This window comes from Methylobacterium brachythecii (assembly GCF_014196345.1).
GTDB classification, from domain to species: Bacteria; Pseudomonadota; Alphaproteobacteria; order Rhizobiales; family Beijerinckiaceae; genus Methylobacterium; species Methylobacterium brachythecii.
Map to the genome: position 1 here is coordinate 168,196 of NZ_JACIDN010000004.1, position 54,967 is coordinate 223,162.

55 protein-coding genes (1 of these 55 cut by a window edge) are annotated in these 54,967 nt (G+C 67.9%); 25 read left to right on the forward strand and 30 right to left on the reverse strand.

The window, feature by feature from the left end; genetic code table 11:
• Positions 1-4: 4 nt before the first annotated feature.
• The 3 genes from thiE (at position 5) to GGR33_RS12060 (ending at position 2,268) form a co-directional block, all read left to right on the forward strand.
• Entirely contained in the window at positions 5-718 is a 714-nt protein-coding gene (thiE, locus tag GGR33_RS12050) for a thiamine phosphate synthase (RefSeq protein ID WP_246413094.1), read from the forward strand.
• Between the two features lie 14 nt (positions 719-732).
• A complete protein-coding gene (gene thiD, locus GGR33_RS12055; RefSeq protein WP_183505404.1) occupies positions 733-1,548 on the forward strand; it encodes a bifunctional hydroxymethylpyrimidine kinase/phosphomethylpyrimidine kinase in 816 nt (271 codons plus the stop codon).
• A 96-nt stretch (positions 1,549-1,644) separates the two neighbouring features.
• The gene (locus GGR33_RS12060; protein ID WP_183506022.1) at positions 1,645-2,268 is read left to right on the forward strand and encodes a helix-turn-helix domain-containing protein; all 624 of its coding nucleotides are present in this window, start codon (positions 1,645-1,647) and stop codon (positions 2,266-2,268) included.
• Here the strand turns inward: GGR33_RS12060 and GGR33_RS12065 are convergent.
• The 5 genes from GGR33_RS12065 to GGR33_RS12085 form a co-directional block, all read right to left on the reverse strand.
• Positions 2,243-3,121: an SDR family oxidoreductase gene (locus GGR33_RS12065; protein WP_183505406.1), complete on the reverse strand. Its 879-nt coding sequence runs from the start codon at positions 3,119-3,121 to the stop codon at positions 2,243-2,245. The genes GGR33_RS12060 and GGR33_RS12065 overlap by 26 nt on opposite strands.
• Before the next feature lie 14 nt (positions 3,122-3,135).
• Entirely contained in the window at positions 3,136-3,315 is a 180-nt protein-coding gene (locus tag GGR33_RS12070) for a DUF1328 domain-containing protein (protein WP_183505408.1), read from the reverse strand.
• 39 nt (positions 3,316-3,354) lie between these two features.
• Positions 3,355-4,722 carry a chloride channel protein gene (locus tag GGR33_RS12075; RefSeq protein WP_183505410.1) on the reverse strand — a complete coding sequence of 456 codons (1,368 nt, stop codon included), beginning with the start codon at positions 4,720-4,722 and terminating at the stop codon, positions 3,355-3,357.
• Between the two features lie 57 nt (positions 4,723-4,779).
• The gene (locus GGR33_RS12080) at positions 4,780-6,168 is read right to left on the reverse strand and encodes a deoxyribodipyrimidine photo-lyase (RefSeq protein WP_183505412.1); all 1,389 of its coding nucleotides are present in this window, start codon (positions 6,166-6,168) and stop codon (positions 4,780-4,782) included.
• A gap of 416 nt (positions 6,169-6,584) precedes the next feature.
• Positions 6,585-7,682 (reverse strand): TRAP transporter substrate-binding protein, encoded by a 1,098-nt coding sequence (locus GGR33_RS12085; RefSeq protein ID WP_183505414.1) that lies wholly within the window; start codon positions 7,680-7,682, stop codon positions 6,585-6,587.
• 104 nt (positions 7,683-7,786) lie between these two features.
• Here GGR33_RS12085 and GGR33_RS12090 point away from each other — a divergent pair, with 104 nt between their 5' ends.
• Positions 7,787-8,359: a tyrosine phosphatase family protein gene (locus GGR33_RS12090; RefSeq protein ID WP_183505416.1), complete on the forward strand. Its 573-nt coding sequence runs from the start codon at positions 7,787-7,789 to the stop codon at positions 8,357-8,359.
• A gap of 21 nt (positions 8,360-8,380) precedes the next feature.
• Here the strand turns inward: GGR33_RS12090 and GGR33_RS12095 are convergent, their stop codons facing one another.
• Together GGR33_RS12095 and GGR33_RS12100 are read right to left on the reverse strand one after the other, a co-directional pair.
• Positions 8,381-9,526, reverse strand: a complete 1,146-nt coding sequence (locus GGR33_RS12095; protein WP_183505418.1) for a branched-chain amino acid ABC transporter substrate-binding protein — start codon at positions 9,524-9,526, stop codon at positions 8,381-8,383.
• A gap of 329 nt (positions 9,527-9,855) precedes the next feature.
• Complete coding sequence (locus GGR33_RS12100; protein ID WP_183505420.1) at positions 9,856-11,022, reverse strand: polysaccharide biosynthesis/export family protein; 1,167 nt, start codon at positions 11,020-11,022, stop codon at positions 9,856-9,858.
• A gap of 406 nt (positions 11,023-11,428) precedes the next feature.
• Between GGR33_RS12100 and GGR33_RS12105 the strand changes: the two genes are divergently transcribed.
• The 8 genes from GGR33_RS12105 (at position 11,429) to GGR33_RS12140 (ending at position 18,201) form a co-directional block, all read left to right on the forward strand.
• The gene (locus tag GGR33_RS12105) at positions 11,429-12,700 is read left to right on the forward strand and encodes a lipase family protein (RefSeq protein WP_183505422.1); all 1,272 of its coding nucleotides are present in this window, start codon (positions 11,429-11,431) and stop codon (positions 12,698-12,700) included.
• A 24-nt stretch (positions 12,701-12,724) separates the two neighbouring features.
• Entirely contained in the window at positions 12,725-13,252 is a 528-nt protein-coding gene (locus GGR33_RS12110; RefSeq protein WP_183506024.1) for a gluconokinase, read from the forward strand.
• A gap of 16 nt (positions 13,253-13,268) precedes the next feature.
• Positions 13,269-14,081 carry a Cof-type HAD-IIB family hydrolase gene (locus tag GGR33_RS12115; protein ID WP_183505424.1) on the forward strand — a complete coding sequence of 271 codons (813 nt, stop codon included), beginning with the start codon at positions 13,269-13,271 and terminating at the stop codon, positions 14,079-14,081.
• Positions 14,082-14,256: 175 nt separating this feature from the next.
• Positions 14,257-15,159: a lytic transglycosylase domain-containing protein gene (locus GGR33_RS12120; protein ID WP_183505426.1), complete on the forward strand. Its 903-nt coding sequence runs from the start codon at positions 14,257-14,259 to the stop codon at positions 15,157-15,159.
• 235 nt (positions 15,160-15,394) lie between these two features.
• Positions 15,395-16,321: a helix-turn-helix transcriptional regulator gene (locus GGR33_RS12125; RefSeq protein ID WP_281381156.1), complete on the forward strand. Its 927-nt coding sequence runs from the start codon at positions 15,395-15,397 to the stop codon at positions 16,319-16,321.
• A gap of 207 nt (positions 16,322-16,528) precedes the next feature.
• Entirely contained in the window at positions 16,529-17,389 is an 861-nt protein-coding gene (cysE, locus tag GGR33_RS12130) for a serine O-acetyltransferase (protein WP_183505430.1), read from the forward strand.
• A gap of 147 nt (positions 17,390-17,536) precedes the next feature.
• A complete protein-coding gene (locus tag GGR33_RS12135) occupies positions 17,537-17,752 on the forward strand; it encodes a DUF3126 family protein (protein WP_183505431.1) in 216 nt (71 codons plus the stop codon).
• Between the two features lie 119 nt (positions 17,753-17,871).
• On the forward strand, positions 17,872-18,201 hold the full coding sequence (locus GGR33_RS12140) for a DUF6949 family protein (RefSeq protein ID WP_183505433.1): 330 nt from the start codon (positions 17,872-17,874) through the stop codon (positions 18,199-18,201).
• 16 nt (positions 18,202-18,217) lie between these two features.
• On the opposite strand, the gene GGR33_RS12145 is transcribed toward GGR33_RS12140, so the two are convergent.
• The 4 genes from GGR33_RS12145 to GGR33_RS12160 form a co-directional block, all read right to left on the reverse strand.
• On the reverse strand, positions 18,218-18,898 hold the full coding sequence (locus tag GGR33_RS12145) for a transglutaminase-like cysteine peptidase (protein ID WP_183505435.1): 681 nt from the start codon (positions 18,896-18,898) through the stop codon (positions 18,218-18,220).
• Between the two features lie 156 nt (positions 18,899-19,054).
• On the reverse strand, positions 19,055-19,696 hold the full coding sequence (locus GGR33_RS12150) for a transglutaminase-like cysteine peptidase (protein ID WP_183505437.1): 642 nt from the start codon (positions 19,694-19,696) through the stop codon (positions 19,055-19,057).
• A gap of 251 nt (positions 19,697-19,947) precedes the next feature.
• Positions 19,948-20,577 (reverse strand): PilZ domain-containing protein, encoded by a 630-nt coding sequence (locus GGR33_RS12155; protein ID WP_183505439.1) that lies wholly within the window; start codon positions 20,575-20,577, stop codon positions 19,948-19,950.
• Between the two features lie 151 nt (positions 20,578-20,728).
• A complete protein-coding gene (locus GGR33_RS12160; protein WP_183505441.1) occupies positions 20,729-21,340 on the reverse strand; it encodes a PAS domain-containing protein in 612 nt (203 codons plus the stop codon).
• A 471-nt stretch (positions 21,341-21,811) separates the two neighbouring features.
• Here GGR33_RS12160 and GGR33_RS12165 point away from each other — a divergent pair, with 471 nt between their 5' ends.
• Positions 21,812-22,636, forward strand: a complete 825-nt coding sequence (locus GGR33_RS12165; RefSeq protein ID WP_183505443.1) for a rhomboid family intramembrane serine protease — start codon at positions 21,812-21,814, stop codon at positions 22,634-22,636.
• A gap of 214 nt (positions 22,637-22,850) precedes the next feature.
• Positions 22,851-23,282, forward strand: coding sequence for a CBS domain-containing protein (locus GGR33_RS12170; RefSeq protein WP_183505445.1), 432 nt, complete (start codon positions 22,851-22,853; stop codon positions 23,280-23,282).
• A 23-nt stretch (positions 23,283-23,305) separates the two neighbouring features.
• Here GGR33_RS12170 and GGR33_RS12175 read toward each other — a convergent pair whose 3' ends face one another.
• From GGR33_RS12175 to folE, 3 genes are read right to left on the reverse strand one after another with little or no spacing between them, the layout of a single operon-like run.
• Complete coding sequence (locus tag GGR33_RS12175) at positions 23,306-24,349, reverse strand: patatin-like phospholipase family protein (protein WP_183505447.1); 1,044 nt, start codon at positions 24,347-24,349, stop codon at positions 23,306-23,308.
• Complete coding sequence (gene hisI / locus GGR33_RS12180; RefSeq protein WP_183505449.1) at positions 24,346-24,759, reverse strand: phosphoribosyl-AMP cyclohydrolase; 414 nt, start codon at positions 24,757-24,759, stop codon at positions 24,346-24,348. The genes GGR33_RS12175 and hisI overlap by 4 nt, the downstream gene beginning before the upstream one ends.
• Positions 24,760-24,787: 28 nt before the next feature.
• Entirely contained in the window at positions 24,788-25,513 is a 726-nt protein-coding gene (gene folE, locus GGR33_RS12185; RefSeq protein ID WP_484502664.1) for a GTP cyclohydrolase I FolE, read from the reverse strand.
• 243 nt (positions 25,514-25,756) lie between these two features.
• On the opposite strand from folE, the gene GGR33_RS12190 reads away from it, so the two are divergent.
• Together GGR33_RS12190 and yidD are read left to right on the forward strand one after the other, a co-directional pair.
• Positions 25,757-26,212, forward strand: coding sequence for an iron-sulfur cluster assembly scaffold protein (locus GGR33_RS12190; RefSeq protein ID WP_183505453.1), 456 nt, complete (start codon positions 25,757-25,759; stop codon positions 26,210-26,212).
• A gap of 21 nt (positions 26,213-26,233) precedes the next feature.
• Entirely contained in the window at positions 26,234-26,578 is a 345-nt protein-coding gene (gene yidD / locus GGR33_RS12195; protein ID WP_183506026.1) for a membrane protein insertion efficiency factor YidD, read from the forward strand.
• A 178-nt stretch (positions 26,579-26,756) separates the two neighbouring features.
• Here the strand turns inward: yidD and GGR33_RS12200 are convergent, their stop codons facing one another.
• Positions 26,757-27,983, reverse strand: a complete 1,227-nt coding sequence (locus tag GGR33_RS12200; RefSeq protein ID WP_183505455.1) for an NAD(P)/FAD-dependent oxidoreductase — start codon at positions 27,981-27,983, stop codon at positions 26,757-26,759.
• Positions 27,984-28,187: 204 nt separating this feature from the next.
• Here GGR33_RS12200 and thrS point away from each other — a divergent pair, with 204 nt between their 5' ends.
• The gene (thrS, locus tag GGR33_RS12205; protein WP_183505456.1) at positions 28,188-30,215 is read left to right on the forward strand and encodes a threonine--tRNA ligase; all 2,028 of its coding nucleotides are present in this window, start codon (positions 28,188-28,190) and stop codon (positions 30,213-30,215) included.
• An 18-nt stretch (positions 30,216-30,233) separates the two neighbouring features.
• Here the strand turns inward: thrS and GGR33_RS12210 are convergent, their stop codons facing one another.
• Positions 30,234-31,643: an aminotransferase-like domain-containing protein gene (locus GGR33_RS12210; RefSeq protein ID WP_183505458.1), complete on the reverse strand. Its 1,410-nt coding sequence runs from the start codon at positions 31,641-31,643 to the stop codon at positions 30,234-30,236.
• Between the two features lie 313 nt (positions 31,644-31,956).
• Between GGR33_RS12210 and GGR33_RS12215 the strand changes: the two genes are divergently transcribed.
• The gene (locus tag GGR33_RS12215; protein ID WP_284211998.1) at positions 31,957-32,817 is read left to right on the forward strand and encodes a DMT family transporter; all 861 of its coding nucleotides are present in this window, start codon (positions 31,957-31,959) and stop codon (positions 32,815-32,817) included.
• Between the two features lie 6 nt (positions 32,818-32,823).
• On the opposite strand, the gene GGR33_RS12220 is transcribed toward GGR33_RS12215, so the two are convergent.
• Entirely contained in the window at positions 32,824-33,201 is a 378-nt protein-coding gene (locus tag GGR33_RS12220; RefSeq protein WP_183505462.1) for a hypothetical protein, read from the reverse strand.
• Between the two features lie 242 nt (positions 33,202-33,443).
• Here GGR33_RS12220 and GGR33_RS12225 point away from each other — a divergent pair, with 242 nt between their 5' ends.
• Positions 33,444-34,961 carry a caspase family protein gene (locus GGR33_RS12225; protein ID WP_183505463.1) on the forward strand — a complete coding sequence of 506 codons (1,518 nt, stop codon included), beginning with the start codon at positions 33,444-33,446 and terminating at the stop codon, positions 34,959-34,961.
• Positions 34,962-34,989: 28 nt separating this feature from the next.
• Here GGR33_RS12225 and GGR33_RS12230 read toward each other — a convergent pair whose 3' ends face one another.
• On the reverse strand, positions 34,990-35,901 hold the full coding sequence (locus GGR33_RS12230; protein ID WP_183505465.1) for a hypothetical protein: 912 nt from the start codon (positions 35,899-35,901) through the stop codon (positions 34,990-34,992).
• A 185-nt stretch (positions 35,902-36,086) separates the two neighbouring features.
• Between GGR33_RS12230 and GGR33_RS12235 the strand changes: the two genes are divergently transcribed.
• Positions 36,087-36,650: a nitroreductase family protein gene (locus GGR33_RS12235; protein WP_183505467.1), complete on the forward strand. Its 564-nt coding sequence runs from the start codon at positions 36,087-36,089 to the stop codon at positions 36,648-36,650.
• A gap of 10 nt (positions 36,651-36,660) precedes the next feature.
• Positions 36,661-37,260, forward strand: coding sequence for a flavin reductase family protein (locus GGR33_RS12240; RefSeq protein ID WP_183505469.1), 600 nt, complete (start codon positions 36,661-36,663; stop codon positions 37,258-37,260).
• Between the two features lie 18 nt (positions 37,261-37,278).
• Here GGR33_RS12240 and GGR33_RS12245 read toward each other — a convergent pair whose 3' ends face one another.
• A complete protein-coding gene (locus tag GGR33_RS12245) occupies positions 37,279-37,494 on the reverse strand; it encodes a hypothetical protein (protein WP_183505471.1) in 216 nt (71 codons plus the stop codon).
• A gap of 167 nt (positions 37,495-37,661) precedes the next feature.
• Between GGR33_RS12245 and GGR33_RS12250 the strand changes: the two genes are divergently transcribed.
• From GGR33_RS12250 to GGR33_RS12260, 3 genes are all read left to right on the forward strand, one after another.
• The gene (locus GGR33_RS12250) at positions 37,662-38,540 is read left to right on the forward strand and encodes a LysR substrate-binding domain-containing protein (protein WP_183505473.1); all 879 of its coding nucleotides are present in this window, start codon (positions 37,662-37,664) and stop codon (positions 38,538-38,540) included.
• Positions 38,541-38,796: 256 nt separating this feature from the next.
• Positions 38,797-39,603, forward strand: coding sequence for an SGNH/GDSL hydrolase family protein (locus GGR33_RS12255; RefSeq protein WP_183505475.1), 807 nt, complete (start codon positions 38,797-38,799; stop codon positions 39,601-39,603).
• A gap of 17 nt (positions 39,604-39,620) precedes the next feature.
• Positions 39,621-40,031: a group III truncated hemoglobin gene (locus GGR33_RS12260; RefSeq protein ID WP_183505477.1), complete on the forward strand. Its 411-nt coding sequence runs from the start codon at positions 39,621-39,623 to the stop codon at positions 40,029-40,031.
• 4 nt (positions 40,032-40,035) lie between these two features.
• On the opposite strand, the gene GGR33_RS12265 is transcribed toward GGR33_RS12260, so the two are convergent.
• The 11 genes from GGR33_RS12265 to GGR33_RS12315 form a co-directional block, all read right to left on the reverse strand.
• Positions 40,036-40,839 (reverse strand): MBL fold metallo-hydrolase, encoded by an 804-nt coding sequence (locus GGR33_RS12265; protein WP_183505479.1) that lies wholly within the window; start codon positions 40,837-40,839, stop codon positions 40,036-40,038.
• Positions 40,840-40,966: 127 nt separating this feature from the next.
• A complete protein-coding gene (locus GGR33_RS12270) occupies positions 40,967-41,764 on the reverse strand; it encodes a TatD family hydrolase (protein WP_183505481.1) in 798 nt (265 codons plus the stop codon).
• A 34-nt stretch (positions 41,765-41,798) separates the two neighbouring features.
• Entirely contained in the window at positions 41,799-43,361 is a 1,563-nt protein-coding gene (metG, locus tag GGR33_RS12275; protein ID WP_183505483.1) for a methionine--tRNA ligase, read from the reverse strand.
• Between the two features lie 90 nt (positions 43,362-43,451).
• Complete coding sequence (locus GGR33_RS12280; RefSeq protein ID WP_183505485.1) at positions 43,452-44,516, reverse strand: DNA polymerase III subunit delta'; 1,065 nt, start codon at positions 44,514-44,516, stop codon at positions 43,452-43,454.
• Positions 44,506-45,216: a dTMP kinase gene (tmk, locus tag GGR33_RS12285; protein WP_183505487.1), complete on the reverse strand. Its 711-nt coding sequence runs from the start codon at positions 45,214-45,216 to the stop codon at positions 44,506-44,508. Before tmk ends, GGR33_RS12280 begins: the two co-directional genes overlap by 11 nt.
• 48 nt (positions 45,217-45,264) lie before the next feature.
• Positions 45,265-46,482, reverse strand: coding sequence for a D-alanyl-D-alanine carboxypeptidase family protein (locus GGR33_RS12290; RefSeq protein WP_183505489.1), 1,218 nt, complete (start codon positions 46,480-46,482; stop codon positions 45,265-45,267).
• Between the two features lie 128 nt (positions 46,483-46,610).
• Entirely contained in the window at positions 46,611-47,903 is a 1,293-nt protein-coding gene (locus tag GGR33_RS12295) for an efflux RND transporter periplasmic adaptor subunit (RefSeq protein ID WP_284211989.1), read from the reverse strand.
• Positions 47,904-47,952: 49 nt separating this feature from the next.
• Positions 47,953-51,183 (reverse strand): efflux RND transporter permease subunit, encoded by a 3,231-nt coding sequence (locus GGR33_RS12300; protein ID WP_183505493.1) that lies wholly within the window; start codon positions 51,181-51,183, stop codon positions 47,953-47,955.
• 151 nt (positions 51,184-51,334) lie between these two features.
• Positions 51,335-52,711 (reverse strand): septal ring lytic transglycosylase RlpA family protein, encoded by a 1,377-nt coding sequence (locus GGR33_RS12305; protein WP_183505495.1) that lies wholly within the window; start codon positions 52,709-52,711, stop codon positions 51,335-51,337.
• 341 nt (positions 52,712-53,052) lie between these two features.
• Positions 53,053-53,358, reverse strand: a complete 306-nt coding sequence (locus tag GGR33_RS12310; protein ID WP_183505496.1) for a ribbon-helix-helix domain-containing protein — start codon at positions 53,356-53,358, stop codon at positions 53,053-53,055.
• Positions 53,342-53,998: a ParA family protein gene (locus GGR33_RS12315; protein WP_183505498.1), complete on the reverse strand. Its 657-nt coding sequence runs from the start codon at positions 53,996-53,998 to the stop codon at positions 53,342-53,344. The genes GGR33_RS12310 and GGR33_RS12315 overlap by 17 nt, the downstream gene beginning before the upstream one ends.
• Positions 53,999-54,446: 448 nt before the next feature.
• Here GGR33_RS12315 and GGR33_RS12320 point away from each other — a divergent pair, with 448 nt between their 5' ends.
• Positions 54,447-54,967, forward strand: partial view of a PAS domain-containing protein gene (locus GGR33_RS12320; protein WP_183505500.1) — the 5' portion only. Its footprint extends 37 nt past the window's final position; only the first 521 of its 558 coding nucleotides appear in the window; the start codon lies at positions 54,447-54,449; the stop codon falls past the right edge of the window.

Genomic DNA, 54,967 nt, shown 5'->3' on the forward strand with positions numbered 1-54,967 from the left:
CGGCATGATGGCGGGCATGGCGGAGCGAGGCGCGGGCAGGCTCAATCCGGTCGACCTGCGCCTCTACGGCCTGATCGATGTCGGCGTGCTCGGCAGCGATGGCGTCCGCCTCGCGGAACTGGCGTTGGAAGCCGTGGCCGGCGGCTGTACGCTGCTGCAGTACCGCGACAAGGACATGGAGAATGCGCGCGCCGCACTTGCCCGCATCCGGGCGATCCGCGCGGCGGTCGAGGGCAGGGTGCCGGTGCTCGTCAACGACCGGGTCGATCTGGCGCTCGCCGCCGAGGCCGAGGGCGTTCATCTCGGCCAAGGCGACCTGCACCCGGACGAGGCGCGGCGCCTGCTCGGGACCGGCGCCATCATCGGGTTGACCGTGAAGAGCGGGGCGCAGGCCGACGAGCTGTACCGGTTGCCGGTGGACTATGCCTGCATCGGAGGCGTCTTTGCCACGACGAGCAAGGACAATCCCGACGCGCCCGTCGGCCTCGACGGGCTGCAGCGTCTCGTCGTCCGCGGCCGCCTCGCCCGCGGCTCTGGCCTGCCGCTCGGCGCCATCGCCGGGATCGACGCGGGCAACGTCGCGGACGTCATCGCCGCCGGGGCCGACGGCGTGGCGGTGATCTCGGCCTTGTTCAAGGACGGCGCGTCACGGGACCGGGCCCGCGACTTGCGCGAGCGCATCGATCTGGCGCTGATGGCGCGCCAGACCAAAAACTGAGGAGACCCCCGCCGATGGCCAGCACCCCGATCGCGCTCACCATCGCCGGTTCGGATTCGAGCGGGGGCGCCGGCATCCAGGCCGATCTGAAAACCTTCGCGGCATTCCGGGTCTACGGTGCCAGCGTGATTACGGCGGTGACCGCGCAGAACACCACCGGGGTGCAGGCGATCCACGACGTGCCGCCGGACGTCGTCGCGGCCCAGATCGACTCCGTGATGTCCGATCTCGCGGTTGGCGCGGTGAAGATCGGCATGCTCTCGCAGCCCGCCACCATCCGCGCCGTGGCGGAGGCTCTGCGCCGTTATGCTGTCGGACTCCCCGTCGTTCTCGACCCCGTCATGGTCGCCACCAGCGGCGACCGGCTGATCTCGGAGGAGGCCGTCGCCGCCTTGCGCGACGAGCTGATGCCGCTCGCGACCGTGATCACGCCCAACCTGCCGGAGGCAGCGACTCTGCTCGGCACGACGGAGGTCGCGGGCACGGAGAACGAGGCCGTCGCCCAGGCCCGCAAGATCCTGGCGCTCGGGGCGCGGGCCGTGCTGATCAAGGGCGGCCATGCAGAGGGCGACGAGAGCGTCGATCACCTCATCGGCGCCGACGGCACCCTGCGCCGCCTTGCCGCCCCACGCATCGTCTCGACGAACAGTCACGGCACCGGCTGCACCCTGTCGGCGGCCGTCGCCGCGGGCCTCGCTCGCAAGCTCGACCTCGCCGAGGCCGCCGCGCGCGCCAAGAGCTTCATCACGGCCGCGATCCGGGCCGCCGACGGCGTGTCGGTCGGCCGAGGACACGGTCCGGTCCATCACTTCCACGCGCTCTGGCAGTGATCGGGCGCCCTTGCGGGTTGCGTCTGCCGGCGCTTTGCGTTTGATGGAGCAAACGCTCGTTCGGATTACCGGATGGCGGGGCGGCGGACGGAGACCATGCAGGACACGGCGACGGGGCTGGAACGGACGCGTGCGCGGGATCTCGGTGCGCAGGTGCTGTCGGGCCAGCTCGGCAAGACGATCCAGCGCCTGCGCAAGGCCTATAACCTTTCGCTGTCGGAGCTCGCGGAGCAATCCGGCGTCGCCAAGTCGATCATCAGCCAGATCGAGCGCAACGAGACCAACCCGACACTCGCCACGATCTGGCGTCTGTCCCAGGCCCTCGACGTCTCGATCGAGCGCGTGCTCGCCACCTCCGACGAAGAACCGTTCATCGAGAAAACCTCGCGGGCCGACACGCCGATCCTGGTCTCGGAGGACGGCAAGGTCCGGCTAGCCATCATCGGCTGGATCAAGACCGTCGAGTGGCTGCAATGGTACGACGTCACCGCCGATCCGGGTGGCGTGCTCGATTCCGATCCGCATCAGCGCGGCTCGGTGGAATCGCTCTCCGTGATCGAGGGTGCCTTCGAGGTCGACGTCTCGGGCGAGATCCAGCGCGCCCGCGCGGGCGAGACCCTGCGCTACCGCTGCGACCGTCCGCATGTGGTGCGCTGCGTCAGCAGCGAGCCCGGCCGCGCCACGATGGTCGTGATCATGAAGGCGGCAGTGATGGAGTGATGCCGCCTGCGGCTGCATCCGTCAGGCTGAGCTGCTTCAGGCTCACCGACCAGACCTGCTCCTGCATGGCTTCATCGAGGCTCCTCGCCGAGGACGTCGTTTCGCGGCTCTTGGCGAAGTAGCGCCCGCTGATCCGTTCGAGCTCCGGCGCTGTGGCGACGTGCAGCGTGGTCCTGGCCCCATCCGCGGTCGAGATCAGGAAGGGCCGCATCAGGCCCCAGGCGACGCCGAGCGGTCCATTGAGATTTTTGGCGAAGCCGCTGGCCACCACGCCGGGATGCACCGCGTTCACGGTCACGCCGCTGCCTTCGAGGCGGCGGCCAAGGGCATACGTGAAGAGCAGGTTGCCGAGCTTGGCCTGCGAGTAAGCCTTCATGCCGCCGAAGGTGCGCTCGCCGTTCAGGTCGTCGAGGGCGATCCGGCCGCGCGTATGGGCAGCCGAAGACAGGTTGACGATGCGGGCCGGCGCGCTGGCCTTGAGGCGATCGAGCAGAGCTAGGGTCAGCTGCAAGTAGGCGAGGTGGTCGAGCGCCCAGGTCCGCTCCAGCCCGTCGACCGTGACCATGCGCCGGTCGAAGATCGCTCCAGCATTGTTCACGAGCAGGTCGAGGCGCGGATAGAGTGCGAGCACCTCGTCGGCGAGCCGCCGGGTCTCGGCCTGCGATGAGAGATCGGCGACGAAGGTGTCGACGGGACCACCCGCCGCCGCGCGGATGCGGGCCGCAGCGGCCTCCGTTCGCTCGCGGCTGCGGCCGACGATGCCGACGCGAGCGCCGGCACGGGACAGCCCGAGCGCCGTCTCGAAACCGATGCCCGAGGAGGCGCCGGTGACGAGACAGCTCTTGCTCCGCATGGAGGCAGGCGTGCTCAGAACACCGCCCTACCGATGGCGACGGCGATCACCACGATCACGATGGCGATGACGAGGAACAGGCCGAACAGCAGCTTGGAGATCGAGCGCGCGCCCGAAGCGATGCCGGTGAAGCCGAGGCCTCCGGCGATGATCGAGATCACGAAGGCGATCAGGGCCCACCGCAGCAGCTTCATCGGGAACACTCCGAGACGACACGAGAAAAAAGTGAGGCTTCAACCCGGCTTGGCCGCACTGTGTTCCGGGGCGAGCGCAGGAACATCCTTGCTCATTGGTTCCGCCTTTGCCACGAGGACCGCGGCGAGTGCGTGATAAATGCCTTGCTTGCACACGAGTTTCGACACCGCATCGGCGATGACCGCCGCAATCATCAGCGGGATCATCATGGCGTGGTCCTGGGTCATCTCGGTGACGATGACGAAGGACGTGATCGGCGCCTGCAGGACGCCGGTGAGATAGGCTACCATGCCGATCAGCACGAGCGCGCCGGCCGGCGCGTCGGCAAAGAGCAGCCGCGCCTCCGCGCCGAGCCCCGCGCCAACCGCGAGTGAGGGCGCGAACAGGCCGCCCGGGATCGCGCTGATCGAGGAGAGGACCGTCGCCGCGAATTTGAGGGGCGCGAAACCCCAATCGACGGCGTCCTGTCCGTGCAGGATCGCCCGCGCCTCCTCGTAGCCGGTGCCATAGACCGTGCCGCCGGAAACGAGTCCGCAGACCGCGACGCCGAGCCCGCAGGTGAAGGCGAACAAGACGGGATGGGTGGCGATCCAGGCGCCGATCCGGCCAGGAAATCCCGTTCCGAACCAGATGACGATGCGGCTGAACACACCGCCGGCCAGGCCGCCGATCACGCCGAGCAGCGGCACCGCGAGCCAACTCGCGGAGAAGGGCAGGGTGGCCGAGGTCGTGCCGAAATAAGTGTAGTCGCCCAGGATCGCCAACGAGGTCAGGCCTGCGGCGATGATCGCGGCGACGATCAACCCGCTCGCCTTGCTGTCATAGGCACGACCGAGCTCTTCGATGCCGAAGACGATGCCGGCCAGCGGCGTGTTGAAGGCGGCGGCGACGCCCGCGGAGCCACCCGCGAGAAGCAGCCCGCGCACCCGCGTCGGCGAGAACCTGCCGAAGGCGGCGAGGATGGCGGCACCGACCTGGACGGTCGGTCCCTCGCGCCCGACCGAGGCGCCTCCGAGCAGCCCGAGCGTCATCACGACGACCTTGCCGAAGGCGACCCTGAGCGAGACCAGGGCATGCTGTGCCCGCGTCTCGCCGATGGCGCGGGCGGCGATGACCTGCGGGATGCCGGAGCCCTGGGAGTTCGGAAACACCGTGCGCGCGAGATAGGCGGCGAGCGCGAAGGCGGCGGGCGTGACGACCACCGTCATCCAAGGCGACAGGCCCAGGAGGTCCTTGAACAGGGCCTGCGCCCCATCGGCCAACTTGGCCATCGCCACCGCGGCGAGGCCGACGCAGAGGCCTCCCGACAGGAAGAGCAGCCGCCGCTGCCAGATCTGCCAGCCATCGAGGGAAGCGCCGCGCAGACGCAGCATCGTGCGTCGGATCTGCTGGGGTCGAAGCTGCATGGTCTCGGAAAATGGCGGCGGCGCGAACTCAGTCTTCTAAGCCAGTTTCGGGCCGGCTCAGCCCTCGGCGGCGCAGAGCTGCTCCACGGTCTCGAGATAGGCCTTCGCGTCGAACTTCTTCAGCGAGTTCTCGCTCTGGTAGCGCACGGTGCCGAAGATCTTGCGCCTCTGCCAGGGGCGATCGTGCAGCCCGAAGATCCAGGCGACGTTGGTGAAGGAGTTCGCGTCGCGCCCGTCGAGGAAATAGCGGTTGTTGAGCCGCAGGGTCCGTTTAAAGGCCTCCTCGGGGGAGGGAGACCATTCGAGGATCTTCTTGCCCCAGTACATGCGCAGCTGATTGTGCATGTAGCCGGTCTCTCGCATCTCCCGCATCGCCGCGTTCCAGTAGGTGTCGTGGGTCTTGCCCTCGGCGAGCTGGGCCTCGCTGTAGCGGTGTGGGCGTGCGTCCCCGGCCTGTTCGGCGAGCGTCTTCCTGGCCCAGTCGGGCAGGGCGGTCTCGTAGCGGTCGTAGCCGTCCGTGTAGAAGACGTGATTCATGGCGAGCTCGCGCCGCACGATCAGCTCTTCGAGATAGCTCTGGCGATCCTCGCGGCTGCCGGATTTGGCAGCCCGCACCGCGAGCGCGATCTCCACCGGCGAGATCTGCCCGAAATGCAGGTAGGGGCTCATGTGGGAGGCGGCATCCGCCTCGGGCCTGTTGCGGTCGGCGCCGTAGCCGGCGAATGATTTCTGGAGGTAGGCTTTAAGGCGTCTTTTGGCCTCCGTATGGCCGCCGGTGAAGCGCCTCACCGGTGCCACCGAGGTGTCGAGGCTCATGCCGGCGAGGACTTTTTCGGGGTCCGAGATGTCGATCTCGCTCTTCAAACCCAGCGTATCGGCCTTGTGCTTCACCGTGCGGGACTTCAGCGGCTCCAGATAGTCGTCCCACAACCTGTGAAGCTTCGGCCGCAGCGTGCGCGCCGCGTATTCGTGCTTGGTCGAGGCCGTCTCGACGGGAACCACCACGTCGCCTTCGACCTGGACGATGCGGGTTTCGACGCCCTCGACGATCTCCGTATACCAGCGCTTCTGGATCGCGAGATACCCGCGGTCGAGCACCAGCAGCTTCGCGTCTTTCGACAGTGCGATGGCGATCTCGGCGGGCGAGGCCTTGCGCATGACGAAGCCGATGCCGCGTTCAGCCAACCGCTGCCGGCAATCGGCGAGCCCCTGCAGCAGAAATGCGTAGTGACGGGCGTTGGCCTCGGGAAAGCCGCTTGCGCCGTCGAGCAGTCCGAAACAGGCGACCACGGGACAGCCAAGTCGGTTGGCTTCCTCGATCGCGAATTCGAGCGCCGGATTGCAGTCGGCGCGGTTCGCTTGTTGGAGCAGGTAGAGGACGTATGAGCCGCCCGCGCGTGGCTCCACGTCGTTCAGAGCCTTGAGGCGCGTCGCCTGGATCGCCATGCCGAATCAAAAAAACTCCATTCCACCTCACGGCATCGTCGAGCGCCTCTCGTTGAGGCCTCACCGTCCTCCGTGAGGTGCCCACGCAAATCTTGCCAGTATCGGAGCTCAGTTTGGATTAGAACATCTGATCTCGCAGGGATTTAAGGGCAGATTTGTTTGCCCACCGCCTTCGATCATTGAGGAGCAATGCGATCCAAGCCTGAGACATTTTGGTGACATTGTTCGAACAATGTGCGGTTGAGCATGTCGAGCGCCTCGTCCTCTGTCGCAGTGCCCTTGCATTTCGTCGTCGAAGGATCAAATTGTGCGTCGCGGGATCGATGGCGTTTCGATCCTGCTGCCCTCCTTGGGCGTTTCCTCCCTAGACTACGGGCCGCTCTCACGAGCGGCTTTTTTTTGTCTCGACGGTCGCGTCACCCACGGGCGCGGGCGCGGATCATGAAGTTGTCATAGGTGTATTCTGCGACCTGGAACCAAAGATATTCCTCGTTCCGGAACGTCTTCATCGCCTCGTAGATCCGCTTGAAGTCGGGGCTCTTGGCCGAGAGTTCACCATAGAGGTCGTTGGCCGCCTTCAGGGCCGCCTCCATCACCTCCTGCGGGAAGGGACGCAACTGAGCGCCGCCGGCCACCAGCCGGCGCAGGGCCTGCGGGTTTCTCGCGTCGTATTTCGCTTGGACCTCGGCGCCGACCTGAGCCGCGGCGGCCTGCAACACGGCCCTGTAGGCCTTCGGCAAAGCCTTCCACTTTTCGGCGTTGAACCAGAACAGCATCATCGCGCCCCCCTCCCAGAAGCCCGGGAAGTGATAGCTCGGTGCGACCTTCTGCAGGCCGAGCTTGTCGTCGTCGTGCGGACCGATCCACTCGGCACCGTCGAGTGTCTTCGATTCGAGAGCCGCGTAGAGATCCGGGCCTGCCGTCGCCTGTGGCGAGACGCCGAGCTTCGCCATGACCTGGGCACCGAGCCCGGTGATACGGAACTTCAGGCCTTGAAGGTCGGCCGTCGTCTTGATCTCCTTGCGGAACCAGCCGCCCATCTGCGCGCCGGTATTGCCGCCCGGGAGCGCCACCAGCCCGTGTTTGGCGAAGACCTCGGCGAAAAGCTCTGCTGCGCCGCCCTGGAGCCACCAAGCGCTCTGCCCGCGCGCGTTGAGGCCGAAGGGCGTCGCCGTGGCCAACCCGAAGGCCGGATCCTTGGCGAAACCGAGATTGGACGAGGCATGGGCGATCTCGACCTTGCCCGAGCCTACGGCGTCGAGGAGGCCCTCGTTCGGTGCGATCTCGGTCGCTGTCCCGGGCTGGATCTTGAAGCGGCCGTCGGTCGCCTCGCCGACGATCCGAGCGAAGCTCTCGGACGCACCGAACAGGATGTCGAGCGTCTTCGGGAAGCCCGATCCGAGCCGCCAGGTCAGCTCGGGTGCGGCTTCGGCGAGGGCGGGCGCCGCCAACGGCGCAGCCGCTGCCACGAGGCCTGCGGAGAGAAGCGCCCGTCGCGGCAACGTGTTCTGCATCTCGGTCGCTCGTCTCCGATCTTGGCTCCGCGCGACATACACATTCGGCAGTGCGAAGTCGCGCCGCGTTCACTCGGCCATCACTCTTGTGATAGCAGCGGGCCGTGGAACACGCGCGCATCACCCTGCATACCGTCTGTGGCCTGGAGGAACTGCCGAGCCACGGCGCCCGCGGCGTCACGCATGTGCTGTCGATCCTCGATCCCGGCTGGCCCGATCCGGATTTCGGCGGGTACGGCACGCTTCGCCGCGCCGTGCTTCGCTTCCACGATGCCATCGTTCCGGGACCGGGCCTCGTCCTGCCGGAGCCCGGCGACGTCGAGACGATCCTCGATTTCGGGCGATCGGTCGCGGCCGAGGCCGGCGAGGCCCACATCCTGGTTCATTGCCATCTCGGACTGTCGCGCTCGACGGCGGCCTTGGCGACACTCTTCGCACAGGCCGAGCCCGAGACGCCGGCCGATGCGCTGATCGGACGATTGCACGCGTTGCGGGACGGCGCCTGGCCGAATGCACGGATGATCGGCTTCGCCGACGAGGCGCTCGGCCGCAACGGCACGCTCGTCGATGCCGTGCGCCGCCTGCATGGACGCCAGCTCGCGAGGAATCCGAGCCTCGACGCGGTGATGCGCGACCTCAACCGGGCCGCCGAGGTCGAGGCGGCCATCAAGCCCTGAGCCGGCTCAGTTCGTCTCGCTTCAGTTGGTTTTGGCGTAGTTGAAGTTGCCGTCGCGCCAGACGTAGAGCACGTAGCCCTGGGCGGTAACATCGCCCTTGGCGTCGAAGCCTACGGGACCGAGGACGAGGTCGAAGCGCTCGGTGTGCAACGCCTTGGCGATGGACCGTGCTTCGACACTGTGTCCGAAATTGCCGGCCTCGACGAGCGCCTGCAGAGCGGCATAGCCGTAGATCAGCGACCCGTCCGGCTCGCCGCCCTGCGCCTTTACCGCAGCCACCACCGCCTGCGCCTCCGGCTTGCGGCTCGGATCGAGATAGAAGGTCATCAGGACGCCGTTGCTCGCCGAGCCGGCGATCTTGCCGAATTCCGGCGTGGCGATTGACGAAGTGCCGAACCATTGCGGCTTGAACCCGCGATCTGCGGAGATCTTGACGAGGCGGCCCATCTCCTGCGCGCCGCCGCCGTAATAGACCACGTCGATCCCTGCCGTCTTCAGCCGGTCGGCGAGCGCCGCATCGTCGACGTCGCCCGGCTGAAAGGCGGCGAACAACGCCTCGTTCACGCCGATCCGGTTGAGATTGTCCTTGGTCGAGGCGGCCAGCGCCCGCGAGGGCGGGGAGGGGTCGTAGAGGATCGCGATCTTGCGGTCGCGGAACCGCTCGGCGAGCACGGCCGCCGAGAGCTTGGCCTGGTCATCGTCGCGTCCGCAGACGCGAAAGATCGTCGGCAGGCCCCGGTCGGTGAGTTTGGCCGCGACGGAGGCCGCGGTGATCATCACGATCCCGTTGGCGGCGTAGATGTCTGAGGCGGTCAGGGAGGCGTTCGAGCAGACATGGCCGACCACGAGCCGGACATTGGCCTGCACATAGTGGTTGGCCACGGCCGGAGCCTGGTTGGAATCGCAGGCGTCGTCTTGGACGTCGAGGACGATCTGTTCGCCGTCGAGGCCGCCCTTGGCGTTTGCGTCCTTGGTAGCCGCCTGGACACCGCGCAGGACCTGCTCGCCGATGGCGACGTAGGGACCGGAGCGCGGCAGGGCGACACCCACCACCACGTCCGCGAAGGCAGGACAGGCGGCAGTCGCGAGAAGGGCGGATCCGAGGAGCAACCGCGGCAGGAGGCCGGCAACGCGCGCGCCGGGACAGAGAAGGCGTCCGATCGTCATCACGCCCCTTCTAGCGCTCTTGTTCCGTCAGCCAAACCCGGCGGTGGGGCCACCGGCAGCCCCCGTCGAAGGCGAGGGCATGACGGTGAAACCCCGCGAGGGCATGCCTGCCGCAATGCAATGACGCAAGCGGAGCCCTCGGCAAGAGGCGAAATTGACTGAGACGGCAGTGTGAGGCCGCTTCCGCCGGATGCCGGCTCGCGCACGTTACGATCGTGTCGGCGACACTGAGCTGCGTTCCGACAGCGTGTATCGAAACGCAGAAAATGTTCTTGATTCAAAGAGATCGTGGGTTTTCTTCCGAAAAACAGGCGCTTTCTGCGCCTGTTTTAGCGCGTGTACGCGTAGGTCGATGCCGCTGCAGAGATCGGCGATGCGACGGTGGAGAAGACGCTGAGGACCTTCTGGACTTCGGTGAAGGGCGCGTTGGAAACGTAGAGCATGTCGCGGCTGCGCATGCGGAAGGCCTGGCTCATGAACAGGCTCTGCGGATCGCGCATGTTGAAGCGGTAGACCACCGGCACGAGCTTGGTGGTCAGCAGCGGCGAGCCGGGCTTCAAGCGCCGCACCAGGGTGTTGGGCTCGAAGCGGAACAGGAACACGCCCTCGGCATCCGCCTGGAGGTCGGACAGGCCGCGCGCCCGGGCGAGGCCCTGCGCCAGGGTGATGCCCTCGGCCGAGAACGGGATCTCGGTGGCGTTGCCGAGCGCGCCCAGCGCCATGAAGGTCTGCGGATCGCGCACCAGGGTGAGCACGTCGCTCGGCCGCATGAAGATGTTTTCGCGCGGGTTCGAGACCACGGCGGTGAGCGGCACCGTCACGGTGGTCTGACCGCGCGAGAGCCGCACGTAGGTCTCGCTGACCTGCCCCCTGACGCCGCCGGCCCCGGCGACTACGTCGAGCAGCCGGTCGCCCTTGCCCGAGAGCGGGATGCGCGCGCCCGAGGTGACCTCACCGGTCACCGTCACCGATTGCGAGATGGGCTTGGACACCGTCACCAGCACCTGCGGCTGGATCGCCTTGCCGGCGAGTTCGCTCTCGATGAGCACCTGCACGTCCTGCGGACGGCGTCCCGCCACCTGGATGCGGCCGGCATAGGGCACCGAGATCGCCCCGTCGCGGCTCACCACCTGCTCGGGGATCAGCGCCGATTTCGAGCCGGCCGAGAACCGGTCGGCCACCAGCGGCCCCGAGAACAACCCGCCCGAGCCCGCTTCCCAGACCTGCACCGCCACCGAGTCACCCACCCCGATCACCGGCTCGGCCGACGGGCTGCGGTCGCCGAAGGTCGCCAGCAGGCTGTCGAGCGGCCGCGAGCGCAGAGCCTCGATCACCGCCGGCGACACGTCCACCAGCTCGTAGCGCGCATAGACCCCGCCCGGCGTCGCCACGTCCGCCCCGTCCACGATCGCGCTCGCCGTCGGACCCGCCGCAGGCAGGTACGAACAGCCCGAGGTCGCGAGCGCGACGCTGAGGGCAAGAGGAATGGAGCGCATACAGGAGGGCCTGTCGTTTTCCTTGAGCCTGCTGCCTATCCCAAACCGCCAAGCCTGTCCGTGGCGAGGCGGTCACAGTGTTCTCCCGACGGCCCTCGTCGGGCCGCCGTCCCCGATTCGCACAAGCCGGACGGAAGATCTGATCCAGTTGCCGCACCGCCGCGCCCGTGCTCAACGGCATCGTCGCCTCCGGATCTTCGTGTCAGTGCCTCTTTTCGAGAGAGCTCGATTTTTATTCGAGGAATGCTCGCAACGTCCATCTTTTGACAGAATGCATGCCGAATGACATGTGATGTTTACTATACTGCCGTAGTGGGGGCGCTGTGTGCAGTCTGATCTTGACGATGGAGGTCCGTCCTGTGGGGCGGACTCGGCGGGAAATTGTCTAGGCTATACGCCGCCAGATTTGCGGTACGATGGCCTGTCGAAACAATCGGCGTCGGTCCGGCGTCGGCACGTCTTCTATTGTCCTGGCTACGATCCGGAATCGCGCACCCGCTATCGCCTGCTCTTCGTGCGGGAACTGCTGCGGCACGCCAAATGTTTCGGTGAGGCCAAGCCTCAGATCAGCCGCGCCAGCCTCTCGGCGGACGGGCTCGTGCAGAGCTGGACCGTAACCGCTTCGGGTGGCGTCGAGACGAGCTACGACGTGCTGCTGTGGGATGACCTCGTCGCGCGGGACACGGCGCGGTCGCGCTTCGTGAGCGTGGCCCTCCTCGTTATCGGCACCCTGCATGCGTTGATCCGAGGCAAGCTGTTCACGTTCTACCGGCTCAACTGGAAGTACGGGAACGTCATCCTCTACCCCTTCGTGCTGCTTCTGCTGCTCGGGGCGGCCACTGCGCTCGTTGCACTCGTCGTTCACGCCCATCTCGGCGACTGGTACGCACACAGTCTGGGCATGCCGCCCTGGGCGACGATTCCCCTCGGCATTCTCGTCGGCCTCGGCTGGATCAGGGCGATGGAGGCGTTCCTCAACCGCGCCTTCTTCTGGCAGATCCTGAACGATTGGGTGTTCAACTGGCAGCATGGCCAGGGCCGGAGGCCGGATTACGAGGCACGGCTCGACGTCTTCGTCGATCACCTCGTCGCACGCCTCGCCGCCTTCGCCGGTGCGGGCGAGGCGCTGGACGAGATCCTGATCGTCGGCCATTCCACCGGCGGCCTTACCGCCGTGGAGGTCGCGGCGCGGCTGCTCGCTCGCGATCCCGAAATTGGCGCGCAGGGGCCGGTCCTGTCGCTCGCGACGCTCGGCTCGGGGCTGCCGCTGGTCGCGGTGCAGCCTCAGGCGGTCCGGGTCCGCGCCGACATCGCGAGCCTCGTCACGAGCCGGCGGGTCGCCTGGATCGACTACGTCGCGCCGCAGGACTGGATGAATTTCCCGCGCTTCAACCCGCTCCACGATCTGGACTTGCCGATCGAGGCCGGCTCGCCAATCGTCAACCCGACGATCCGCTCGGCTCGTTTTCGCGAGATCATCGCCGAGGAGACCTACCGCAAGGTCCGCCTTCGGCCGTTCCGGATGCATTTCCAGTTCCTGATGTCGAACGACCGGCGCGGCGCCTACGATTTCTTCGCGATGACGCTCGGACCCGAGACCCTGCATCAGCGCGGGCTCGCCGACTGGGCCGCCCTCTCGACCGAACCTGCCCCTTCATGCGAGACGATGGCCGCCTGAGGCGGGGTGCTCCCGTCGGCGCGGATGCACGATGTGGTGGCCCCTTTGGTGCTCGTTGTGATGGGCGTATCGGGGTCCGGCAAGAGCACGCTCGCCGCGCTGTTGGCGGCACGTCTCGGCCTGCCCTTCGCCGATGGCGACGGCTTTCACACCCCTGAGACCATAGCCCGGATGCAGGCCGGCCATCCCCTCGACGATGCCGACCGTGAGCCCTGGCTTGCCCGGATCGCCGCCTGGATCAATGCGCGGCTGGCGCAGGGGGAGGGGGGCGTCGTCGCCTGCTCGGCCCTGCGCCGTGTCTATCGCGACGTCCTGGTTCGCGGTCGGCCGGAGGTGCGCATCGTGTATCTGGAGGGCAGCCGCGCCCTCATTGCCGATCGCCTCGCGCGTCGGCGCGGCCATTTCATGCCGGCGGCCCTGCTCGACAGCCAGTTCGCCGATTTGGAACCCCCAGGCCTCGACGAGCGTCCGATCACGGTGGGGATCGAGGACGAGCCCGAACGGATCACTGCGGCGATCCTCGCGCGCCTCCGCCTTACGAAGGATCGCTGACGCGAGAGGAGCCGGCATGGACATCGCCCTCGTGGTCTCGGACGTCGACGGCACGCTCGTCACGACGGACAAGCGGTTGACGCCCGCGAGCGTCGACGCGGTGCGGCGGCTGGAGGCTGCCGGCATCGGCTTCACGATCGCCTCCTCCCGGCCTCCGGTGGGTTTCCGGTCGCTCGTCGCGCCCCTGAACCTGCGCCTGCCGATCGGAGCCTTCAACGGCGGTACGGTCGTTGGTCCGGACCTCGTGCCTCTCTCTCAGGCCTCGATTCCCGAACGCGCCGCGCGGCACGCGGTTGAAAACCTGCTTCGGGCGGAAATCGACGTCTGGGTTTTCGCCGAAGGCGCCTGGAACCTGCGCGATCCTGCCGCCTCCTACACCGACCTCGAGCGCCGGACGCTCGGCATCGAGCCGCGAGTCGTCGCTGACCTTGGTTCCCTGCTCGGAGCGGCACAGAAGATCGTCGGCGTCAGCTCCGATGCCGAGGGGCTCGCGCGTGCCGAATCGAGCCTCTCGGAGGCCTTGGGCGGCGAGGCCAATGTCGGGCGCTCGCAGGCCTATTACCTCGACGTCACGCCGCCGGGCGTGAGCAAGGGCAGCTTCGTCCTGGACCTGAGCCGCCGGCTCGGAATCGCTCCCGAGCGGATCGCGACCATCGGCGATGCCGCCAACGACAGGGCGATGTTCGCGGTGAGCGGTCTGGCGATCGCGATGGGCAACGCGCAGCCTGACGTGCAGGCCGCCGCCACGGCGGTGACGACGAGCAACGACGAGGACGGCTTCGCCCGCGCCATCGAGCGGTTCGTCCTGAGAGACGCGCCGGGGAGGTGAGCGAGTTCCGCGGACTGTGCCCCGGTGAACACAGAAAGTCGACGAACGGCCACGCTGTCCAACTCCGCCGGATCGAGGCCGCTTTCCGGCCTCATTTCGCCACGACCAAGCTCGGGTAACCGTGGCCGTCTCCGCGAGGAGAGAGGCCGAGGCATCGAACTTGGGTCACGCCGGAATGCAAACGCGCCTCGCGCTCGCCGCTCTGATCGCCGTCGCTCCGGTCCCCGTGCTCGCTCAGGGCGCGCATGACAACATCGATGCGCTGATCGAGCAGCAGGCCAAGGCCAATAAGGTGCCCGCCGCCTTCGTCCACCGTGTGGTCAAGCGCGAGAGCAACTACAATCCGCGCGCCAAGGGCGGATCGGCGCTTGGGCTGATGCAGATCAAGCACGCGACGGCGCGCGGCATGGGCTACAAGGGCGATGCGTCGGGCCTCTACGATCCCGAGACCAACCTGAAATACGGCATCGCCTATCTCGCCAGCGCCTACCGCCTCGCCAGGGGCGATCTCGACCAAGCCTACCGCTACTACAACAAGGGCTTCTACTACGCCGCCAAGAAGCTCGGCATCGAGACCGCGGTCACCGTCCCGGATGACATGCCGGCCGCCGCGCCGGTTCAGACCGCCAGCTCCTCCAACGACTTCTCGAAGCTGTTCGGCTTGTCCTCCGGTGCGACGGCGGCGCCGACCCGGATCGCCTCCGCCGATCCGCAGGCGGGCATCGCCGGGACGACGGCGCTCGCCTACGCCGCTCCGTCCGGAACGGCTGGCTCCGTCGAGGTGCCGCTGCCTCCTCGCCGTCCGGCCGCCTTCGGCGGCGAGGCACAGTCCGCCCCTGCCGAAGCCCTCGCGCAGGTTTCGCTGGCTCCGGCTGCCCCGAATTCTCCCGCACCGAGCGCGTCCGGTTCGGCCGCGCCGCAGCAGGTGGCCTCCGCCGATCTCGTCGAGGTGCCGCTGCCCCCGCGCCGGCCGACCGCCGTCATGCTCGCCGCCGTCGCACGGCCGGCAGCCCCCGCTCGCAAGGCCAATCCGGCTGCCGAGGTTCTGGAAGCGACGGCGCTCCCCGCCGCGCAATAACGCGCGCGGGCCCGCCAGCTACGCGTCACGGTTCTGCGAAGCCTCGCATTGGGAATGCCCCCGTTGCGAAATGCATGGGACCGTCGCTTGCGGAACGATTGCGTTCCTGCGCTCGAAGCGGCACATCTGCCGATCTGCTATTGCAACGCAGCATAGGCGTGATCATGTCGAGGACGTGGTCTGCGATTTGCTGCGTGCCTCGCGTGAAGCGGAAGTCGCGCCTGTATCTCGGCGCATGGGGGAGGCTGATGACGCCATGAGCGGCGTGGAACTCGAAACCGCTTTTCTGAGCGAGCTGGGCCGGCGCGTGCGCGAGGCGCGCACCATGCGCGGCCTGTCGCGCAAGTTGCTGTCGCAGACCTCCGGCCTCTCGGAGCGCTACATCGCCCAGCTCGAGAGCGGGCAGGGCAACGTCTCGATCATTCTCCTGCGACGGGTCGCGAACGCCATGGGCGTGCGCCTCGACGACATGATCGCCGGCGAGGAATCCACTTCGGAGTGGCGGCTGATCCGCGACCTGCTGCGCGACGCGTCGCCCGAACAGGTCGCGCTCGCCAAATCCGTGCTGTCCGGCACGTCGCCGCAGCAATCCGGTGAGAACGGCGGCATCCGCGTCGCGCTGGTGGGCCTTCGCGGCGCCGGTAAGTCGACGCTGGGGCGGCTCGTCGCCGAGCGCCTGGGCTGGACCTTCATCGAGCTGAATGCCGAGATCGAGCGCGAGAACGCGCTGTCCGTGCGTGAGATCTACGCGATCTACGGCCAGGAGGGCTATCGCCGGCTGGAGCAGCGGGCGCTCCGGCGGCTGACGGGGCACCCCGGTCCAATGATCCTGGCGACCAGTGGCAGCATCGTCGCCGAACCGCTGACCTACGACCTCCTGCTCCAGTCCTTCCTGACCATCTGGCTGCAGGCCCGGCCCGAGGAGCACATGCAGCGCGTGCGCGACCAGGGCCACCTCGAGACCAAGGGCGATCACGCGGCGGCCCTCGACGAGCTGCGAGCCGTCTTGATCAGCCGCGAGCCGCATTACGCCCGCTCCGCCGCGACGGTCGACACGTCCGACGTGCCGGTCGCCACGATGCTCGACAGGCTCACGAGCGAGATTGAGGCCCGCATCCCGGCCGCCCGCGAGGCGCCCTCCAAGGACCGGCGCAGCGCCTGAGAATCGCAAGGCCTCGGTGCGTGCGACGCACCGGGGCCTTGACGCAGCGCACCCTCGCGATCACTTCGGAAGCATCCGGTTCCCCGGTTGCGCGATCGGGCCACGGTTTTCTGCCGGGATCGTCACCGGCATTGGCAGATCGTTACCGGGGACGGGGCCAGGATAGGACCGGCCGCGATCCGTCCCCATCCGTTCCGAGGAGGAAGCATGTCCGCCAGCCTTGCGCCGAACCTCAACCGGGGATCGAACGCCGTCGCGGGCGTCGTCGATCCGTGGTGGACGCGCGTGCGGGACGAGGCGGAGGCCGTCGTGCGGGACGAGCCGCAGCTCGCTTCGTTCTTCGTCGCGACGATCCTCAACCATCCGAGCCTCGAAGCCGCCGTCGCCCATCGCGTGGCCGCGCGCCTCGGCCATGCTTCGCTTCCGGCCGAACTCGTCGCCCACGGTTTTCGCGAGGCTTTCGAGGCCGATCCGGAGCTCGGTGGTAGCATCCGCGCCGACATCGCCGCGGTGATGGACCGCGATCCGGCGACCACGCGGGCGCTGGAGCCGGTGCTCTACTTCAAGGGCTTCCACGCCATCCAGGCCCATCGCCTCGCGCATTGGTACTGGAACCAGGGCCGACGCGACCTCGCGCTCTACCTGCAGAGCCGATCTTCCGAAGTCTTCCAGACCGACATCCATCCGGCGGCCCGCATCGGGCGCGGGGTGTTCTTCGACCATGCCACGGGCATCGTCATCGGCTCGACGGCGGTGATCGAGGACGATGTCTCGATCCTGCACGCGGTGACGCTCGGCGGCACTGGCAAGCAGGGCGGTGACCGCCATCCCAAGATCCGCCGCGGCGTGATGATCGGGGCTGGCGCCAAGATCCTGGGCAACATCGAGGTCGGAGCCTGCGCCCGCGTGGCCGCGGGCTCCGTGGTGCTGCGGCCGGTCCCGCCCCATACAACCGTCGTCGGCGTGCCCGCCCGCGTCGTCGGCACCGCCGGCTGCGCCGAGCCGGCACGCTCCATGGACCAGCTCTTGGCGATGACCGACTATATCGACATCGCCGGCGGCATCTGACGCCGGTCTTGCGATCCGGCGCGGGGGCCTCTAGCTCTCCGCCCAATCCCGCCCTCGCCATCGGGTCCGTCCGACCGCCTTCCCCGGCGGCCGTGACGGTCGGCCGGTGCGGAGGTGAGGCGCATTCCAACCCGAAAGGCCAGTTCCTTGAACAAGACCGAAGCCGCCACGCTCCAGGGCTACCTGCGCCGCAAGTTCGCCAACGCGAACATCAAGGTCGTCGCCATGAAGACCGGCGATACCGCGGAGGTCTTCATCGGTGAGGAGTCGATCGGCGTGATCGCCGACGACAAGGAAGACGGCGACGATTCCTACACCTTCCGGATGGCGATCCTCGACATCGACCTCGAAGAAGACGCCTGACTGAGGGGCCTTCGTCCACAGCCCTTCCGGCCGGCATTTACCGTCCGGGAGGGTAATGCTTAACAGATCGTAAATCGTTGGTCAGAGTGCCTGTCTCTTCTTGTTGGAGATGGTGCGTCATGACCGTCAGCCCCGCTGCCGCCGAATCCCTACAGACCCTCATCGTAGGCCTCGCGCTGGCCGGGCTACTGGCGAGCGCATTCGAGCTGTTCACCGATCGCAAGGCGAGCTTCAAGCTGCTGGAAGCGGGCGGCGTCTCGGCGTTGGCGGCGGTGCCGATGCTGGCCTTCACGGCGCCGTTCATCATCCTGCGCAACACCCTGCGCGGACGCCGCCTGGAGCACCGGCCGATCCCCTTCGTGATGATCGCGACCATGGTCGCCTGCGGCTGGAGCCTGCTCTCGGGCCGCGTCGCCGTCGATCTCGCCAGCCTCATGGTCGGCGGCTGAGACGGGTCGGGCAGGATCAGCGGTTCGCCGTCGTGGCCGGCGACGTGCCATTGTTGAGCGAGACCCAGGCCTGTCCGTCCTGGCCCTCGCGCTTGACGAAGCTGTAGCCGGTGCGCTGCCAGGGCAACACGGCGTTGGTCTTGTTGTCGAGGATCAGGTCGCCGCGGTCGGTGCGCACCATCAGCACCGCATGCCCCTCGCCGATCTCGTCGATCACCACCGTCATGCGCAGGACCCGGCGGGGCAGGTGACGCTGCACCAGCATGCGGCGCTTGAGCAGCTGGATGTCCTCGCAATCGCCGAAGCCGTCATCTGGATAGTCCCAGCGGTCGACGACGCCCCAATGGGCCATGTCGGTCACCGGCTTGATGCGCTGGTTCACGCGGCGGTTGATGCTGGAGAGCAGGCGCCAGACCGAGGGGGTCAGGGCGATCTGCGTCGGTTCCGACAGGTCCACGGTGCACTCGCTCGGCATGCGGGCGCAGAAATCGTTCCAGGCGGCGACGGGCCGGGCCGGCTGGCCGTACTCGACGGGCGTGCCGATCTCGGGAAGGCGGACAGAGGGACGGGCTTGCGAGGCGGCCCCGCCGAGCAGCAGCGTCGCGCCGACGATCGAGAGGTGGGCCATCTGGCGCAGGTGGCGGCGCGCCGAGACGCGGACGACCGCAGACCCGCCGTCCCAAACCGCGTACCGCATGACCTCGAAGCCTTGCCGCAATGACCCAACGGCGAAGCTCGCATGGGCGAGGCCCAGGCTCAACAGCAAAGTTAAGCGTAAGTAAATCGATCGCGGGATTTCGCGTCCCGGATCGAGACGTCGCCAGCCCGGCTTGCAGCCGGGCCACACGAGTCCTCAGCGGTTGGCGGTGACCATCGGGGAGGTGGCGCCCCCGAGGGACACCCAGGCCACCGCATCCTGACTCTCGCGCTTGATGTAGGTGTAGCCGGTCTCGTACCAGGCCATGACGGTGCTGGTCTTGTTGTCGAGGGCGAAGTCGCCGCGATCGGTGATCAGGGTGAGCACCGCATGGCCCTCGCCCTTCTCGTCGATGACCACGGTCATCCGCATTGCCCGGCGCGGCAGGCCGGCCTCGGCGAGCAGGCGCCGCTTGAGCAACTGGTAGTCCTCGCAATCGCCCACGCCGTCCTCGGCGAGATCCCAACGGTCCGGCACGCCCCAATGCTCCTGGTCGGTCCGCGCCTGGATGCGGTCGTTCACGCGGCGGTTGACGGAGGTGACGAGGGACCAGACCGACGGGGTCAGGGTGATGCGGGTGGGCTCGTTCGTGTCGACGGCGCATTCGGCCGCGTAGGACTTGCAGAACTCGGTCCAGGCCAGGATCGGACGGGCGGTGCCGACGGGCGTGGCGCCTGCGGAGGCCCGGGGCAGGGCGCCGCCGGCCTGCTCGCGGGCCGTTGCCTGCGTGGCGCCGACGAGGAGCGTGAGGCCCAGAGCGAGCCCCGTGATCCCTGCCTTGATTCCAGCGCTGCGCATCGCGGCCATCCCTTTGAACGAGGGCCATCGTGCAGCCGCATCTGCTCCGGGGCGCTGAAGCGAATACGCGCAATTTTACGCAATTCCCGACGGCCCGTGCCGACCACGAGGCAGGCCGAATCGTCGAATGAGGAATTGCGCCAATTCGTCGGGGTTTCGTTAGGCTGGGGGTAACCCTGTCTTCCCTGCGCGCATGAAAAAACGGCGGCAGGAGCGCTGCCGCCGTCGTTCGTGCCGTCCTGGGCGGTCTTCTAGAGGCGGATGCCTTCGTGGAAGCGGTCGGCGGAGATTGGCAGCATGAACTGAGCGCCGATGCCACCCTCGAAGTAGCGCACCACGCGGCTCGGCGTGCTGCCGACCATCAGGCTGGTGCCGAGCGGCGGGGTCGTCTCGGTGGCGATCGCCACGCCCGACATCGAGATGTCGATCACCCGTGCGGTCAGTTCGCGTCCGCTCTCGAGACGCAGGGTCACCACGGGGTTGTTCGGCGTCAGGCGCTCGTGCGTACGGCCCTCGGGCAGGCCGAGATGCTCGCGGTTGGCGAGCCAGGTGAGCTGCGAGGCGATCTTGTCGCGCTTGCGCGGGGAGGCGGTGAACTGGGCCGCGAGGGTGCCGGACCCCGGATGGCGCGCGATGACGCCTTCGACCCGGCCGATCTGCTCGAGATAGAACACCACGCGCTCGCCGATCTGGCCGAGCACCGCGCAGGTCACCTTGATGCCACCCGGCGACATGTCGACGGTCTGGCAGGGATACTCACGGCGGTCTGACAGCATGTAGCGCCCGAGCAGGGCGACCCGCACGCGCTGGTGACGACGCAGCTCGGGGCCACGGGCAGGACGAGCCTCGACGGACTCGGCTCTCGCGGCGGCCTCGCTCATGTCCTCATGTCGTCCGGGAATCGTGGAATCGGGACTCCAGCTTTAGTGACCGAGGGTTACGAAAGCCTTGTTACGCCTCCTGACATGCACGCAAAACACGGGTCAACGCGTCAACTCGCAACTTTAGGTAGAAGCAGGGACGTCATCTAAATCAGAGGCGGCCGCCCTCGTGCACCAACAGGTGACCCCGCCGGACGGGGAGGGGGTCGTTGGCCGGCATCGGCATGTCGGGCGGCAGCCGCGATGCATCCGGGACCGTTGCCGGTCCGAGAACGCGCAGGGAGTTCACCTCCAGGCTCAGCACCGGGTGCAGGCCGAGCCAGGCCGGCACGCAATGCGGACTGAGCGCACCGAGCACCCGCGCCTGGGTCCGCCCGCGATGGCGCAGCGGCAGCAGCAGCAGTTCGAGTTCGATGATCTCGTCCTTGGCCGTCAGCCCCTTGAGTCCGGCGACGACGCCAACGGTGTCCATCGTCACCGTCTCGACGAGGCGCCAGGCCCCCTCGGCGGGATCACCGTTCGTCCCGTCCCACAGCTCCGAGAAGGCCGCTCCGCGCAGCTCGCGCCCGAACAGGGCGCAGAGGCGGGTGCCGGCGAGCCGGAAGACCGCCTGGCGCCGCTGCGGCTCGATCTCCAGGATCAGGCTGTCGGCCAAGAGGTTGCGGATTTCGCCGGGCTCGATCTCGCTGCGCTCCGGCGCGGCGCGCTCTCCGCGCAGGCGGTCCCAATAGGCATGGAGCAAGCGGCTCGTCGGGTGCTTCATGTGTGTTCCGGATCGGTACGGCTGGGCTCGGCCTGTCTCGGGATCGTTGATCACCGGGTCGGGCCGACCCGAGACGGCGGCGTTGGTCGAGCCCGGCGCATACCCTATGCCGGTCCAAGCCGACGGGCTCGTTTAAGCTTTCGTTAAGGTTAAGAGATGGTTGCGATTGCGTCCGAGACCGCGCTCGGCGAGGATGAATGCGTCGGATCGAGACCCGCCGCTCCCCAGCGGCACCCCGTCCCTTAGCGGTCGCGATCCACAGCTTGCGATGTGAAACTTGAGGACTCGGACCTTCTCGATACGAGGCCCTGGCGCGCTCCGGCGCGCCGCCCCGCGGACGAGGTATGATCTCCTTTTTTGAGGGGAGGGCGGTAACGCTCTCCCCTTTTTTCTTTTGCGCCATACGCCTCGTCGACACGCTGACCCGCCGGCCACTTGCGGCGAGCCGGCAAGCCCCGACATGGTGGCGGCATGGATGCCTCCCCCGATCTTCCGCCCCGGCAGCGCGTGCCCGTCTTCAACCTGCCGGGCATCGTAACCGCCTCGATCGCGGTGCTCGTCGTCATCCACGCGCTGCGGCAGTTGCTGCCGGACGTATGGGACGTCCAGGCGCTGATCGACCTGTCCTTCATCCCGGCGCGCTGGACGGTGGCCTTCGATCCCGCCAAGGCGCAGGCCATCGTGCAGGCGGCGGGCGAGGGCGTGGGCGACCCGGCCACCGCCGCGGCCCGGCAGGATTTCGCGCGGGCGCTGGTCGCGGAAGCCGCGCCGATGCCCTGGACCTTCGCCAGCTACGGGCTTCTGCACGGTTCGTGGACGCATGTGATCTTCAACGTGGTCTGGCTCGCCGCCTTCGGCTCCCCTGTGGCGCGCCGCTACGGGCCGTGGCGTTACGGCGTGCTGGCCCTGGCCGGCATCGTGGCGGGCGCCGTGCTTCACCTTCTGATCGATCCCTTGAGCGCGATGCCGCTCGTCGGAGCCTCGGCCGGCATCGCGGCGCTGATGGCTGCGGCTGCCCGGTTCGTATTCCAGCGGCCACCGGCCTATCGCCCGGCCATGGCCTGGCAGATCGCGCCTCCGCCGCGGCTGGAGACGATCCCCGAGCTCATGCGCAACCGGAGCGCGGTGCTGTTCCTGGTGATCTGGCTCGCCACCAACCTGCTGTTCGGCCTGATCTCGCTGCCGCTCGGCGCCGGTGACGGCCCGATCGCCTGGGACGCCCATCTCGGCGGGTTCCTCGTCGGATTCTTCCTGCTGCCGCTGCTGGAGCCGCGCCGCCAGCCGGAACAGGGATGACGCGGGCGCGACGATCGCGCCTCGTCCGAAGCATGCGGTGACATCTCCACCGACGTCCCGGTCTTTTCGGCAATCGGGAAACCTTGCCCGGTCGAGCACGCTTGCCATGTCGAGGCGAGCGCCACAGTATTGAGTCGAGAGCCGCGACCAACCCGGCCCGGAAAACCTTCACAGCGCCGCGGGCTGACGGCGCGTCCTGGGAGGACAGCAAACGATGACCGTTGCACGTATTCTTGCCGAGAAGGGCACCACCGTCGCGACGGTGGCCCCGAACCGTACGATGGACGAGGCGATCCACCTGCTCGCCGAGAAGCGCATCGGTGCGGTGGTCGTCAGCGACGATCAGGGGAAGGTGATCGGCATCCTGTCCGAGCGCGACGTGATGCGGGCCCTCGCCGAGGCGGGCGCTGCCGCCTTCGACGCCCCGGTCTCCCGCTACATGACCGCGAAGGTCACGACCTGCACCCGCTCCACCACCATCGAGGAAGTGATGCAGGTGATGACCGAGGGCCGTTTCCGCCATCTGCCGGTGGTGGAGGACGGGCAGCTCACCGGCGTCGTCTCCATCGGTGACGTGGTGAAGCGGCGCATCGCGGCCGTCGAAGCCGAACACCAGGCGATGCGCGACTACATCACGATGGCCTGAACGGGCCAGGCGGCCGCACCGGATCAGACCCGCGCGGCCGCTCCCTCGACCATCCGGCGGATCTCCGGCAGCGCTGCCCGTGCCGCCTCTCGGCCGAGCGCGATGCCTTCGGCCGCGCGGTGGAACTCGAACAGTCCCATGGCGGCGAGCCGGGGGGAGACCATCACGTCCGGCGGGTCCGAGGCGAGGCGTGCCCGCGAGATACGGTCCTGCGTAATATTGAACGCGTCGAACATGACGCGGGCCGCACCGGGCGCGCCCGTCTTGTCGACGGCCTTCGCGATGGCGCCGTCGCGCGCGGGGCGACGCCCGACGATGCGCAGTCCGGCGCCGCGCAGCAGCGCCCAGCGGCTGCGCGCCTCGACCGCCTGCTCGATCTGCCCTTCGAGATCCTCCTCCCCGGCCGGCGGAGCCTCGTGCCAGACCAGGGAGCCGCGGACCCGGGGGTCGCAGGCGAGGTTGACGCAGATCACGACGTCGGCGCCGAGTTCGCGGGCAAGCCGCACCGGGACCGGATTGACCAGCGTGCCGTCCATCAGCAGGCGGGTGTCGAGCGAGACCGGAGGGAACAGGCCGGGGATGGCGTAGGAGGCGCGGATCGACTCGACCAGCGGTCCATTGGTCAGCCAGACCTCGTGGCCGGTCCCGAGCTCGGTAGCGACGCAGGCGAAGGCGACCGGCAGCGCCTCGATCCGCTGGCCGCCGAGTTCCTCGACGAGTCGGCGGGCGAGGCGCTCGCCGCCGATCAGCCCGGACCCGGTCAACTTCAGATCGGCGAGCCCCATGACGCCGCGTTTGGTCAGAGAGGTGGCGAACCCCTTTAGCTTATCGAGCTTGCCCGCCGCATAGGCACCCCCGACCACCGCGCCGATCGAGCAGCCGGCGACGACCTCGGGGGAGATGCCGGCATCCTGCAGCGCCTCGATGACGCCGATATGCGCCCAGCCGCGCGCCGATCCCCCGCCCAGAGCCAGGCCGATCCGCGGCGCGCGCCGAAGCGGCGCTTCGACGGGCTCGACGGCCCCTTCGGGAAAACTCTCGAGCTGACGGGCGGCGCGCGGACTCACCGTTCGGACGAGACGAGGCGAGCCCCGGTCCCTGAACCGAGCGCGACGCTGCGGTAGAAGCAGGAGCGGCGTCCGGTATGACAGCAGCTGCCATCGCCGCCGACCTCGACCCGGATCAGCACGGCGTCCTGGTCGCAATCGACCCGCATCTCGACGACGCGCTGGATCTGTCCGGAGGTGGCGCCCTTGTGCCAGAGTTCGCGGCGCGAGCGGGACCAGTACCAGGCCTCGCCGGTCTCGATGGTGCGCGCCAGCGATTCAGCGTTCATGTGGGCGAGCATGAGGACGGCGCCGTCATGCGCATCCACCGCGATGCAGGCGACGAGTCCGTCCGCGCCGAAGCGCGGCATCAGAACGTCGCCTTCCTCGATCTCGGCCCGCGTTCCCGGCGCCTCGAAGTCCTTGGTCATGTGCGTGTCGGCGCGAAGAGCTTCGGCACTAGGGCTTGTTGCGCACGAGCGTCAGGAAGCGGACCTGCTCCGACGCATCGTCCTTGTAGACGCCGCGGAACTGGGTGGTGATCGTCGATACGCCGGCCTTCTGTACGCCGCGCATGGCCATGCAGAGATGCTCGGCTTCGATCATCACGGCGCAACCGCGGGGCTTGAGGATCGACTCGATGGTGTCGGCGATCTGCGCCGTCATGGTCTCCTGCGTCTGCAGGCGCTTGGCGAAGACGTCGACCACGCGGGCGAGCTTCGACAGGCCGACGACGCCCTTCGACGGGTAATAGGCGACGTGCGCCAGACCCATGAACGGCACCATGTGGTGCTCGCAATGCGAGTAGAACGGGATGTCGCGCACCAGCACGACGTCGGAATAGCCCTCGACCTCCTCGAAGACCCGCTCGAGCAGCACGTCCGCGTCGACCTTGTAGCCGGAGAAGAGCTGTTCGTAGGCCTTGGCGACCCGCGCCGGCGTGTCGATCAGGCCCTCGCGGGTCGGGTCGTCGCCGGCCCAGCGCAGCAGAGTGCGCACGGCGGCCTCGGCTTCCTGGCGGCTCGGGCGGCCAAGCGCGATCTCGTTCGGGACGCGTTGCGCCGAATCCGGGATCGGCGCGATGTCGGCCTGGGCGTCGTTGTCGTTACGCATCAAGGCTGCCGCATCCTGGCGCCGGTTCTCTTCGCTCATGCCGTAGGACAGGGATTTGAGCGCGGCATCCATGGCATCTCCCGCCCGCGCGACACGGGTCTTCATCGTAGTGCTGTCGGGCTTCGCGTACATCGTCGGGTCCCGCCGGCATCCCTCGATCCAGATGCCGGTGCCCCTCTTGATCCGGCGACGCCGGCCGGGGCACGACCTGAAACGACGGGCCGTCCTCGCGGAACGGCGGCTCCGAGCCTATATCGGCGTTATGGGGCGTTCGCGCAATGCACATCACGCGGATCGGGTTTCCGGCAGAGTTCTATGCTCGACGACATCTACAATCGCCGTATTCTCGAACTCGCCGCCGACATTCCGCGGCTCGGCCGGCTCGACGCGCCCGATGCGAGCGCGAGCGCCCATTCGAAGCTCTGCGGCTCGACGGTGACGGTGGATCTCCTGACCGACGAGGCCGGTGCCGTCGTCACCGACTTCGCGCACGAGGTGAAAGCCTGCGCGCTGGGCCAGGCCTCGTCCTCGCTGATGGCGCGGCATGTGGTGGGCGCTAGCGCGGACGAGCTGCGGCAGATCCGCGAGCGGATGCGCGCCATGCTCAAGGAGAACGGACCGCCGCCGGATGGCAAATGGGCCGACCTCGCCGTGCTGGAGCCGGTGCGGGACTTCCGCGCGCGCCACGCCTCGACGCTGCTCACCTTCGACGCGGTCGTGAACGCCCTCGACCAGATCGCGGCCCGCAAGGCTCCCCAGGCCGCCGAGTAGGGTGGCGCGGGGGTGTCGATGATCCTGCGCCGAGCCGCCCATTACGCGATCCGCGCCTACCAGCTCACGCTCTCGAGCCTGATCGGCCGCCAGTGCCGGCACTGGCCCTCCTGCTCCGAATACGCGGACACGGCGATCGCTCGGCACGGGATCTGGGCCGGCGGCTGGATGGGGTTTTCGAGGATCTGCCGTTGTGGACCGTTCGGGACGAATGGCATCGATCTCGTGCCTGACAACCTCGCCGAGCGGGCGCGCTGGTGGCTTCCCTGGCGCTACGGCCGCTGGCGGGGTGTTCAGGGGCCGCCGCCTTCTCCGTTTCGCTGCGACGCCGTCGACGAGCGGGCGCGGGGCGGCTCTTCGACCTGACGAGAGTGGCAGGAGGTCGGAACCAAGACGCCGAAGGAAGCGGGCGTTCTCGTCTCGCAGATCTTTTCCGCAGGCAGCGTCTCGGCGGTCCGGCAGGCCGCCAAAGCGCCAAGGAAGAGCGAGCCGACGAGCAGCTGGAGCGATACGATGCTCCTTCCCCGTTCCGGCCGGGTGAAGGTCATGCAGTGCTGTCCTTCCGTCCGAAGGCGAACAGCTCGGCATCGGTGTCCCGGCCGCCCGCGATCGTCGTTGCGACGAGCTCCGACGCGATTTGGGAGAAGGTGATGCCGTTTCCGCCGTAGCCCTGCACGGCAAAGACGCGCGGCCTGCCCGGCAGCGGCCCGATCGACGGCAGGCCCGTCGTCGTGCTCCCGAAGCTTCCGGCCCAGGCGAAGTCCGGCTTCGTGTCAAGCTGCGGAAAGAGCTGTTTCAGCTTCTTGGCAAGCCGCTCCGTCTTGGCCGGGATCAGGGCGTCGCGCCGATCCTCGTCTTGGAACTCCTCGTCTTCACCGCCACAGATGACCCGCCCGTCATGGGTGGCGCGCATGTAGAGATACGGGTCCGAGGCCTCCCAGATGAAGGCCGCGCCAGGCCACAGCGACGCCTTTTGCGGTTTCGTCGCAATCACGTAGGTCGAGATGATCGAGTGGGTGTCGGAGGGGGCGACGTCCATTAGCTCATAGCCCGTGGCCAGCACCACGTGTCCGGCCGTGATCGTTCGCCCCTGCCGGGTCTCGGCGACCACATCGCTCGCGTGATGGACCAGGCGCGTGACTTCGACGGGTGCGTAGAAGCGGGCCTTGCGACGGGCGGCTACGCGCAGGAATCCGGCGGTCAGCTTGAGCGGGTCGAGCGCCAGATTATTGTCGCTGAGGATCGCGCCGGCCCGATCGATGCCGAAGTCTTCTTTCAGCGCCAACGCGGTCAGATAGGTGGCGCGCAGGCCGGCTGCGGCGCGTGCTTGAGCTTCTTCTCTTAGCATGCCGGCACCGAGGACGTTCCCCGCGATGAAGAGCGAGGAGCGCGTCTCCGGTCGGCAGGCGATCCCGAGCTGCTCGATCCGCCCGCGCAGATTGGTCACGGCCAATCGCGATCGGCGCCAAGCCTGCTCGGCCTTCGCCTGCCCGATCTTGCCGCTCAGACTGGTGATGGGTTCGTCGATCTCGAACTGGACGAGCGCCGTGGTGCTGCGGGTCGAGCCGCACATCGGGCCGCGACGATCGACGCCGATGACGGACAGGCCCTGCGCCGTCAGTGCCTCGGCAACCATCGCACCGCTGATCCCGAGGCCGACCACGAGGACGTCGCAGGCGACGTCTCTGGTCAGCGGGGCGGCTTGAACATGAGGCGCGCGGTAGGCCGACCAGACCGGCGTTCCGGTGTCGAGATCCAGTTTCCGGCCCATGTCCTACCGCTCGAGGGAGATTGCTCGCTTCTCGCACGATCGGATGGCCGGCGTCCCGCCCGAGGGCCGCCGTTGCGGCGTCGCCCCCAAGGCGTTTTCCTCGGCGACCAAATCGGTCTAAACCGCGCCGCCGCGCTTCGACGCGAGCCTCCCGCCCCCGCTTACCTGCCTCGTTTGCAGGAGTGAGCAAGGAAACGAAGAAAAATGCCCATCCTGACATTTCCCGATGGCAATACGCGCGCCTTTGACGCTGCCGTGACCGGCCGTGCCGTGGTCGAAGGCATCGCCAAGTCGCTGGCCAAGCGCACCGTCGCCATGGCGCTGGACGGCACGGTCCACGATCTCGACGACACGATCGAACGGGATGCCGCCATCGAGTTCCTGGGCCGCGACGACCCGCGCGCGCTGGAGCTGATCCGCCACGATTGTGCGCACGTGCTGGCCGAGGCCGTGCAGGCGCTCTGGCCGGGCACGCAGGTCACCATCGGGCCGGTGATCGAGAACGGCTTCTATTACGACTTCGCCAAGAACGAGCCGTTTACGCCCGAGGACTTCCCGAAGATCGAAGCCAAGATGCGCGAGATCATCGGGCGCGACGCGCCGTTCACGCGGGAGGTCTGGAAGCGCGACGACGTGCGCGCCCTCTTCGCGGAGAAGGGCGAGGCCTACAAGGTCGAGCTGGTGGATGCGATCCCTCCGGGTGAGGACCTCAAGATCTATCGCCAGGGCGAGTGGTTCGACCTTTGTCGCGGCCCGCACATGACCTCGACGGGCAAGGTCGGCACCGCTTTCAAGCTGATGAAGGTTGCTGGCGCCTATTGGCGGGGTGATTCCAACAACCCGATGCTGACGCGCATCTACGGTACCGCCTGGGCCACCAAGGAGGATCTCGACGCCTATCTCCACCGCCTGGAAGAGGCCGAGCGCCGCGACCATCGCCGCCTGGGCCGCGAGATGGACCTCTTCCACTTCCAGGAGGAGGGGCCCGGCGTCGTGTTCTGGCACGCCAAGGGCTGGACGATCTTCCAGGAGCTGATCGCCTATATGCGCCGACGCCTGAAGGGCGACTATGCCGAGGTCAACGCCCCGCAGATCCTCGACAAGGCGCTATGGGAGACGAGCGGACACTGGGACTGGTACCGCGAGAACATGTTCGCGGCCCAATCCGCCGGCGACGAGGCCGAGGACAAGCGCTGGTTCGCCCTCAAGCCGATGAACTGCCCGGGCCACGTGCAGATCTTCAAGCACGGCCTGAAATCGTATCGCGACCTGCCGCTGCGCATGGCCGAGTTCGGCGTCGTGCACCGCTACGAGCCGTCCGGCGCCATGCACGGGCTGATGCGTGTGCGCGGCTTCACGCAGGACGACGCGCACGTGTTCTGCACAGAGGACCAACTCGCGGCGGAGTGCCTCAAGATCAACGACCTGATCCTCAGCACTTACGCCGATTTCGGCTTCGACCGGATCGTGGTGAAGCTCTCGACGCGTCCGGAAAAGCGCGTCGGCTCCGACGCGCTCTGGGATCACGCCGAGGAAGTCATGACCCGCGTCCTCGCGCAGATCGAGGAGCAATCGGGCGGCCGTATCACCACGGCGGTCAATCCGGGGGAGGGCGCTTTCTATGGGCCGAAATTCGAATACGTGCTGCGCGACGCCATCGGCCGCGACTGGCAATGCGGCACCACGCAGGTCGACTTCAACCTGCCGGAGCGGTTCGGTGCCTTCTACATCGATGGCGAGAGCAACAAGATCCCGCCGGTGATGGTCCACCGCGCCATCTGCGGTTCGATGGAGCGCTTTACGGGGATTCTGATCGAGCATTTCGCTGGTCATTTCCCGCTCTGGCTTTCGCCCGTGCAGGTGGTGGTGGCGACGATCACCAGCGAGGCCGACGACTACGCCCGCGACGTCATCCGAGCGCTGACGCGCGCCGGGCTGCGCGTCGAAGCCGACCTGCGCAACGAGAAGATCAACTACAAGGTCCGCGAGCACTCGCTCGCGAAGGTGCCGGTCCTGCTCGCCCTCGGCCGGCGCGAGGCCGAGGAGCGCACCGTCTCGATCCGCCGCCTCGGCAGCCAGCACACCAAGACCCTGCCGCTCGCGGACGCCATCGCGGCCTTCGTCGAAGAGGCGACCTCGCCCGACATCCGCCGGGCGGAAGCTGTGGCCGATGCAGTCCCGAGCGAGAACGCGACGCTCGACGGGCGGCACGTGGAAGTGGCTGCCCCGTAGCCTTCGGGATGGAGGGTGCTACCCCTCCATCGCCTCCGCCAGCACGTCGAAGACCCGCTTATCCGCACATTGGGCGACGTTGAAGCGCAGGTGGTCGGCTGCGTTCTGGCCGAGGCTGAAGACGTTGCCGGGCGCCAGCACGACACCGCGCCGGAGGGCGCGGCGGGAGATCTCCGCCGCATCGAGGCCGTCGGGCAGGCATGCCCAGAGGAACATGCCGGCCAAGGGCACGTAGGGGACGCCGAGGCCGGCCGTGGCGAGACGCTTCAGGGTGGTGCCGCGCATGTCGGCGAGGCGGTTGCGCATCGTCTCGAGGTGATGCCGGTAGCCGCCATCGGTGAGCAGCCGGTGGACCAGGACCGCGTTGAGGTGACCGCTGCCGACGCTGACCGCGAGCTTGAGGTCGACGAGGCGCTCGATCCAATCCGAGCGGATCGCGATGACGCCGATGCGGGCGGCGGCCGAGAGCGTCTTCGAGAAGCCGCCGATATGGACGACGCGGTCGAGGCCGTCGAAGCCGGCCAGGCGCGGGCCCGGTTCGACCTCGAAATCGGCGTAGATGTCGTCCTCGACGATCACGGTGTCGTGGGCCTCGGCGAGCCGCAGCACCCGGTGCACGACGGCCGGTGTCAGCGAGGCCCCCGTCGGGTTGTGAAGGCCGGAATTTGTTAGGTAGAACCGGGGCTTATGCTCCTTGAGGGCCTGCTCGAACGCCGCGAGATCCGGGCCGCCCACGCCGAAGGGCACGCCCACCACCTTGAAGCGATAGGCCCGCAAAAGGGCGTGGAAGTTGAAGTAGCAGGGGTCGTCGACCAGCACCGTGTCGCCCGGCTCGGCGAGGAACCGGCAGATCAGGTCGAGTGCCGCGGTGGCCGAGTCCGTCAGGACGATCTGCTCGGGATGGGCGAGGATGCCGCGCTCCGTCAGGCGTCGGGCGAGCTGCTGGCGCAACGGCGTATAGCCGAGCGGCGTGTCGTAGCGGGTCAGATTGACCTCACGATCCCGGGCGACTTGGCGCAAAGCCCGGCGAATACTCTCCTCCGGCATCCAGGCCTCCGGCATCCAGCCGCAACCGGGCACCAGCATCTCGGCAGTCGCCTCCAGTGATTGACGCGCGATCCAGAGGGGATCGACCTCGCGGTCGAGACGTGGGCCGATCGAGGCGAGGCTGAGCGGCTGCGCCTTGGCGGCAACGTAGAATCCCGATCCGGGCCGCGACACGATCGAGCCCTGGGCCAGGAGCCGGTCATAGGCCTCCACCACCGTCGATTTCGAGACCTGCATGGTATCGGCGAAGGCGCGCACGGAGGGCAGCCGTGTGCCCGCGGTCATGGCCCGCCCCTCGATGCGCCGCTCGATGGCCGTCATCACCGTCTCGACGCGGCTCAGGCCGGGCTCGTGGCCGGCCTCGATAATGCCCTCCGTCATGGCCTCTGTCCTCGCTCTAGCCGCGCGACTGTACCAATCATTGTCCCGTACAGTTCAGTCGAATCGTACTGTAACCGTCCCTGTCGGGGAAGCGCCGAAACCGGCATGGTCCCGTCACCAAGACAACCAAGGGGAATTACCATGTCACAGACCCGGACCGTTTCATCTCGCCGCTCGCCGCTCGTCCGTTACGCAGCCGATGCCCTGATCCTCGCTGCGGGATTGGCCCTGGCGCTGCCGCTGATCCTGCCCTTCTCGTAAGATGCAGGCGCAAGGGGTCGGCGCGCCGACGGCGCAGCCTGCGGCAGCCCCGATCCCGTCCGCGCCGAGCGGACTGCTCGACGGGCTCGTCGGCATCCTGATCTTCAGCATCTCGTTGCCGGCGACCCGCCTCGCGCTCGCCGGCTTCGACCCGTTGTTTCTCACCGCGGCCCGGGCGGCGATCGCCGGCATCGCGGCGGGCGGGCTCCTGCTCGCCTTGCGTCAGAAGCGGCCGGAGCGCGGCGATCTCGCATCCCTAGCGATCGTGGCGTCCGGCGTGGTGATCGGCTTCCCGTTGCTCACGGCCCTGGCGCTTCGGCATGTCGGTGCCGCGCATGCGGCGGTGTTCGTCGGATTGCTTCCGCTCGCCACGGCGCTGTTCGGTGCGGTGAGGGCAGGGGAGCGACCCTCGCGCGCCTTCTGGATCCTGTCGGTGCTCGGCAGCGCCGTCACCATCGCGTATGCCGCGCGTGCCGCCAACGGCCTCTCCGCGATGGGCGACGGGCTGATGCTCGCCGCGGTCCTGATCTGCGGGCTCGGCTATGCCGAGGGCGGCCGCCTCGCACGGCGGCTCGGCGGCTGGCAGGTGATCGCCTGGGCGGATCTGCTCGCGCTGCCCGTGAGCCTGCCGCTCGTGCTGCTCTGGATACCGGCGGCCCCGCTGGCGGCGCCGTCCTCGGCTTGGGCCGGCCTCGCCTACGTCTCGTTGTTCAGCATGCTGATCGGCTTCGTGTTCTGGTACCGGGCGCTCGCCCGCGGCGGCATCGCCAAGGTCGGCCAGTTGCAGCTGCTGCAGCCGTTCCTCGGCTTCGGCTTCGCGGCCCTGCTTCTCGGCGAGCCGATCGAGCCGGCGATGCTGGCAGCTGCCGCCGCGGTCGTCGCCTGCGTGGCGGGCGCGCGCCGCCTGGCCTGACGGGCATCAATCCGCCGCGCAGTTGGTCCGGTAGAGCTCGATGGTGCGCTGCATCGCCTGATACTGCGCCATGCTCGACGGATGGCGCAGCTCCGGCGCATCGGGGAGGATGCCGCCGAAGGCCGCCTTCGTGTCCGCGACGAAGGAGCGTGGCCCCGTATGCGTGCCCATCCGATTGGTGGCGTCGACCTCACCGCACGCCGCGCCGGCCCGTCCATGCCTCAGCCGCGAGTAGAGGGCGGAGGAGGGGGCCTTCATTCCTTGGCCGACTAAGGCGATCGTGGCTTTCGACTCGTCCAGACCAAGCACCGAATCCGATCCATCCGTCACGGTCTGCGCATAGGCATGGTCCCATGACAGCAGACATGCAGCGATGATTGCCATTGTGGTAAACCGGGCCACGCGCAATCTTTCTTCATTTGCTGTTTCGGCAGTGATCGACCGTTCTGCTTTTCGCTCGACAGATGGCGGGAGGGCCACACTGCTACAAAAATTTACCGCAATCCCAGGAAGGAGTGTCTCGGACAGTTGATCGAGGCCGGACACATCCGCGATGGTCTCGGCGCTTTACCGCGGTGCGGCTCATGCGGCCGACCCCGCTCACGAAAAATGAGGGGCATCGAGGCATGAGGGGCTTATTCGATCGCTGGCGGGGGCTGACCGCTCGCTCCCTCATGGGTGGCATGGCCCGGGCCTCCGTCCTGATCCTGGCGATGGGCGTGACGCTGGCCGAGGCCGCCACGGCCGACCGCCGGGTCGCCCTGGTAATCGGCAACGGCGCCTACGAGAACGTTCCTGCGCTCGACAATCCGCTCACCGATTCCAAAGCCATCGCCGCGGCCCTGAAGCGCATCGGCTTCGACGTGGTCGAAGGCTACGACCTCAAGCTCGACGGCATGCGCAGCCTCGTCGGCCAGTACGCCTCGAAGCTCGACGGGGCCAAGGTCGCCTTCGTCTACTATGCCGGCCACGGCGTGGCGGTGGCGGGCGACAACTACCTCCTGCCCACCGACACCGTCCTGAAGAGCGAGGCCGATCTCGACTTCAAGACCATGAACGTCAATCTCGTCCTCCGGCAGATGCAGCGCGAGGACCGCGTCAACGTCGTGATCCTCGACGCCTGCCGCGACAATCCCTTCGCCAAGGAACTCGCGCGCTCGCTCAAGACGCGCTCGGCCTCGGTGGCTTCTGGCCTCTCCGAGATCACGGTAAATTCCGCGGCCGGCACGATGATCGCGTTCGCGACCGATCCGGGCAAGACTGCCCTCGACGGCTCCGGCAGCCACAACAGTCCCTTCACCACCGCGCTCCTCAAGCACATGGAGACGCCCGGCGTTTCGATCAGCACGGTGATGGACCGGGTCCGCGAGGACGTCTGGCGTTCGACCGGCGAGCGTCAACGGCCCTGGGTCAACACCTCGATCATCGGGGAATTCTACCTCAACCCGGCTCCCGCCGCCGCCGTCCAGGTCGCCGCGGCGGAGGTTCCCGGCGTTCCGTCCGCCAACCCGGCCATGGCCGCGGCGGGTCCGCAGGCGCTGGAGATCAAGCTCTGGGAGTCGGCCGAGCGCTCCGGTGCGGCCGAAGATTACAGGGCCTATCTCGACGCGCATCCGAACGGCTACTTCGCGCAGATCGCCCGCAACCGGATCGCGCGCGGGGCGCCGGCCGGCCGTTCGATCCAGTCGGAGGCCGAGTTGAAGGAGCCCGGCACCACGCAGACCGAGTCGGGGCTCGCCCTGTCCGTGAAGGATCGGATCGAGGCGCAGCAGCGGCTGCGTGCCATCGGCTTCGATCCCGGCGGCACCTCGGGCACCTTCGGCCCCGGCACCCGGCGCGCGCTGACGAACTGGCAGAAGACCAAGGGCCTGCCGGATTCCGGCTTCCTCACCAAGGCGCAGCAGGTCGCCCTGTGGGAACAGAGCGAGACGGATTACCAGAAGGCGATCGCGCGTCCGCAGGCCGAGCGTGCGGTGCGGGCGGCCGTGCCGCGTCCGCAGCGCCCGGCTCCCGCACAGGCCCGCGCCATGCGCGAGCCGGCGCCGTATCCTCAACAGGCGCCGCCTCAGCGCGGACCGTCGCTCGGCGAGATGGGCAACTTCCTCGGCGGGGTCGGCAACCTCGTCGGCAGCATGCGGCGCTGAGTCGAAGTTCGGCGCCCTGCCTTCCGGTTCAGGACGCCTTCGCCACGACCTCGATGTCGCGGTCGAGGCCGCTCTCGACCTTGAACTCGCGCGTGTAGACCTGCCCCTCGTGGCGGGCGATCAGCACGTAGTCGCCCTCTGCCAGCGTCACGGACGGAAACGCGCCGATCGCCTCGCGGATGGTATCGCCGCCGGGGGTCAGCACGCTGAAGGCGGTGCCGGCGAAGGCCTCCGAGCCGGGGGCTGCGACGAGCTTCAGCGTGACGGTCGCGGCCCGGTGGTTCAGCGTGGCGTCCGTCACCTTGCCGTTCTCCACCTTGAGGTCGGCGCGCTGGATCGCGTTCGATTCCCCGTAGGTCGAGACCACGTGATAGGTGCCCTCCGGCAGCCGCACGACCTCGCCCGCCTTGACGCCGCTCCTCACGAGACGGCCTTCCGAATTGGCGCCGATGGGCACGAAGATCGAGAAGGCGAGCTGGTTGGGAGCGATCTTCTGATTGCCGATGGAGCCGGACAGCTTGAGCGCGCCGGCGCTGATCTTGATGTCCTCGCTCGTCGCGCTGCCCGACATCGTCACGCGCTTCGAGGCGCTGGCGAAACCGTAGGTGACGGTGGCGACGTAGGAGCCCGGAGGCAGCCGGAAGCTCGGCGTGGCGTCGGTCGAGCGGGCGACGATCGCCGGCTTGCCGGCCTCGGCCTTGTCCTCGTAGACGCGCCAGGCGAGCCCGGAGCGCAGCCGCTGGCCGCCGCCGACGAGCGTCGCCGAGAGCGACAGATCCGCCTCGCTTTCGGCAGGTGCCGGCTGCGGCAGGATCGGGCTGGTGATGCCGGGCGAGGGCAGGGGGCCGCCCACGGGATTGTCGAAGGGACTCTGCGCCCGCGCGCCGGCCGCCGTCGCAGCGAGGATCGCGATCACCCGCCAGAGCCCCACTTCACGCATTCCTGAAACGACCCTGTCGCGCGGGCGCTGTGCCCGCAATTGCCAATCCGGCGACGCTGCGCCATGACGGGCGCTACGACCGGACGATGGCGGCGCGATGGCGCTGCCGACAGGATGCAGGATCGCGCACCGCAGCCCTCGCGTCCACCGCCGGTCGCCTGCTGGAAGCCGTTCCCCGGATCCCCATGAACGCCACCCTCGACATGCTCCGCGTCCGCCGCTCGGTGCCGCCCGTGCGGCTCGAAGGCCCCGGCCCGTCCCGCGAAGAACTCGACGACCTGCTGACCATCGCCGCGCGTGTGCCTGACCACGGAAAGCTCGCGCCCTGGCGCTTCCTCGTCATCGAAGGAGAGGCGCGTCTGACCGTCGGAGAGGCCATCGCCAAGACCCATGCGGCCGACTTCCCCGATGCCGATGCAGGCCGGCTCGACCTCGAGCGCAAGCGGCTCGCCCATGCGCCCTTGGTCGTTGCCGTCGTCTCCCGCGCCGGCCCGCATGTGAAGATCCCCGAATGGGAGCAGGTGCTCTCGGCCGGCGCCGTCTGCACCAACCTCGTGATCGCCGCCAACGCCGCCGGATACGCCACCTCCTGGCTCACCGAGTGGTTCGCCTACGACCGGCGCATTCTCGACATGCTCGGGCTGGAGCCGTCGGAGAAGATCGCCGGCTTCATCCATATCGGCCGCCCGCAGGAGGTGCCAAGCGACCGGCCGCGTCCCGTGCTCGCCGAGATCGTCACCCGGCTGTAGGGCCAGAACAATGCATTACTCCGCAGACGAGCGCACCCTGCCGCACAATCCGCTGAAGGCGATCGTCGCGCCGCGCCCGATCGGCTGGATCAGCAGCATGGACAAGATGGGCCGGCTGAACCTCGCGCCGTACTCGTTCTTCAACGCCGTCGCCGATGACATGGTCATGTTCTCCTCGACTGGCCGCAAGGACGCGCTGACCTTCGCGGAGGAGGGCGGTGAGTTCGTCTGCAGTCTCGCCACCTACGAGTTGCGCGATCACATGAACGCCACCTCGGCGCCGCTGGAGCGTGGGCACAGCGAATTCGAGCATGCCGGGCTCGAGATGGCGCCATCCCGGAAGGTCCGGCCGCCGCGTGTGGCTGCAGCGCCGGCCGCCATCGAATGCAGATGGCTGCAGACCGTACCGCTAGTGCCGCTCGGCGGCGGTTCGCCAACCAACCACATGGTGATCGGGCAGGTGGTCTCGATCTATGTCGATGAGCGCTTCGTGCGTGACGGCCGCGTGGACACGGCCGCCATGAGCCCGATCCAGCGCGGCGGCTATTTCGACTACTTCGCCATCGCGGCGGAGCAGCGTTTCGAGCTGGTCAGGCCGAAGGGCGGCTAGACCGAAACGCGGCGATCCTCACCGCGCGAGGTCGCCGATCGTGCTCGCCAAGGGTCCCAGGGCGCCCCAGAGCGCGATCGCGCTCATCAGAACCCGCGCAACCGTCTTCGAACCGGCGGCCTTGCGCGCCAGCGGACCCATCGTGTCGAGCACGAGTCGAGCCGGGCCGAGCGTCACGGCGGCCGTCAGGCCGGGGTAGGGGCGGTGGATGCTGGCAATGGCCGCGGCGGACATGGGAGCCTCTTCAGTCGAGGGCAGGGGGATCGCGGCGACCGCCCTGGAGCGATCGCGCCGAGCCAGAGTGCGCCCTCACCTTCGATCTGCAAAACGCATAGTTCGTATCGATATAATCTGATTTTCTGCTAGATCGGGTGGCCATCTCCTCGCCCCTGCACCGATCCATGCGCCATCCCGATCTCGAACTCGACCTGCTCCGCGCCTTCGTGGCCGTTGCTGAGACCGGCAGCTTCACGGCTGCTGCCAGCGTGGTGCATCGCTCTCAATCGGCGGTGAGCCAGAAAGTCTTGCGCCTCGAAGAGATTCTCGGGCGGCGCGTCTTCGATCGTACGAGCCGCATGCTCGGCCTGACGGCGGATGGCGAACGGCTGCTCGTCAGTGCGCGCCAGATGCTCGAACTGAACGACAGCATCATGCGCAGCTGGCGCGAGCCGCCGGCCAGCGGCACCCTGCGGCTCGGCGTGTCGGACGATTTCATCCCGGGCGAGCTGCCGAAGCTCCTAGCGCGATTCGGACGGCTCTATCCGGGCGTGCATGTCGACCTGATGACCGGCCTGAGCCTCAGGCTCCTGGAGGCCTACGACGCCGACCGGCTCGATGCGGTGATCGCCAAGCGCACCGCCGCGCAGGCCCGGGGCAGGGTGATCTGGCGCGAGCCGTTGGTCTGGCTGGCCTCTGCCGATTACCAGCTCGATTTCAGCCGGCCTGCCCGGCTGGTGATGATGGTGCCGCCCTGCAGCTACCGCGAGATGACGATCGCTGCGCTCGACTCGGTGCGCCGGGAATGGACCGCCGTCTGCACAGCGAGCAGCCTGATGGGCGTCCAGGCGGCCGTCGCAGGCGGTCTCGGCGTGACGCTGCTCGGTCGCTCCTTCGTCCAGGAGGGCATGCAGATCCTGCGCGCGCCGGAGCTGTGGCCGGCTCTGCCGCTCAGCGAGGTGATCGTGCTCGGCGAGGATCGCTCGCCGGATCTCGTCGCGCCGCTGATCGCCTTTCTCAGCGAGAGCCTTGCGGGACACAAGGCGCTGACGCCGGCGGCTTGAGGGAGGGTCCAAAGGCCCCCTCACGACCCCATCCAGCGTTCGCATAAGATATATTATGGAACCTGATCACGTGATTTCCTGGGGCAGGGGTCCTGGATCGATCCCTCCGGGGCCTGTCGCCGTCCAGGCACAGGCTCGTGGCAAAACGCTCGTGCGACATTGATCACGGGCGCGCTGTGGCCGTCGCTCGCGGTAAGGTCACAATGTTTCGCTACGTTTCCCGCTTTCCTGCATCGCGTCTTCAGCCCTCTTTCCCATGTTCCAGCGCTTCTCACGCCTCGGTCTGGCCCTGCTCGCCGTCGGTCTCGGCTATCCGGCCGTGGCCCAACCCGATCTGGCGCCACAGGCAGCGACGCAGCCGATGGGAAGCCAGCCCGGCAAGTCAGCGCGGCCTGCGCTCAAGTTGGCGCGTTTGGCCTCGCTCCTCGGCAAGGATGGCGACATTCGCATCGTGGCTTTCGGTTCGTCCTCGACGCAGGGCATCGGCGCCTCCTCGCCGGCAGCCACCTACCCGGCCCTGTTGGAGACCGATCTCGAGGAAAGCTTGCAAATCGGCGCGTCGAGCCGGCGCTCGGTCACGGTGATCAACCGCGGCAAGGGCGGCGACGATTCCCGCGACATGGCTCAGCGGCTGGACCGCGACGTCATCGCCGAGCATCCGGACGTCGTGATCTGGCAGACCGGCAGCAACGATCCGCTGAAAGGTGTGCCGGTTGAGCGCTTCAAGGAGCTGACCCGCGAGGGCATCCTGGCGATCCGCGCGACTGGCGCCGACGTGGTGCTGATGGACCAGCAGTGGTGCCAGCGGCTCAGTGGTGTCGCCAATGCCGCGCAATACGGCGATGCGCTGCACGAACTCTCGGCCGAGCTCGGCGTGCCGGTGATCCAGCGCCATGACATGATGCTCTCCTGGATCACGCGCGGGCTGATGACGCCCCAGCAGATGATCGGCCCAGACGGCCTGCACATGACTGATGCCGGCTACAGTCGGCTCGCAAAATCCGCGGCAGCTCAACTCTTGGCCAGCGCCGGCTTGGCCCAGCCGTCGCTCGTCCGGAACTGACGGGGGCACGGGTGTTGATGCCCCCTCCCCGCGCCCGGTTGGAGGCGCTGACCGAGGACACGCTCGGCATCTTCCTCGACGGCTTCTACGCGAAGGTCCGGCGTGACGACGTGATCGGGCCGGTCTTCGCCGCGCGGATCGCGGACGAGGATTGGCTACGCCATCTCGCGACGATCCGGGATTTCTGGTCCTCCGTGCTGCTCAAGACCGGACGCTACAAGGGCAATCCGTTCGGCAAGCACGTGGCGATCGAAGGGATCGGCATGGCGCATTTCGAGCGCTGGCTCGGGCTGTTTGGCCAGACCGCGTCGGAGACGTTTGCGCCCGCGATCGCCGAGGCGCTGGTGGAGCGCGCTCATCGCATCGGCGACAGCCTCAAGGCCGGGCTGTTCTTCCGGGCCGAGCTGCTCCAGCCGGCCAGGTCCTGAGCGATCAGAGATCGACGCCGACGGCGAGTCCGTCATAGGCCGGAACCACGCCCCGCGGCAGCTTTTTGGCCAGCGTCTCGTAGTCGAGATCGGTGTGCAGGTTGGTCAGGATTGCACGCCGGGGCGCGACCTCCTCGATCAGCGCGAGGGCATCCGAGACCGAATAATGCGACGGGTGAGGGGTCTCGCGCAGCGCATCGATGATGAGAAGGTCGAGGCCTTTGAGCCGCGACTTGGCGGCGTCGGGCATCACGCTGACATCGGGCGCATAGGCTGCAGGGCCGAAGCGGAATCCGTAGGCCGCCTCGTTGCCGTGCTCCATGGCGAAGGGCAGGGCCTCGATTGCGCCTCCCTCCCCGGTGACCGTCACGACATCGGCCTCGGTGAAGTCGTGCAGGTCGAGGATCGGCGGATAGAGGCTACCCGGCGGGGTCTCGAAGGCGTAGCCGAAACGCACCGAGAGCAGCTTTCCAGTCAGGGCATCGGCATGGACCGGGATGCGCCGGCGCATGGTCAGCACCAGTGGCCGCAGGTCGTCGATCCCGTGGGTATGATCGGCATGGGCGTGCGTATAGAGCACCGCGTCGAGCCGATCGACGCCCGCATCCATGAGTTGCTCGCGCAGATCCGGCGAGGTGTCGACGAGGAGGCTGGTGGTGCCGGCGCCGTCCAGCCGCTCGACGAGGATCGAGCAGCGGCGGCGGCGGTTCTTCGGCTCGTTCGGGTCGCAGGCGCCCCAGCCATAGCCGACCCGCGGCACGCCACCCGACGAGCCGCAGCCGAGAATACGCAGGTTCAGGGACGGCATGAGACCGCCCCCTTGGCATTCTCCCCGTCATTGCGAGCGCAGCGAAGCAATCCAGGGCCACGCACGCAAAGTCGGCATGTTAGCCCTGGATTGCTTCGCCTGCGGCTCGCCATGACAGGGGAGGGTCTCATACCGCGCTGCCCTCCAGCGCGGCCGCCTTGTCGAACAGCGTGAAAAAGTTGTCGGTCGTCTGCGTGGCCAGCGTCTCGAAGGGCAGGTCCAGGGTCTTGGCCAGGACGCGAGCGGTGTCGGCGGTATAGGCCGGCTCGCAGCGACGGCCGCGATGCGGCTCGGGCGCGAGGAACGGCGCGTCGGTCTCCACCAGCATCCGGTCGAGCGGCACGGCGGCGGCGATCTCGCGCAATTCGGTCGAGCGGCGGAAGGTCACGATACCGGAGAACGAGACATAGAGGCCGAGCTCGACCCCGACCTGGGCCAGTCGGGCGCCTGACGAGAAGCAGTGCAGGATCGCCTTGAACGGGCCACGCCCGACTTCGTCGGTGAGCACCGCTTCCATATGCGCGTCGGCGTCGCGCGAATGGATCACGAGGGGCAGGCCGGTGGCGCGGGAGGCTGCGATATGGGCGCGGAACACCCGCTCCTGGACGGCTTGCGGGGCGGCATCCTCGTAGTGGTAGTCGAGCCCCGCTTCGCCGATGCCGATGCAGCGCGGATGATCCGTCAGGCCGATGATGGTCTCGGCCGGCACGTCGGGTTCCTCGGCGGCGCCGTGAGGGTGGGTACCCACAGTGCACCAGACCTGAGGATGCGCCTCGGCGATGGCCCGGTAAGACTCGGCCTTGGCGACCCGCGTCGCGATCGTGAGCATCCGCGTCACGCCAGCCGCCTCGGCGCGCGCGATCACGCCGGGGATGTCCTCGGCGAAGTCCGGAAAATCCAGATGGCAGTGGCTGTCGACCAGCATGGAGCGGATTGTCTCGGTTCCTATGCGGGCGGTGCTAGACCGCCTCCGGCTTCTCGAAGCGCGGGAAGATCGGGCTCGGTGCCGGCAACGGCGTGCCGGCCTTCAGGCTATGACCCCCTCCGGCATGCGCGAACTGGCGCTCCAGCGTCGGCACGGCCAGCAGGTCGAGCAGAACGCCGGCTGCGGTCGGCATGAATGGCTGCACTGGAATCCCGACGCGGCGCAGGGTCTCGATCGTCACGTAGAGCACGGTGTTCATGCGCGCTGGATCGCTCTTCTTGAGCTTCCAGGGCTCTTCGGACGCGAAGTAGCGGTTCGCATCGGCCACCACCGTCCAGATCTCGGCGAGGATCTGGTGGAGAGCGAGATTCGTCATCAGCCCCCTCGCCTTTTCCGGCAGGGCGGCGGCGGCGTTCAACAGCGCCGTGTCGGCCTCGGTGAAGGCGCCCGGCTCCGGAACGGCGCCGTCGCTGTTCTTGGCGATCATGCTCAGCGAGCGCTGGGCGAGGTTGCCGATATCGTTGGCGAGGTCCGCGTTGATGCGGTTGATGATCGCCTCGTGGCTGTAATTGCCGTCGCCGCCGAACGGCACTTCGCGCAGCACGAAGTAGCGCACCGGGTCGACGCCGTAGGTCGAGACGAGGTCCATCGGGTCGACGACGTTGCCGAGCGACTTCGACATCTTCTCGCCCTTGGAGAGCAGGAAGCCGTGGCCGAAGACGCGACGCGGCAACGGCAGGCCGGCCGACATCAGGAAGGCCGGCCAGTACACCGCGTGGAAGCGCACGATGTCCTTGCCGATGACGTGCAGATCGGCCGGCCAGTATTTTTTCCGCGGGTCGGATCGGTCCGGAAAGCCGGTGACGGTGAGATAGTTGGTCAGCGCGTCGACCCAGACATACATGACGTGGCCGGGCTTTTCGGGCACCGGCACGCCCCAGTCGAAGGTGGTGCGGCTGACGGAGAGATCCTTCAGCCCCGAGCGAACGAAGCTCGCGACCTCGTTCATGCGAGTATCCGGCCCGAGGAAATCCGGCTGCTCGGCATAGAGCTTCAGCAGCTTGTCCTCGTAGTTGGACAGCCGGAAGAGGTAGTTCTCTTCCTCCATCCACTCGACCGGCGTGTCGGTCTTGGCGCTGCGGCGACTGCCGTCCGGCGTGAGGATCGTCTCGGCCTCGTCGTAATAGGCCTCGTCGCGCACCGAGTACCAGCCGGCGTATTTGGCGAGATAGATGTCGCCGTTCGCCTCCATGCGCCGCCAGATCTCCTGGGCCGCGGCATAGTGCTCGGGCTCCGTGGTGCGGATGAAGCGGTCGTAGGAGCAGTGCAGGGCGTCGGCCATCGCCTTGAAGCGCGCGGCCATGTCGTCGACGAAGGCCCGCGGCGTGGTTCCGGCCTTGGTGGCGGTCTGCTGGATCTTGAGGCCGTGCTCGTCGGTGCCCGTCGAAAAATGCACGTCGTAGCCGTCGAGGCGCTTAAAGCGCGCGATCGCGTCCGTGGCGATCACCTCGTAGGCATGGCCGATATGCGGCATCCCGTTCGGATACGAGATCGCCGTGGTGATGCTGAAGGTGCGCTGCGCGGTGTCGCTGGCCATCAGGTCGAGGGGGCTTTCCGCAGGGGATCGGATCTGGCCTTGTTGCGCGACAGCCGGCGCGACGCAACCGACGAACGGCGGTGCAGCAGATCAGAGGTGGCGCAGCGCTCCGGCCACCTCGCCGAACAGCGACAGCACCAGCGGCCGGCGATCGAGATTATAGACCGCCGCCTCGCGGGTCTTCTCAACGATCCGGTCGGCGGCCTCGACCAGCCCCAGCAGTTGCGCGGCCCCCTCCCCCTTCCGGCGGTCGATCTCCGAGGAAAGGAAGCGCTGCAGCGTATCGAGGGCGGCCCCGAAGAGTTCGTCGGCATCCCGGCCGGAGACCGTGTCGGCGAGCTTGAGGACGCGGTGCCAGTCGGGATCGTGCGGGTTCGAGAGCAGCATGCGGACCTCGCGCACCACGCCCGCCGTTGCGGAATCGAGGAACGAGACCGAGCGCGACACCGACCCCTCCCCGAGCGCGGCGGCGCGAGCGACGTCGTCGGCGGCGGGCTGGACGAAAGGCGGCGGAAAGCCGTCGATCACCGTTTCGACCTGCTCCTCGTCGAGGGGCCGTAGCGCGAGTTTGCGGCAGCGTGAGCGGATCGTCGGCAGGAGGCGCCCCGGCGCGTGGCTGACGATCAGGAAGAGCGCGCGCGGCGGCGGCTCCTCGATCATCTTGAGCAGGGCGTTGGCGCTGTTGGCGTTGAGGTCCTCGGCGCTGTCGACGATGCAGACGCGGTGACCGCCCTCCCCGCCCGCGGTCTCGGCGAACAGGTCCAGCGCCTTGCGCGCGGCATCGACGGAGATCTTGGTCGGCAGCGTCTTTGCGCCGGGCGCCTGGACGCGGCGCAGGGCCACCAGGTTCGGATGCGACAGCGCCGCGACCTGCCGGGCGACGGGATGCTCCGGCGGCACGTCGAGGCCGTCGGGGCGAGGCAAGCTGCGCGGGTCGGCGACGAGGCGCCGCGCGACCCGGTAGGCGAGCGTCGCCTTGCCGATGCCGCGCGGGCCGCCGATCAGCCAGGCATGGTGCAGCCGGCCGGAGCGAAGGGCTTCGACGAAGGCAGCCTCCGCGGCCTCGTGTCCGACGAGGCGGTTGTGCTCGCGGGGCCGGGGGATGTTGGCGAGATCGCCCGCTTCCGCGGTCTCGCGCGGGTGGTCAGGCGGCATTCTCTCTCGCGTCCTTCTCGGCCTCGGAGAGCAGGGCGGGTAGCCGAGTGGCGACGGCGGCGCGGATCGCGGCCTCGACGGAATCGGGCGCGGCATCGGCATCGATGACGACGCAGCGCTCCGGTTCGGCTTCGGCGATAGCACTGAAGGCCGCGCGCAGGCGCTGGTGGAAGCCGAGCGCCTCGGCCTCGAACCGGTCAGCCTCCCCCTCCCCGCCTCCGGCCCGCTGCCGGGCCCGCGCGAGCCCGGTTTCCGGCGGCAGGTCGAGGATGAGCGTGAGACGCGGCCGGGTCGGCCCGACGACGACGCGCTCCAGTGCCAGCAGGTCGGCTTCGCCCACGCCTCCGGCCGCGCCCTGATAGGCGCGGGTCGAATCCGAGAAGCGGTCGCAGAGCACCACGGCGCCTTTGGCGAGTGCCGGGCGGATGAGCTGGTCGAGATGGTCGATGCGCGCGGCGGAAAACATCAGCGCCTCGGCGAAGGCACCGTAGGGCTTGGCGACACCGGCGAGCACCGCCTCACGGATGGCTTCGGCCTTGGGCGTGCCGCCGGGCTCACGAGTGGTCACGACCTCTCGGCCGGACCGGGCGCGCAGATGCGCGGCGAGGCGGAGGATCTGTGTGGATTTCCCGGCCCCCTCCCCGCCTTCGAAGGTGATGAAGACGCCCTCGGGTGCGGCTTCTAGCGTGTCGGTCGTCATGCCGAGGGGCCTAGCATGACCGGGATCGCGGGGCGACGGTCCTAGGTTTCAGGAAGCGCTACCCGCTTCCTTCCCACCGCCCCGGGCTTTGTCGAAAGCCTTGCGCACGAGATCGCCGCCGACTTCGAGCGCGGCATCGAAGGCGCGCTGGGTCAGCGTGCCGGTGGCCACGGGCTCGGCCGCGTAGAGCGGTTGGTCGAGCGCGATCGAATCGCCACGCATCACCCGCAACGTGCCGACCTGCTGACCCTGCTCGATCGGTGCGACGAGCGGTCCCTTGTAGACCACACGCGCGCTCATCCGCTCGGACGAGCCGCGCGGCTGCAGCAGGCGCACCGTCTTCTTCGCCACGACGGCGACCGAGCCCTTGTCGCCGCCATAGACGGGCACCTCGGCCACGGTTTCGTTGGCTTGGAAGATCTGCCGGTTGTCGAAGGCGCGCAGGCCCCATTCCATCAGCTTGCGCGATTCCGATGCCCTGTCGCGGGCGGTCTTCAGGCCCGAGAGCACCATGATCAGGCGTTGGCCGTTCTGCACGGCCGAGCCGGTGAGCGCGTATCCGGATTCCTCCAGGTAGCCGGTCTTGAGGCCGTCGGCGCCGATGTCGAGGGTGAGCAGCGGATTGCGGTTCTGCTGCTTGATCTTGTTCCAGGTGAATTCGCGTTCGGCGAAGATCTTGTAGAGGTCGGGATAGGTGTCGATGATGTGCTGGGCGATCTTCGCCATGTCACGGGCGGTGACCTTCTGGTCGGGCGCCGAGTAGCCGGTGGCGTTGCGGAAGGTCGAGCGCGTGAGCCCGATCTCCTTGGCCTTCTGGTTCATCAGCCCGGCGAAGGCCTCCTCGGTGCCGGCCATGTTTTCCGCGATGGTGATCGCGGCATCATTGCCGGACTGGACGATCAGGCCGCGCAGCAGGTCGGACATTTTGATGCGGCTGTTGACCTGAGCGAACATCGAGGAGCCGCCGCCGCCTGCCCCTCCCCGTTTCCAGGCGTCCTCGGTCACCGTGAACTCGGTATCCATGGTCAGGCGCCCTTCCTTCAGGGCGCTGAACACGATCTCGGTGGTCATCAGCTTGGCCATGCTGGCCGGGGAAAACAGCTCGTCGGCCGCCTTCTCGAACAGCACCGCGCCGGATTCCGCATCGAGCAGGATCGCGTGGGGCGCGGCGGTCTGGAAGGTTTGGGCGGTCACAGCCCCTGCCGACAGGGAGAAAACGGCAGCGAGAATAGTGGCCGCGCGAAGGATCGCTCTCGAAGCCCGCATCGTCGTCTCTCGCGCGTCGCCTGCCGGGGCAGGCCTCCCATGAGCTTGACTATATCCCGAACTGCGGTGGCGATCGAATCCAACCTGTTGGAATGATGAAGCCTGCGGCGACGTGCCCGGTCCGTTCGTCAGCGCTGCGCCGCCTGCATCGGCTTGCCGTCGCCCTTCTCGGGTTGAATCTCGATCTTCTGCCCGTCCTTCAGGTCGGGCGGCGGACTGAGGACGAGGCGCTCGCTGCCGTCGAGACCCTGGTCGAGTTCGAGGAAGGCTCCGAGATCGCGGCGGATGCCGATGCTGCGCCACGAGGCGGTCCCGTCGGGATTGGCGATGGCGACCTGCGTGCCGCGCTGATTGAACACCATCGCCTCGGCAGGGATGCGGATGGCGGGAGCGGCGCGCGGAATCTTCAGCGTCACGTAGACGTAGAGGCCGGCCTGCAACGTGAAATCCTTGTTCGGAACGTCGACCTGCGTCGTCAGCGTGCGCGAGGCCGAGAGCAACGCGACCGAACTGCGCTCGACCGTGCCGGAGAACGACCGACCCGGCATCTGCGGGACCTTGATCACAGCATCGATGCCCGGCTGGACACCGACCGAGGCGTTCTGCGGCACGTTCACCGAGATGCGCAGCAGGTCGTCCCGCGCCATGGCAAGAAGAGGCGTGCCGCTGCCGGCATCGGCCGTGACGAGATCGCCGACATCGACACTGCGCGTCGTGACGACGCCGTCGAACGGCGCGGTTACGATCTCGAAACCGGTCAGCGCCTTGAGCCGGTCGACGGTGGCCTGCTGCGCCTTGATGTTGGCCTCGGCCACCTTAACGTCGGCCTCGGCCGAGGCCAGGTTGGCGGATTGGCTGAGCACGCCGGCCTGGGTGTTGTCGGCATTCTGCTTCGAGGCCCAGCCCTGGCCGGCGAGCGTCGAGGTGCGCGAGTTGGTGACCTGCGCGAGGCTCACATTGGCCTTGGCCTGATCGACCTGCGCCTTCGCCCGCAGCAGCTGCGCCTGGAGCTGGCCGAGTTGGGCCTGGGACTGGGCGAGCTGCTGGTCGAGATCCGGCGCGGCGATGCGCAGGAGCCGGTCGCCGGCCTTCACCCGCGAGCCGATATCGACGTTGCGCTCGGCAATGTAGCCGGTCGCGCGGGCGAAGATGCGCGCCGTGGCGAAGGCCTCGGTCTGGCCCGGCAGCGTCAGCTCGACGGGTGTCTCGACGCGCTCCGAGTTGACGGCGCGAACCTTCGGCACCTGTTCGATGACCTTGCGCTGCGACTCGGCGGCGGCGGCATCGCGTCGCCAATGGCCGTAGCCGCCCCAGCCGAGCAGGCCGACCGCCACCAGGGCGACGAGCACGAACAGCCCCTTGCCCGGCGGCGGGGGGATGTCCTTATCGGAAGCTGGCTGGTCGGGCTGGCTCACAGTCACCTTGTCTCGGCCCATAGGCGAACGGCCGCGCGCCGCAACGTGTTCCGGTTCATAGGTAATCCTCGACCGGATGGACGGCTCCGCGGCGCAACAGGCTGTAGAGAAACGGCACGAAGAGCAGCGTCGCCGGCGTGCCGATCGCGATGCCGCCCATCACGGCGCGGGCGAGCGCCGCGTTCTGCTCGCCGCCCTCCCCCGATCCGATCGCCATCGGGATCAGGCCGAGAAACATTGCGCCCGCCGTCATCAGGACCGGCCGCAGGCGCGTGTCTCCGGCCTTGATCGCCGCTTCGATCGCCGAGCAGCCCGTGGCCTCGCGGTGTTCCTTGGCGAAGGTCACGAGCAGGATCGAGTTGGCGCTCGCGATGCCGACCGACATGATCGCCCCGAACAGCGAGGGGATCGAGAAGGTGGTGCCGGTGATGAACAGGCTCGCGGTGATGCCGCAGAAGGCGAGCGGCAGCGCGGCGAGCACCACGAAGGGATCGCCCCAGCTCTGATAGTTCACGGCCATCAAGAGGTAGACCGCAATCAGCGCGATGCCGAGGCCGACCTCCAGCCGGAAGAAGGCCGAGCGCATGTTCTCGATCTGCCCGCGCACGGTGATCTTGTCCGGTGCCGGCAGCGCCTTCTGCTCCTCCTGGACGATCCGGTCGATCTCGCCGGCCACCGAGCCGAGATCGCGATCCTGCACGGCGGCGTAGACGTTGAAGGTGGGCTGCGTGTTGACGTGGTTGATCACGGTCTGGGTCGGCGTGCGCTTGATCGACGAGACGCTGGAGAGCAGCGTCAGCACGCCCGGCCCGTCGCGGCCGCCGCCCTGGACCAGGATCGGCGTGTTCTGCAACTCGGTAAGGCTGTCGTTGCGGTATTCCGGCGTCTGTACCCAAAGCTGATAGGGGATGCCGGATTTCGGGTCGGTCCAGAAATTCGGGTTCACCTGGAAGGAGCCCGAGAGCGAGACGTTCAGGCTCTGCGCCACCTGCTGCTGCGAGAGGCCGAGCTCGGAGGCCTGGCGCCGGTCCACGTCGACGTAGAATTGCGGCTCGTTGACGATCTGGTGGAGATGGACGTCGACGAGGCCCTTGGTCTGCTTGAGGCGTGAGACAATGCGCTGCGCGACCTCGAGGTCCTTCTCGATATTGCGGCCCGAAATCTGGACGTCGATCTGTGCGAGCACGCCGAAATTCAGGATCTGCGTGATGATGTCGGAGGGCTGCACATAGACCGTGAGGTCGGGGAAGCGGTCCCGCAGGGTCTCGCGCAGGGCCTTGGTGTAATCCGCGACCGGCCCATGCCCTTCCTTGAGGCTGACCAGCATCTGGCCGTCGTTGTAGGAGACGAACGAGCCGTCGGAGAAGGCGAAGTTGTAGTTGTTCGACGGGATGCCGATGTTGTTGAGGACGAGTTCGATCTCGCCCGGCGGGATCACCTCCCTCACCGTCTTCTCGACCTGGCCGAAAACCTGATCGGCGGTCTCGATGCGCATGCCGGTGCGGGTGCGCAGATGCAGGGTGATCTGGCTGGATTCGACCTGTGGGAAGTAATCCTGCCCGACGAAGGTGAAGAGAACGCCCGTTCCGGCGAAGATCAGGCCGACCACGGCGAGCGTCGCCACCCGCCGCGCCAGCACCACGTGCAGCAGCCCGAGATAGCTGCGGTGGAAGCGGGCGAAGCGGGCCTCGAAGCCATGACGGAAGGCGCCGGCGAGGCGGAACACCGGCTTCATCGGCCATGACAGGGCGCGGCGCAGACGTCCGCTCTTCGGCTGCTCGTGCTCCTCGCCGTGATGCTGGGCGTATTCGCGCGCCACGAGCACGTCGATCAGCAGCGGCACCAGCGTGCGCGACAGCAGGTAGGAGGTCAGCATCGCGAACACGACCGCCATCGCCTGCGGCGTGAACAGGTATTTCGGGATGTCGACGAGGGCGAACACCGAGACGAAGGCGGCGCAGATCGAGAGCGTCGAGATCAGCGCCGGCTTGGCGATGCCGGCCGCACCGTGGACCACGCTCTCGCGGAACGGCTTGCCCTCCTCGAACAGCCGGTAGGTGTTCTCGATCGCCACCGTGCCGTCGTCGACCAGGATGCCCACCGCGAGCGCGAGGCCGCCGAGGGTCATCACGTTGATGGTCTGGCCGAGCGCCGCGAGCACCGCGAGCGAGGTCAGGATGCACAGGGGGATCGAGATCAGCACGATCAGCGTCGAGCGCCACGACCCGAGGAAGAGCAGGATGGTGAGGCCCGTCAGGCAGGAGGCGATCAGTGCCTCCTCCAGCACGCCGTGAATGGCGTTCGAGACGAAGACCGACTGATCGAAGAGCGCCTTGATCGACATGCCCTCCGGCGCTGCGGCGCGGATATCGGGCAAGGCGGCCTTGAGATTGTTGACGACGTCCAGCGTCGAGGCGGTGCCGTTCTTGAGCACCTTCATCAGCACGGAAGGCGAGCCGTCGCCGCGCACGATGTTGACCTGCGGCGGCCCGCCGTCGCGCACATGCGCCACGTCACGCACCAGCACCGGCTGACCGGCGACCACCTTAATCGGGATGTCGTTGAGCTCGGCGATGGTGTCGGGGGTGGCGTTGAGCTGCACCGGATATTGCTGCTCGCCGAACTTGGCGAGGCCCGAGGGGATGGTCAGGTTGCCGGCGCCCACGGCGTTGGTGACTTCGAGCGGCGTGATGCCGAGCGCCTGGAGCGCGCGCAGGTCGAGATCGACCATCACCTGACGGGGCGCGCCGCCGAAGGGCGACGGCAGCGTCGTGCCCGGCACCGTCGTGAGGCGCTGGCGGATGCGATACTGGCCGTAATCGAAGACCTTAGTGAGCGCGTCCTTGGTCGAGGTCAGTGCCAGCTGGATCACGGGCACCGACGAGGCTGAGAACCGCACGATCACCGGCGGCTGGACGCCCGGCGGCATCAGGGCGCGGATCGAGTTCGTCGAGGAGACGACCTGAGCGATGGCGAGGTCGATGCTGACCGACGGGTCGAAATAGATCTTGAGCACCGCCGTACCCTGGAGCGTGGTCGACTCCATGCGGGCGATGTTATTGACGTTGTTGGAGATTCCGAACTCGGAATAGGTCGTGATCCGCTTCTCCACCTCGGGTGCGGAGAGGCCGGTATAGGTCCAGACGACGACGACGACGGGGATGTCGACGGTGGGCAGCACGTCCTTCGGGGTGACGATGATCGCCCCGGCGCCCCCGAGCATCATCAGCACGGCGAGGACGTAGGTCGTGATGCGAAATTTCAGAGCGTACTGGACGAGCTCCATCCGCCCTGCCCTCGCCTTCGCAACCTCGCTTCGGAGGCTGATCTAGGACGGCGGAAATGTTTCCGGCAAATGTCTCGATGGGTGCTACGCCACATACGCGCGCCCATGCCGCACTTATCGACAGCGTATCGCGATCCGCCCGAAGGCGGCGTCAGTATACGCCGGCGACGTGAGAGCGGCGGCCGCCGGTCGACGCGGCGGGCTTGCCGTTCGAGGCCGCCGCGAGGCGCGCCATCGCGCTCTTCGCATCCGAAGGCATGGCGGCGGCGCGGGAAACCGGGCCGGCCTTCCCCGTCGCGAGCGTCTTGCCCATCGTGGCCTGGGCGACCTGAAGCTTCGGCGCGAGGCTCGGCTGGGCGAATTTGGGCTGTCCGAACTTTGTCTCGGCAAACTTGGCTTGCGCGGGTTTGCCGGGCGCGAGCGCGGCGTGGGCGGCGCGGTTGCCGGTCTCGCGGACCGAGGGAGCGGCTGACGGCTCGCGCATCGCGCCGGCGAGCCGCATGGGCGGGGGTGCGAGGCTGAGCGGTGCGTGGCCTCGTGCTGGCTCTCCAGCGGAAGCCAGACGGCTCGCCGGGGCGCCATGGGTCGAGGGATTGAGGCCGGCGACCGGCATCGGCTTGAACGCCGCGCCACGGGCCGCGGTCGGCTGGACGGCGGCGGGCACGGCGACGCTGGCGGCGCTCGCCAGCACGATCGGCGCGGCGCGCTGCGGGCGTGCGATGGGCGCTGCCTCGGGCGCATCCTCGTCCGAGCTCGCCGGCTTGTAGGCCAATGTCGGGCGCGAGGTCCGGGAGAAGCGCTCATGCGCGGGCTCCTCGCGGTCGGGGCCGAGATCGGCCACCATCACCGGCGAGCCCGAGCCGGTCGAAGCCGGGCGCCCATCGGTGCGCAGGCTGGCGAGGAGCTTGCGGTCGTCGCTGCCGGCCACCGAGGCCTTGCCGACATACTCGACGCGCACGCGCTCGGTGCCCTTGCGGTGAAAGTCCAGCGCCCGGGCCGCCTCCTCCGAGAGATCCATCACGCGGCCGGCATGGTATGGCCCGCGATCGTTGACGCGCACCACCATCGAGTAGCCGTTCGAGAGATTGGTGACGCGGGCATAGCTCGGCAGCGGCAGCGTCGGATGCGCGGCGGCGATGGAATGACGGTCGAAGACCTCACCATTGGCCGTCATGCGGCCGTGGAAGGCGGCGCCGTACCAAGAGGCGAGGCCCTCGCGGACATAGCCCCTCGCGTCGTCGCGCGGCACATAGGTCTTGCCGGCCACCACGTAGGGCTTGCCCGAGAAACGGCGTCCGCCGCCCTTCGGGATCACGTCGCCCTCGTTGTAGAGGCGCTTGGAGGCCTTCACGCCGTATTTCGGGTCGATGTCGCTGCCCGATCCGCCGCCCGCGAATTTCTGAGTGTTGCCCGCGCAGTTGGCGGTGGTGAGCGCCACGGCGCAGACGCCGAACAGGCGCCAGAGCGGCCAGACGCGCGTCGATGCGCCCAAAGCCGGAACCGATCCGGCCGTCGTGATCCGCGCCATACGCAACTCGCCCGGCTCAATGGCGACCGCTCGATGCCCTCCAGGAACGCGGAAGGCCGAGGCCGCTCGATACGCTACACGTGACGATCGGGGACTTTTCGTCCCGTCACGATCGCGAGGATTGTCCGGACGGCGTAAATGAACGCTGAACGACGGTGCCGGCCCAGGCGGATTCCCCGCTGGGCTGTTGAATCTGCGAATGAAGTCGCGGTGCTAAGCCGAGGTTCAGAAACGCGAATTCCGCCTTCGTCGGTCCCGATGGCGAAAATGCAGGCAGCCGTCCTCGCGCGATGCATGAGCATCGACGATCAAGCCGCTGACAAAACTAAGAAAACGGGAGCTTAGCGGCCCTCGGCCTCGTTGATCTGCTCGATGGAGCGGGCGCCGCGCTGCTTGAACAGCAGGTCGAGCGCTTCGAGCATGAGCGCGTGCATCTTGGTGCGCTCGGTATGGGCGAGATCGCGCAGCTGATCGTAGACCGGAGGCTCAAGATAGACCGACATCTGCCGGGCGCGCTCCTTGAGGGTCGCGGCCGGTTTCGCGCGCGGCGCCGGAACGTCGAGCTGGACGATATCCGCGCTCTTGCGGGTCGGCGGCGTCGCGGCGGCGACGATCGCGGCGAGGTCGAGCTTAGGCGGCCTTGACATGTTTGCCCGCCCCAATGCCTCGACCCTGCTGCATGCGGCGCTCGATCCAGGACCAGAGGCGACGGACTTCGCCGGCAGCCTGACCCTTCGGATTGAACTCGGTGACGCCCTGGCCGACGCCGATGGCGTCCTGGTGGTCGGTGCGTGCGACGATGTTCACGTCCGGCAGGATGCCGAGCACGGCGAGACCGTCGGCGGCATCGCGGATGCGGTAGGAGCGCGGCGGCGTCTGGTTCAGCACGAAAGCGAATTTCTTCTCGAGCCGGTAGATCGCGGCGAGCGTCGGCTTGAAGGCGCGCAGATCGGCCGGCGTCGGACGGCATGGGATGATGCAGAGATCGGCGGCGCGGATCGCCGAGAGCGTGCCGGCGGAATCGACGCCCGGCGTGTCGATGAAGACGTAGTCGTAGGCGGATTCGTGCAGCCGCTCCATCACGGCCTCGATCTGCGTCGCGTCGATCTGGGCGACCTCCGGGCCGTCGGCGGTGCGGTGGTCGAGCCAATCCGAGACGGTGGCTTGGCGGTCCATCTCGAGGATGCAGACCGTCTTGCCGGCTTCCTGAGCAGCGACGGCGAGCGAGATGCAGAGCGTGCTCTTGCCGCTGCCTCCCTTCTGCGTGACGAACGTGATGGCCTTCATCGCAGTGAAACCCCTCGAGCCTGCCGGCCTGCCGCTGCGATCGTCCTCGACCGCCTCGCGCCCGTCACGGCGTCCTGTGATCCGGAGATGCCTTGATCCCGGATTCTCTGGCCCCTGGTGTCGCCGATCATGGTTAACCGACGGTTAAGAGCATCGGATCGCCGGATGACACGATCATGGCATCCTGTGATCCGGGAGGATTCTTTCGACGAGGGGTGGCTGCCCTACCCTCTGTCGTAAACTTGAAGTTTATTTTGGCCGATGGCCCTCGATCGGAGCCGAAACGTTCTGCGCAAGAGCGTGCTTTACAGCGGATCGGGCTGCGGCTTAAGGTTTCGTCATGGCAAATGCGGCCTGAAAATAAATCTGAAGTTTATTTATTTCACCTTGCCCGGATCAGCCCTATTTCCTGGGCTGGTCGTCCCGCCGTGCCGGAGTTCGCATCCGCATGCTGCCCGATCTGCCTTTGCCCGACATGGATTTCGGGGCCGCCCTCGACGGTTCGGCCTGTCTCGGCGCCTGGACGCACGACCTCGCCAAAGGGCGGCTCCGCCTGGCGCCAGCGCTCTCTCGTGCGTTCGGTCTGGCAGCCGGAGAGGTCGCCGGCGTCCCCCTGACGCGGGTCATCGCGGCGATCCATGCCGAAGACGGCCCGCGCATCGAGAGCCTGTTCGCGGCGTCCCGGGAGATCGGCGGCCCGTTCGAAGCGGAATTCCGCACCCGGGGCGGGGATCGCTGGCTGCGGCTGATGGGGCGGACGGATCGCGCCGCGCGGGCCTGCGGCCTCGCCTTCGATCTCACCGAGGGCAGGCTGGGCGGTGGCGGACCGGCTCACAGGGCGCAATGGCAGGCCAACCAGCTCGCCGAGCACGTGATCGCTATGAAGGGCCTCGTCCCGCCCCTGGACAACCCGTCGCTCGCCCGGCTGGTCGACCGGCTCGCGGTGGAGATCGGTTTCGAGCTCGCCCG

What these genes read in the sequence shown, in the direction of transcription:
- GGR33_RS12260 (WP_183505477.1), top strand. Translation starts at nt 39,621, where the DNA reads ATGCCCCCTCCCCGCGCCCGGTTGGAGGCGCTGACCGAGGACACGCTC.
- GGR33_RS12160 (WP_183505441.1), bottom strand. Translation starts at nt 21,340, where the DNA reads ATGAAGCACCCGACGAGCCGCTTGCTCCATGCCTATTGGGACCGCCTG.
- GGR33_RS12170 (WP_183505445.1), top strand. Translation starts at nt 22,851, where the DNA reads ATGACCGTTGCACGTATTCTTGCCGAGAAGGGCACCACCGTCGCGACG.
- thiD (WP_183505404.1), top strand. Translation starts at nt 733, where the DNA reads ATGGCCAGCACCCCGATCGCGCTCACCATCGCCGGTTCGGATTCGAGC.
- GGR33_RS12115 (WP_183505424.1), top strand. Translation starts at nt 13,269, where the DNA reads ATGGACATCGCCCTCGTGGTCTCGGACGTCGACGGCACGCTCGTCACG.
- GGR33_RS12230 (WP_183505465.1), bottom strand. Translation starts at nt 35,901, where the DNA reads ATGCGTGAAGTGGGGCTCTGGCGGGTGATCGCGATCCTCGCTGCGACG.
- thrS (WP_183505456.1), top strand. Translation starts at nt 28,188, where the DNA reads ATGCCCATCCTGACATTTCCCGATGGCAATACGCGCGCCTTTGACGCT.
- GGR33_RS12235 (WP_183505467.1), top strand. Translation starts at nt 36,087, where the DNA reads ATGAACGCCACCCTCGACATGCTCCGCGTCCGCCGCTCGGTGCCGCCC.
- GGR33_RS12065 (WP_183505406.1), bottom strand. Translation starts at nt 3,121, where the DNA reads ATGCGGAGCAAGAGCTGTCTCGTCACCGGCGCCTCCTCGGGCATCGGT.
- GGR33_RS12290 (WP_183505489.1), bottom strand. Translation starts at nt 46,482, where the DNA reads ATGCGGGCTTCGAGAGCGATCCTTCGCGCGGCCACTATTCTCGCTGCC.
- GGR33_RS12200 (WP_183505455.1), bottom strand. Translation starts at nt 27,983, where the DNA reads ATGGGCCGGAAACTGGATCTCGACACCGGAACGCCGGTCTGGTCGGCC.
- GGR33_RS12070 (WP_183505408.1), bottom strand. Translation starts at nt 3,315, where the DNA reads ATGAAGCTGCTGCGGTGGGCCCTGATCGCCTTCGTGATCTCGATCATC.
- GGR33_RS12225 (WP_183505463.1), top strand. Translation starts at nt 33,444, where the DNA reads ATGAGGGGCTTATTCGATCGCTGGCGGGGGCTGACCGCTCGCTCCCTC.
- metG (WP_183505483.1), bottom strand. Translation starts at nt 43,361, where the DNA reads ATGGCCAGCGACACCGCGCAGCGCACCTTCAGCATCACCACGGCGATC.
- GGR33_RS12120 (WP_183505426.1), top strand. Translation starts at nt 14,257, where the DNA reads ATGCAAACGCGCCTCGCGCTCGCCGCTCTGATCGCCGTCGCTCCGGTC.
- GGR33_RS12085 (WP_183505414.1), bottom strand. Translation starts at nt 7,682, where the DNA reads ATGCAGAACACGTTGCCGCGACGGGCGCTTCTCTCCGCAGGCCTCGTG.
- thiE (WP_246413094.1), top strand. Translation starts at nt 5, where the DNA reads ATGATGGCGGGCATGGCGGAGCGAGGCGCGGGCAGGCTCAATCCGGTC.
- hisI (WP_183505449.1), bottom strand. Translation starts at nt 24,759, where the DNA reads ATGACCAAGGACTTCGAGGCGCCGGGAACGCGGGCCGAGATCGAGGAA.
- GGR33_RS12080 (WP_183505412.1), bottom strand. Translation starts at nt 6,168, where the DNA reads ATGGCGATCCAGGCGACGCGCCTCAAGGCTCTGAACGACGTGGAGCCA.
- GGR33_RS12125 (WP_281381156.1), top strand. Translation starts at nt 15,395, where the DNA reads ATGGGGGAGGCTGATGACGCCATGAGCGGCGTGGAACTCGAAACCGCT.
- GGR33_RS12240 (WP_183505469.1), top strand. Translation starts at nt 36,661, where the DNA reads ATGCATTACTCCGCAGACGAGCGCACCCTGCCGCACAATCCGCTGAAG.
- GGR33_RS12155 (WP_183505439.1), bottom strand. Translation starts at nt 20,577, where the DNA reads ATGAGCGAGGCCGCCGCGAGAGCCGAGTCCGTCGAGGCTCGTCCTGCC.
- GGR33_RS12265 (WP_183505479.1), bottom strand. Translation starts at nt 40,839, where the DNA reads ATGCCGTCCCTGAACCTGCGTATTCTCGGCTGCGGCTCGTCGGGTGGC.
- GGR33_RS12300 (WP_183505493.1), bottom strand. Translation starts at nt 51,183, where the DNA reads ATGGAGCTCGTCCAGTACGCTCTGAAATTTCGCATCACGACCTACGTC.
- GGR33_RS12310 (WP_183505496.1), bottom strand. Translation starts at nt 53,358, where the DNA reads ATGTCAAGGCCGCCTAAGCTCGACCTCGCCGCGATCGTCGCCGCCGCG.
- GGR33_RS12220 (WP_183505462.1), bottom strand. Translation starts at nt 33,201, where the DNA reads ATGGCAATCATCGCTGCATGTCTGCTGTCATGGGACCATGCCTATGCG.
- GGR33_RS12255 (WP_183505475.1), top strand. Translation starts at nt 38,797, where the DNA reads ATGTTCCAGCGCTTCTCACGCCTCGGTCTGGCCCTGCTCGCCGTCGGT.
- GGR33_RS12305 (WP_183505495.1), bottom strand. Translation starts at nt 52,711, where the DNA reads ATGGCGCGGATCACGACGGCCGGATCGGTTCCGGCTTTGGGCGCATCG.
- GGR33_RS12150 (WP_183505437.1), bottom strand. Translation starts at nt 19,696, where the DNA reads ATGCGCAGCGCTGGAATCAAGGCAGGGATCACGGGGCTCGCTCTGGGC.
- GGR33_RS12315 (WP_183505498.1), bottom strand. Translation starts at nt 53,998, where the DNA reads ATGAAGGCCATCACGTTCGTCACGCAGAAGGGAGGCAGCGGCAAGAGC.
- GGR33_RS12145 (WP_183505435.1), bottom strand. Translation starts at nt 18,898, where the DNA reads ATGCGGTACGCGGTTTGGGACGGCGGGTCTGCGGTCGTCCGCGTCTCG.
- GGR33_RS12075 (WP_183505410.1), bottom strand. Translation starts at nt 4,722, where the DNA reads ATGCAGCTTCGACCCCAGCAGATCCGACGCACGATGCTGCGTCTGCGC.
- GGR33_RS12250 (WP_183505473.1), top strand. Translation starts at nt 37,662, where the DNA reads ATGCGCCATCCCGATCTCGAACTCGACCTGCTCCGCGCCTTCGTGGCC.
- tmk (WP_183505487.1), bottom strand. Translation starts at nt 45,216, where the DNA reads ATGACGACCGACACGCTAGAAGCCGCACCCGAGGGCGTCTTCATCACC.
- GGR33_RS12060 (WP_183506022.1), top strand. Translation starts at nt 1,645, where the DNA reads ATGCAGGACACGGCGACGGGGCTGGAACGGACGCGTGCGCGGGATCTC.
- GGR33_RS12280 (WP_183505485.1), bottom strand. Translation starts at nt 44,516, where the DNA reads ATGCCGCCTGACCACCCGCGCGAGACCGCGGAAGCGGGCGATCTCGCC.
- GGR33_RS12110 (WP_183506024.1), top strand. Translation starts at nt 12,725, where the DNA reads ATGCACGATGTGGTGGCCCCTTTGGTGCTCGTTGTGATGGGCGTATCG.
- GGR33_RS12095 (WP_183505418.1), bottom strand. Translation starts at nt 9,526, where the DNA reads ATGACGATCGGACGCCTTCTCTGTCCCGGCGCGCGCGTTGCCGGCCTC.
- GGR33_RS12210 (WP_183505458.1), bottom strand. Translation starts at nt 31,643, where the DNA reads ATGACGGAGGGCATTATCGAGGCCGGCCACGAGCCCGGCCTGAGCCGC.
- GGR33_RS12270 (WP_183505481.1), bottom strand. Translation starts at nt 41,764, where the DNA reads ATGCTGGTCGACAGCCACTGCCATCTGGATTTTCCGGACTTCGCCGAG.
- GGR33_RS12190 (WP_183505453.1), top strand. Translation starts at nt 25,757, where the DNA reads ATGCTCGACGACATCTACAATCGCCGTATTCTCGAACTCGCCGCCGAC.
- GGR33_RS12140 (WP_183505433.1), top strand. Translation starts at nt 17,872, where the DNA reads ATGACCGTCAGCCCCGCTGCCGCCGAATCCCTACAGACCCTCATCGTA.
- GGR33_RS12245 (WP_183505471.1), bottom strand. Translation starts at nt 37,494, where the DNA reads ATGTCCGCCGCGGCCATTGCCAGCATCCACCGCCCCTACCCCGGCCTG.
- GGR33_RS12165 (WP_183505443.1), top strand. Translation starts at nt 21,812, where the DNA reads ATGGATGCCTCCCCCGATCTTCCGCCCCGGCAGCGCGTGCCCGTCTTC.
- folE (WP_484502664.1), bottom strand. Translation starts at nt 25,513, where the DNA reads ATGGATGCCGCGCTCAAATCCCTGTCCTACGGCATGAGCGAAGAGAAC.
- cysE (WP_183505430.1), top strand. Translation starts at nt 16,529, where the DNA reads ATGTCCGCCAGCCTTGCGCCGAACCTCAACCGGGGATCGAACGCCGTC.
- GGR33_RS12100 (WP_183505420.1), bottom strand. Translation starts at nt 11,022, where the DNA reads ATGCGCTCCATTCCTCTTGCCCTCAGCGTCGCGCTCGCGACCTCGGGC.